At 65.8% G+C, this 54,296-nt stretch carries 58 protein-coding genes and 1 pseudogene; 26 read left to right on the forward strand and 33 right to left on the reverse strand.

The window, feature by feature from the left end:
* Positions 1 to 167 precede the first annotated feature (167 nt).
* On the forward strand, positions 168 to 1,250 hold the full coding sequence (locus tag ACX80M_RS16245; RefSeq protein ID WP_252609431.1) for an IS630 family transposase: 1,083 nt from the start codon (positions 168 to 170) through the stop codon (positions 1,248 to 1,250).
* 19 nt (positions 1,251 to 1,269) lie between these two features.
* Here the strand turns inward: ACX80M_RS16245 and ACX80M_RS16250 are convergent, their stop codons facing one another.
* Both ACX80M_RS16250 and ACX80M_RS16255 read right to left on the reverse strand, forming a co-directional pair.
* Positions 1,270 to 1,800 carry a ferritin gene (locus tag ACX80M_RS16250; protein ID WP_252599062.1) on the reverse strand — a complete coding sequence of 177 codons (531 nt, stop codon included), beginning with the start codon at positions 1,798 to 1,800 and terminating at the stop codon, positions 1,270 to 1,272.
* A gap of 84 nt (positions 1,801 to 1,884) precedes the next feature.
* Positions 1,885 to 2,544 (reverse strand): HutD/Ves family protein, encoded by a 660-nt coding sequence (locus tag ACX80M_RS16255; RefSeq protein WP_252599061.1) that lies wholly within the window; start codon positions 2,542 to 2,544, stop codon positions 1,885 to 1,887.
* A 53-nt stretch (positions 2,545 to 2,597) separates the two neighbouring features.
* Here ACX80M_RS16255 and ACX80M_RS16260 point away from each other — a divergent pair, with 53 nt between their 5' ends.
* The 3 genes from ACX80M_RS16260 to ACX80M_RS16270 all read left to right on the forward strand — a co-directional run bounded on the left by ACX80M_RS16260 (position 2,598) and on the right by ACX80M_RS16270 (position 4,618).
* The gene (locus ACX80M_RS16260; RefSeq protein WP_459309975.1) at positions 2,598 to 3,437 is read left to right on the forward strand and encodes an aminoglycoside phosphotransferase family protein; all 840 of its coding nucleotides are present in this window, start codon (positions 2,598 to 2,600) and stop codon (positions 3,435 to 3,437) included.
* An 89-nt stretch (positions 3,438 to 3,526) separates the two neighbouring features.
* Entirely contained in the window at positions 3,527 to 4,126 is a 600-nt protein-coding gene (locus ACX80M_RS16265) for a phosphoribosylanthranilate isomerase (protein ID WP_459309976.1), read from the forward strand.
* 90 nt (positions 4,127 to 4,216) lie between these two features.
* Positions 4,217 to 4,618 carry a YccF domain-containing protein gene (locus tag ACX80M_RS16270; protein WP_459309977.1) on the forward strand — a complete coding sequence of 134 codons (402 nt, stop codon included), beginning with the start codon at positions 4,217 to 4,219 and terminating at the stop codon, positions 4,616 to 4,618.
* Here the strand turns inward: ACX80M_RS16270 and ACX80M_RS16275 are convergent.
* From ACX80M_RS16275 to ACX80M_RS16285, 3 genes are read right to left on the reverse strand one after another with little or no spacing between them, the layout of a single operon-like run.
* Entirely contained in the window at positions 4,615 to 5,049 is a 435-nt protein-coding gene (locus ACX80M_RS16275) for a VOC family protein (RefSeq protein WP_252599007.1), read from the reverse strand. The two genes, ACX80M_RS16270 and ACX80M_RS16275, sit on opposite strands and share 4 nt — an antisense overlap.
* Before the next feature lie 60 nt (positions 5,050 to 5,109).
* Positions 5,110 to 5,979, reverse strand: a complete 870-nt coding sequence (locus ACX80M_RS16280; RefSeq protein ID WP_459309978.1) for a DUF4031 domain-containing protein — start codon at positions 5,977 to 5,979, stop codon at positions 5,110 to 5,112.
* A 37-nt stretch (positions 5,980 to 6,016) separates the two neighbouring features.
* Complete coding sequence (locus tag ACX80M_RS16285; protein WP_252599003.1) at positions 6,017 to 7,351, reverse strand: FAD-binding oxidoreductase; 1,335 nt, start codon at positions 7,349 to 7,351, stop codon at positions 6,017 to 6,019.
* 181 nt (positions 7,352 to 7,532) lie between these two features.
* Between ACX80M_RS16285 and ACX80M_RS16290 the strand changes: the two genes are divergently transcribed.
* The 4 genes from ACX80M_RS16290 to ACX80M_RS16305 are packed head-to-tail and all read left to right on the forward strand — an operon-like array spanning position 7,533 to position 10,696.
* Entirely contained in the window at positions 7,533 to 7,943 is a 411-nt protein-coding gene (locus ACX80M_RS16290; RefSeq protein ID WP_056341185.1) for a TOBE domain-containing protein, read from the forward strand.
* Between the two features lie 44 nt (positions 7,944 to 7,987).
* Positions 7,988 to 8,752: a molybdate ABC transporter substrate-binding protein gene (modA, locus tag ACX80M_RS16295; RefSeq protein WP_374209995.1), complete on the forward strand. Its 765-nt coding sequence runs from the start codon at positions 7,988 to 7,990 to the stop codon at positions 8,750 to 8,752.
* Positions 8,753 to 8,774: 22 nt separating this feature from the next.
* Positions 8,775 to 9,638: an ABC transporter permease gene (locus ACX80M_RS16300; protein ID WP_459309979.1), complete on the forward strand. Its 864-nt coding sequence runs from the start codon at positions 8,775 to 8,777 to the stop codon at positions 9,636 to 9,638.
* Positions 9,635 to 10,696, forward strand: a complete 1,062-nt coding sequence (locus ACX80M_RS16305; protein ID WP_252598998.1) for a sulfate/molybdate ABC transporter ATP-binding protein — start codon at positions 9,635 to 9,637, stop codon at positions 10,694 to 10,696. The genes ACX80M_RS16300 and ACX80M_RS16305 overlap by 4 nt, the downstream gene beginning before the upstream one ends.
* A 234-nt stretch (positions 10,697 to 10,930) precedes the next feature.
* On the opposite strand, the gene ACX80M_RS16310 is transcribed toward ACX80M_RS16305, so the two are convergent.
* On the reverse strand, positions 10,931 to 11,182 hold the full coding sequence (locus tag ACX80M_RS16310; RefSeq protein ID WP_252598997.1) for a YciI family protein: 252 nt from the start codon (positions 11,180 to 11,182) through the stop codon (positions 10,931 to 10,933).
* Between the two features lie 207 nt (positions 11,183 to 11,389).
* On the opposite strand from ACX80M_RS16310, the gene clpB reads away from it, so the two are divergent.
* Positions 11,390 to 14,047, forward strand: a complete 2,658-nt coding sequence (clpB, locus tag ACX80M_RS16315; RefSeq protein ID WP_459309980.1) for an ATP-dependent chaperone ClpB — start codon at positions 11,390 to 11,392, stop codon at positions 14,045 to 14,047.
* A gap of 25 nt (positions 14,048 to 14,072) precedes the next feature.
* On the opposite strand, the gene ACX80M_RS16320 is transcribed toward clpB, so the two are convergent.
* The 4 genes from ACX80M_RS16320 to ACX80M_RS16335 form a co-directional block, all read right to left on the reverse strand.
* Positions 14,073 to 14,468 carry a VOC family protein gene (locus ACX80M_RS16320; RefSeq protein WP_459309981.1) on the reverse strand — a complete coding sequence of 132 codons (396 nt, stop codon included), beginning with the start codon at positions 14,466 to 14,468 and terminating at the stop codon, positions 14,073 to 14,075.
* On the reverse strand, positions 14,465 to 14,614 hold the full coding sequence (locus tag ACX80M_RS16325) for a ribbon-helix-helix domain-containing protein (RefSeq protein ID WP_252598992.1): 150 nt from the start codon (positions 14,612 to 14,614) through the stop codon (positions 14,465 to 14,467). Before ACX80M_RS16325 ends, ACX80M_RS16320 begins: the two co-directional genes overlap by 4 nt.
* Positions 14,615 to 14,837: 223 nt before the next feature.
* Positions 14,838 to 15,206, reverse strand: coding sequence for a hypothetical protein (locus tag ACX80M_RS16330; protein WP_252598990.1), 369 nt, complete (start codon positions 15,204 to 15,206; stop codon positions 14,838 to 14,840).
* A 98-nt stretch (positions 15,207 to 15,304) separates the two neighbouring features.
* Positions 15,305 to 15,946 (reverse strand): septum formation family protein, encoded by a 642-nt coding sequence (locus ACX80M_RS16335; protein ID WP_252598988.1) that lies wholly within the window; start codon positions 15,944 to 15,946, stop codon positions 15,305 to 15,307.
* 275 nt (positions 15,947 to 16,221) lie between these two features.
* Between ACX80M_RS16335 and ACX80M_RS16340 the strand changes: the two genes are divergently transcribed.
* Together ACX80M_RS16340 and ACX80M_RS16345 are read left to right on the forward strand one after the other, a co-directional pair.
* Positions 16,222 to 16,455: a DUF3073 domain-containing protein gene (locus ACX80M_RS16340; RefSeq protein WP_056341155.1), complete on the forward strand. Its 234-nt coding sequence runs from the start codon at positions 16,222 to 16,224 to the stop codon at positions 16,453 to 16,455.
* Between the two features lie 230 nt (positions 16,456 to 16,685).
* Positions 16,686 to 17,465, forward strand: a complete 780-nt coding sequence (locus ACX80M_RS16345; protein WP_252598986.1) for a VOC family protein — start codon at positions 16,686 to 16,688, stop codon at positions 17,463 to 17,465.
* Positions 17,466 to 17,548: 83 nt separating this feature from the next.
* Here the strand turns inward: ACX80M_RS16345 and purM are convergent, their stop codons facing one another.
* From purM to ACX80M_RS16380, 7 genes are all read right to left on the reverse strand, one after another.
* Entirely contained in the window at positions 17,549 to 18,709 is a 1,161-nt protein-coding gene (gene purM / locus ACX80M_RS16350; RefSeq protein ID WP_459309982.1) for a phosphoribosylformylglycinamidine cyclo-ligase, read from the reverse strand.
* On the reverse strand, positions 18,706 to 20,385 hold the full coding sequence (gene purF / locus ACX80M_RS16355; protein ID WP_252598982.1) for an amidophosphoribosyltransferase: 1,680 nt from the start codon (positions 20,383 to 20,385) through the stop codon (positions 18,706 to 18,708). The genes purM and purF overlap by 4 nt, the downstream gene beginning before the upstream one ends.
* Positions 20,386 to 20,471: 86 nt before the next feature.
* Positions 20,472 to 20,786, reverse strand: a complete 315-nt coding sequence (locus ACX80M_RS16360; RefSeq protein ID WP_058930964.1) for a hypothetical protein — start codon at positions 20,784 to 20,786, stop codon at positions 20,472 to 20,474.
* 26 nt (positions 20,787 to 20,812) lie between these two features.
* Positions 20,813 to 21,238 (reverse strand): ATP-binding protein, encoded by a 426-nt coding sequence (locus ACX80M_RS16365; RefSeq protein WP_252598981.1) that lies wholly within the window; start codon positions 21,236 to 21,238, stop codon positions 20,813 to 20,815.
* Positions 21,231 to 21,563, reverse strand: a complete 333-nt coding sequence (locus ACX80M_RS16370) for an STAS domain-containing protein (protein WP_252598980.1) — start codon at positions 21,561 to 21,563, stop codon at positions 21,231 to 21,233. The genes ACX80M_RS16365 and ACX80M_RS16370 overlap by 8 nt, the downstream gene beginning before the upstream one ends.
* Positions 21,553 to 23,523, reverse strand: coding sequence for a glycosyltransferase family 2 protein (locus ACX80M_RS16375; protein ID WP_459309983.1), 1,971 nt, complete (start codon positions 23,521 to 23,523; stop codon positions 21,553 to 21,555). The genes ACX80M_RS16370 and ACX80M_RS16375 overlap by 11 nt, the downstream gene beginning before the upstream one ends.
* A complete protein-coding gene (locus ACX80M_RS16380; RefSeq protein ID WP_459309984.1) occupies positions 23,520 to 24,632 on the reverse strand; it encodes a PP2C family protein-serine/threonine phosphatase in 1,113 nt (370 codons plus the stop codon). Before ACX80M_RS16380 ends, ACX80M_RS16375 begins: the two co-directional genes overlap by 4 nt.
* Positions 24,633 to 24,826: 194 nt before the next feature.
* Here ACX80M_RS16380 and ACX80M_RS16385 point away from each other — a divergent pair, with 194 nt between their 5' ends.
* Positions 24,827 to 25,174 carry a hypothetical protein gene (locus tag ACX80M_RS16385; RefSeq protein WP_252598977.1) on the forward strand — a complete coding sequence of 116 codons (348 nt, stop codon included), beginning with the start codon at positions 24,827 to 24,829 and terminating at the stop codon, positions 25,172 to 25,174.
* 228 nt (positions 25,175 to 25,402) lie between these two features.
* On the opposite strand, the gene ACX80M_RS16390 is transcribed toward ACX80M_RS16385, so the two are convergent.
* Together ACX80M_RS16390 and bcp are read right to left on the reverse strand one after the other, a co-directional pair.
* Positions 25,403 to 25,990: a GNAT family N-acetyltransferase gene (locus ACX80M_RS16390; RefSeq protein WP_252598976.1), complete on the reverse strand. Its 588-nt coding sequence runs from the start codon at positions 25,988 to 25,990 to the stop codon at positions 25,403 to 25,405.
* A gap of 39 nt (positions 25,991 to 26,029) precedes the next feature.
* Positions 26,030 to 26,509 (reverse strand): thioredoxin-dependent thiol peroxidase, encoded by a 480-nt coding sequence (bcp, locus tag ACX80M_RS16395; protein ID WP_252598974.1) that lies wholly within the window; start codon positions 26,507 to 26,509, stop codon positions 26,030 to 26,032.
* A gap of 317 nt (positions 26,510 to 26,826) precedes the next feature.
* Here bcp and ACX80M_RS16400 point away from each other — a divergent pair, with 317 nt between their 5' ends.
* Entirely contained in the window at positions 26,827 to 27,225 is a 399-nt protein-coding gene (locus ACX80M_RS16400) for a cupin domain-containing protein (protein WP_056341140.1), read from the forward strand.
* A 47-nt stretch (positions 27,226 to 27,272) separates the two neighbouring features.
* Here ACX80M_RS16400 and ACX80M_RS16405 read toward each other — a convergent pair whose 3' ends face one another.
* On the reverse strand, positions 27,273 to 27,869 hold the full coding sequence (locus tag ACX80M_RS16405) for a dTMP kinase (RefSeq protein WP_459309985.1): 597 nt from the start codon (positions 27,867 to 27,869) through the stop codon (positions 27,273 to 27,275).
* Between the two features lie 201 nt (positions 27,870 to 28,070).
* Between ACX80M_RS16405 and ACX80M_RS16410 the strand changes: the two genes are divergently transcribed.
* Complete coding sequence (locus ACX80M_RS16410; RefSeq protein ID WP_459309986.1) at positions 28,071 to 28,457, forward strand: hypothetical protein; 387 nt, start codon at positions 28,071 to 28,073, stop codon at positions 28,455 to 28,457.
* 48 nt (positions 28,458 to 28,505) lie between these two features.
* Here ACX80M_RS16410 and ACX80M_RS16415 read toward each other — a convergent pair whose 3' ends face one another.
* Both ACX80M_RS16415 and ACX80M_RS16420 read right to left on the reverse strand, forming a co-directional pair.
* On the reverse strand, positions 28,506 to 29,159 hold the full coding sequence (locus tag ACX80M_RS16415) for a LysE family translocator (protein WP_459309987.1): 654 nt from the start codon (positions 29,157 to 29,159) through the stop codon (positions 28,506 to 28,508).
* A 65-nt stretch (positions 29,160 to 29,224) separates the two neighbouring features.
* On the reverse strand, positions 29,225 to 29,563 hold the full coding sequence (locus tag ACX80M_RS16420; RefSeq protein ID WP_252598967.1) for a hypothetical protein: 339 nt from the start codon (positions 29,561 to 29,563) through the stop codon (positions 29,225 to 29,227).
* 211 nt (positions 29,564 to 29,774) lie between these two features.
* Here ACX80M_RS16420 and ACX80M_RS16425 point away from each other — a divergent pair, with 211 nt between their 5' ends.
* Positions 29,775 to 30,719, forward strand: coding sequence for an SMP-30/gluconolactonase/LRE family protein (locus ACX80M_RS16425; RefSeq protein WP_252598965.1), 945 nt, complete (start codon positions 29,775 to 29,777; stop codon positions 30,717 to 30,719).
* A 188-nt stretch (positions 30,720 to 30,907) separates the two neighbouring features.
* On the opposite strand, the gene ACX80M_RS16430 is transcribed toward ACX80M_RS16425, so the two are convergent.
* Positions 30,908 to 31,546 (reverse strand): SRPBCC family protein, encoded by a 639-nt coding sequence (locus ACX80M_RS16430; protein ID WP_252598963.1) that lies wholly within the window; start codon positions 31,544 to 31,546, stop codon positions 30,908 to 30,910.
* A 134-nt stretch (positions 31,547 to 31,680) separates the two neighbouring features.
* Complete coding sequence (locus ACX80M_RS16435) at positions 31,681 to 31,815, reverse strand: hypothetical protein (RefSeq protein WP_256470778.1); 135 nt, start codon at positions 31,813 to 31,815, stop codon at positions 31,681 to 31,683.
* 123 nt (positions 31,816 to 31,938) lie between these two features.
* On the opposite strand from ACX80M_RS16435, the pseudogene ACX80M_RS16440 reads away from it, so the two are divergent.
* Positions 31,939 to 32,094, forward strand: a pseudogene (locus ACX80M_RS16440) (ACP phosphodiesterase); the annotation flags it as partial.
* Positions 32,095 to 32,103: 9 nt separating this feature from the next.
* On the opposite strand, the gene ACX80M_RS16445 reads toward ACX80M_RS16440, so the two are convergent.
* The 7 genes from ACX80M_RS16445 to ACX80M_RS16475 form a co-directional block, all read right to left on the reverse strand.
* On the reverse strand, positions 32,104 to 32,577 hold the full coding sequence (locus ACX80M_RS16445) for a sensor histidine kinase (protein WP_252598961.1): 474 nt from the start codon (positions 32,575 to 32,577) through the stop codon (positions 32,104 to 32,106).
* Positions 32,578 to 32,697: 120 nt separating this feature from the next.
* Complete coding sequence (locus tag ACX80M_RS16450) at positions 32,698 to 33,516, reverse strand: aromatic amino acid lyase (RefSeq protein ID WP_459309988.1); 819 nt, start codon at positions 33,514 to 33,516, stop codon at positions 32,698 to 32,700.
* Between the two features lie 29 nt (positions 33,517 to 33,545).
* Positions 33,546 to 35,243, reverse strand: a complete 1,698-nt coding sequence (hutU, locus tag ACX80M_RS16455) for a urocanate hydratase (protein WP_459310001.1) — start codon at positions 35,241 to 35,243, stop codon at positions 33,546 to 33,548.
* Positions 35,244 to 35,284: 41 nt separating this feature from the next.
* Positions 35,285 to 36,154 (reverse strand): ABC transporter ATP-binding protein, encoded by an 870-nt coding sequence (locus tag ACX80M_RS16460; RefSeq protein WP_374210076.1) that lies wholly within the window; start codon positions 36,152 to 36,154, stop codon positions 35,285 to 35,287.
* Complete coding sequence (locus ACX80M_RS16465) at positions 36,144 to 36,917, reverse strand: ABC transporter permease (RefSeq protein ID WP_252608178.1); 774 nt, start codon at positions 36,915 to 36,917, stop codon at positions 36,144 to 36,146. Before ACX80M_RS16465 ends, ACX80M_RS16460 begins: the two co-directional genes overlap by 11 nt.
* The gene (locus tag ACX80M_RS16470) at positions 36,914 to 37,711 is read right to left on the reverse strand and encodes an ABC transporter permease (protein ID WP_459309989.1); all 798 of its coding nucleotides are present in this window, start codon (positions 37,709 to 37,711) and stop codon (positions 36,914 to 36,916) included. The genes ACX80M_RS16465 and ACX80M_RS16470 overlap by 4 nt, the downstream gene beginning before the upstream one ends.
* Before the next feature lie 51 nt (positions 37,712 to 37,762).
* Positions 37,763 to 38,791: an ABC transporter substrate-binding protein gene (locus ACX80M_RS16475; protein WP_459309990.1), complete on the reverse strand. Its 1,029-nt coding sequence runs from the start codon at positions 38,789 to 38,791 to the stop codon at positions 37,763 to 37,765.
* 181 nt (positions 38,792 to 38,972) lie between these two features.
* On the opposite strand from ACX80M_RS16475, the gene ACX80M_RS16480 reads away from it, so the two are divergent.
* From ACX80M_RS16480 to ACX80M_RS16490, 3 genes are all read left to right on the forward strand, one after another.
* Positions 38,973 to 39,671 carry an IclR family transcriptional regulator gene (locus ACX80M_RS16480; RefSeq protein ID WP_252608185.1) on the forward strand — a complete coding sequence of 233 codons (699 nt, stop codon included), beginning with the start codon at positions 38,973 to 38,975 and terminating at the stop codon, positions 39,669 to 39,671.
* A gap of 337 nt (positions 39,672 to 40,008) precedes the next feature.
* Positions 40,009 to 41,208, forward strand: coding sequence for an allantoate amidohydrolase (locus tag ACX80M_RS16485; RefSeq protein WP_252608187.1), 1,200 nt, complete (start codon positions 40,009 to 40,011; stop codon positions 41,206 to 41,208).
* Complete coding sequence (locus tag ACX80M_RS16490; RefSeq protein ID WP_459309991.1) at positions 41,205 to 42,551, forward strand: formimidoylglutamate deiminase; 1,347 nt, start codon at positions 41,205 to 41,207, stop codon at positions 42,549 to 42,551. The genes ACX80M_RS16485 and ACX80M_RS16490 overlap by 4 nt, the downstream gene beginning before the upstream one ends.
* Before the next feature lie 113 nt (positions 42,552 to 42,664).
* Here the strand turns inward: ACX80M_RS16490 and ACX80M_RS16495 are convergent, their stop codons facing one another.
* Positions 42,665 to 43,375, reverse strand: coding sequence for an EamA family transporter (locus ACX80M_RS16495; protein ID WP_459309992.1), 711 nt, complete (start codon positions 43,373 to 43,375; stop codon positions 42,665 to 42,667).
* 151 nt (positions 43,376 to 43,526) lie between these two features.
* On the opposite strand from ACX80M_RS16495, the gene ACX80M_RS16500 reads away from it, so the two are divergent.
* Together ACX80M_RS16500 and ACX80M_RS16505 are read left to right on the forward strand one after the other, a co-directional pair.
* Positions 43,527 to 44,411 (forward strand): LysR substrate-binding domain-containing protein, encoded by an 885-nt coding sequence (locus tag ACX80M_RS16500; RefSeq protein WP_459309993.1) that lies wholly within the window; start codon positions 43,527 to 43,529, stop codon positions 44,409 to 44,411.
* On the forward strand, positions 44,411 to 45,154 hold the full coding sequence (locus tag ACX80M_RS16505) for a hypothetical protein (RefSeq protein WP_252608195.1): 744 nt from the start codon (positions 44,411 to 44,413) through the stop codon (positions 45,152 to 45,154). The genes ACX80M_RS16500 and ACX80M_RS16505 overlap by 1 nt, the downstream gene beginning before the upstream one ends.
* A 190-nt stretch (positions 45,155 to 45,344) precedes the next feature.
* On the opposite strand, the gene ACX80M_RS16510 is transcribed toward ACX80M_RS16505, so the two are convergent.
* The gene (locus ACX80M_RS16510) at positions 45,345 to 46,343 is read right to left on the reverse strand and encodes an aldo/keto reductase (protein WP_252608196.1); all 999 of its coding nucleotides are present in this window, start codon (positions 46,341 to 46,343) and stop codon (positions 45,345 to 45,347) included.
* A 323-nt stretch (positions 46,344 to 46,666) separates the two neighbouring features.
* Here ACX80M_RS16510 and ACX80M_RS16515 point away from each other — a divergent pair, with 323 nt between their 5' ends.
* From ACX80M_RS16515 to ACX80M_RS16535, 5 genes are all read left to right on the forward strand, one after another.
* Positions 46,667 to 48,265 carry a PucR family transcriptional regulator gene (locus ACX80M_RS16515; RefSeq protein WP_459309994.1) on the forward strand — a complete coding sequence of 533 codons (1,599 nt, stop codon included), beginning with the start codon at positions 46,667 to 46,669 and terminating at the stop codon, positions 48,263 to 48,265.
* Complete coding sequence (locus ACX80M_RS16520) at positions 48,262 to 49,194, forward strand: glutaminase (protein ID WP_459309995.1); 933 nt, start codon at positions 48,262 to 48,264, stop codon at positions 49,192 to 49,194. The genes ACX80M_RS16515 and ACX80M_RS16520 overlap by 4 nt, the downstream gene beginning before the upstream one ends.
* Positions 49,195 to 49,277: 83 nt before the next feature.
* On the forward strand, positions 49,278 to 50,798 hold the full coding sequence (locus tag ACX80M_RS16525) for an amino acid permease (RefSeq protein WP_459309996.1): 1,521 nt from the start codon (positions 49,278 to 49,280) through the stop codon (positions 50,796 to 50,798).
* A gap of 55 nt (positions 50,799 to 50,853) precedes the next feature.
* On the forward strand, positions 50,854 to 52,608 hold the full coding sequence (locus ACX80M_RS16530; protein WP_459309997.1) for a thiamine pyrophosphate-dependent enzyme: 1,755 nt from the start codon (positions 50,854 to 50,856) through the stop codon (positions 52,606 to 52,608).
* A 420-nt stretch (positions 52,609 to 53,028) separates the two neighbouring features.
* The gene (locus ACX80M_RS16535; protein WP_252608011.1) at positions 53,029 to 54,135 is read left to right on the forward strand and encodes an IS110 family RNA-guided transposase; all 1,107 of its coding nucleotides are present in this window, start codon (positions 53,029 to 53,031) and stop codon (positions 54,133 to 54,135) included.
* Positions 54,136 to 54,296: the final 161 nt, after the last annotated feature.

The raw sequence follows: 54,296 nt of genomic DNA on the forward strand, positions 1-54,296 counted from the left end.
ATCGAACTTTCCCTGCAAAGCCGTCTCAACCTCTGCACCAATGGCCATAGCACCACCATAGAGCCAAAACGACGAAACGCTGGCTTATTTACTGACGCGTCCTTAGCGCTACCTAGTGTAGCGTGTCGTTGATTACTTTGGGTCTGATTGTTTGTCAGACTTGATTCATGGTTTATCTGGCAAGGGCATTGGAATTGCGCGACGGGGACCGAGGGGACCTGGAGGCCCTGACGCGTGGGAAAGCGTCCACCGCGACAGTGGCCTTGCGGGCGCGCACGGTCTTGTTGGCTGCCGACGGGATGCCGAATATCCAGATCGAGAAGATCACCGGGTTTTCGGCACCCACGGTTTTGAAGTGGCGCAACCGCTACGCCGAGGGCGGGATCGAGGCCCTGTCCGATGCCCAGCGCCCGGGCCGGGAGCGGGAGATAGACGAACTCGCCCTGATCGCTGACACCCTGACCAATGACGGGAACCCGCCGGCGGAGCTGGGAATCTCGCACTGGTCGGCTCGGATCATGGCCGAACGCCACGGAATCTCCTTTTCCTCCGTCGCCCGGATCTGGCGCCGTTGGAAAATCCAGCCCCACCGGATCGAGACGTTCAAGTTCTCCACCGACCCCGCTCTGGAGTCCAAGCTCCGGGACGTAGTGGGCCTGTATATGTCCCCGCCGGAAAACGCGGTGGTGGTGAGTATCGATGAGAAGACCCAAATCCAGGCACTGTCCCGCACCGGCCCGGACCAGCCATTGTCCCCGACGCACCCGCTGCAGCAGACCCACGACTACAAGCGCAACGGCACCACCACTTTGTTCGCCGCCCTGGAGGTCCTTACCGGCAAACTCAGCGCGAACGCCTTCTACCCAAAGCACACCAACATCGAGTTCGTCGATTTCCTGGGCCGGGTCGCCGATGCCCACCCCGGGGTTGAACTGCATGTCATCTGCGACAACTATGCGACCCATAAGCACCAAAACGTGAAGGACTGGCTGGCCGAAAACCCGCGCGTGAGCCTGCATTTCACCCCGACCAGCTGTTCCTGGCTGAACATGGTGGAAATCTTCTTCGGGATCATCACCCGCCAGTGCCTCAAACGCGGCGCATTCAGCTCCATCAAAGAGCTCGAACAAACCATGGAACGGTACATCGAGAACTACAACCAGGACGCCAAACCATTCACCTGGACCAAATCAGCGGACTATCTCCTGGGCAAGATGAAACGCAAACAAACCATTAACACGGAACACTAGTTGGGGGAGGGCAGGGTGCTTACAGGGCGCCGCCGGCTGTCTCCGGGGCGGAGGAGTCGCGGCCCCCGTTGCCCACGGTTTCGCGGGCGATGAAGTTCTCGATGTCGAACAGGTTGTCCGCGCGCTCGGCGATGTTAAAGAGGGTGGTCATGGCGGCGACCTCCTCCACCTGCTCCTTGAGGAACCAGAGCATAAACTGCTCGCCCAGGGCGTCGTCCTCGGAACGGGCGGCGCGGAACAGGGCCTCGATCGCGGACGTCACTTCCTTCTCCTGCTCCAGCGCCAGGGCCAGCGGCTCGGTCACGGAGGAGAAGTCGTTGCGCACGGTGGGGACGCCCGGGATGGTGAATTCAATGTCGCGGTCCAGCATGTACTGCACCATCATCATGGCATGGTTCCGCTCTTCCACCGACTGCCGGTAGAAGTAGCGGGCCAGCTGCGGGAGGTCCTGGTTGGCGAACCAGGTGGCCACGGCAATGTACTGCTGCGAGGCCGCGAATTCGTTGCCGATCTGGGTGGACAGGAGCGCATTAAAGGGTGTGGAGGTCATAGGCCGAGTCTAGGAGCGCCGTACGCCGCTGACCAGTGTGGAAAGGCTCAGATAACGAAGGCGAGGCTAGCCTGCAGCGCTGGATCAGGCAGTCACGCGGTCGATCGAAACCACGGCCAGGAAGCCGCGGCCCAGGATTTCGGGGGTCCCGGTATCGGAACCGACGACGGCGTCATACCGGTTGAGTGCCTCGGGCTCCCCGGGTACGGGGGCAGCTTCGTCGGCGTCGGCTTCCGGGGCGGCAGCGGCTTCCACTGCGTCCACGGCTTCCGCGCTGACGCTGAGGCTGCCCGCACTGACAGCGGCCTGGCCCTGCAGCAGCACCGCGAGCTGGCCCTCAAAAACCGGGTGCGCGCGCTTTTTGGAGAGCTCGATGATGGACGTGAAGCCCTTAAACGAGCCCGTCCGCGTGATGACATTCAGGTCGCGGATGTCCCCGGTGGGCAGGGCGCCGTGCGCAGCAGCTTCGCCGGAGAACCTGAACGGCCGGTACTTTTCCAGCGGGTGCTCGGCGCCGTCCACGGTGAGAAGGAGCAGCTCGCCGTCGATCACGGTCAGCACGCGTTCCATGCCCGGGAACGCCGAGAAATCCCCGGCCTTGCTGACGTCGGCGATGCTGACCCGCCAGTCCCAGGCGCCGTCCTGCGCCGAGGCGGCTTTCGGGTGGCTGGCAAGCTCACGGGTCACCCCGCCGCCGTTACGCCACGGTTCGGACCTGAGTTCTGCGAAGCGGATGATCTCCATCGGACCAGCCTAGTTTGTTTGGGCGTCCCCGCCACGCGTGGCATGCTGGGCAAATGCGCCAGGGGATCACCGACGGACAGAGCCGCCTGCTGACATCCTGGCTCGGGGAATTCAGCGTGGTGCAGGACTACTCGTGGCCCCTGCAGGACACGAACGTCCTCCACGTTGTAACGCCGTCGGGCGAAGGATTCATCGTCAAGGCGAGCACCACAAGCCACCATATCCGCCGCGAGATCGCCGCCCATGCCGGCGGGTTCGACGGGCTCCACGGCCGGGTCCCGGCGTTACGCCATGCCTCGGCGGCGTCGGGCATCCTGGTGACGGAGTTCCTGCCGGGGGTCCTGGTCGAGGGGACGCCGGCCGAGGATGATCCGGAAACGTACCGCCAGGCGGGGGCGCTGCTGGCGAGGATTCACCGGCCCGCCGGGGTCTCGTCCACGTACGCATCAGCCCTCACGGCCAAGACCCGTGCGTGGATGGACCGTGCCCACGGGCTGCTGCCGGAATCGCAACTCGACAGCTTTGAACAGGCGCTCGGTGCACTGCGCCCGGGCGTGGCGCAGCTGGTCGCAACGCACGGCGATTACCAGCCGAGGAACTGGCTGCAGGACAACGGGCAGATCAAGGTCATCGACTTTGGCCGAGCCGAACCGCGTCCGTGGGTGCACGATCTGGTGCGGCTCAGTCACCAGCGGTTCGTCCACCGGCCCGAACTGGCGGACGCGTTCCATGCCGGCCTGGGCAAGGCGGTGGGACCGGCGGAGGCTGACCTGTGGCGGCTGGAGAACCTGAACCAGGCCATCGGTACGGTGGTGTGGGCCAACCAGGTGGGCGACACCGCGTTTGAACAGACGGGCCGCACCATGGTGGAGCGCGTGCTGTCCGGCGCCTGAAATGGAACCGACCCACATCGGCGCAGGGGGCACTTCCCTGCTACTCTCCTCCCGGGGGACGTCACGAAGACAGCCTGAAGGAGCCGGAAATGTTCGTCAAAGTCTGTGGTCTCAGTACGCCCGAATCAGTCCGTGCCGCCGTGGAGGCCGGGGCGGACGCCGTCGGGTTTGTCCTGACGGCCAGCCCGCGGGTGGTCTCGCCGTCGCAGGTTTCCACTCTTCTGGCCGATGTGCCGGAAGGCATGGTTGCCGTCGGCGTTTTCCGGCATGAACCTGTCGCCGATGCCCTTGCCATCGCCCGTTCCGCCGGACTCGAGTGGGTCCAACTCCACGCAGACCTCACCCCGGAAGACGTCACCACAGTGCACGACGCCGGCATGAAGCTGATCAGGGCGGTCACCATGGCAGCCACTGCGGACGCGTTCGCCGACTGGGGCGAGGAACTCCTGTTGATTGACGCCGCCGTGCCCGGGTCCGGACAGGCCTGGGACTACGCCTCCATGGTGGACGTGACGGCGCTCCAGGACCGCAAGTGGCTGCTGGCCGGCGGGCTGGATCCGGACACCGTGGCGAACGCCACTGCAGCCTCAGGCGCGTGGGGCGTGGACGTCTCCTCCGGCGTCGAGGTTTCCCGTGGCGTGAAGGACCTGGACAAGATCCGGGCCTTCGTGAAGGCCGCCAAGGGCTGAGGCCCGGTCCAAGCTTCAGGTCCCAAGTTCAGGGGCCAATCAGGGCAGACCCCTACGTTTTTGTCAGACCCCGCGGGGCACAATGGACAGATGAAGACTCTGCTCAACATCATCTGGCTGGTATTCGGCGGACTCTGGCTCGCTCTGGGCTACTTCCTGGCCGGCATCATCTGCTGCCTGCTCATCGTCACCATCCCGTGGGGCATCGCGTCATTCCGCATTGCGGCGTACACGCTCTGGCCGTTCGGGCGCATGGTGGTGGACAAGCCGGGCGGGACGGGCGTGTTCCCTCTCCTGGGGAATGTCATCTGGCTGGTGGTGGCGGGCATCTGGATCGCGATCGGCCACGTGGTCACGGCCATTGCCATGGCGGTCACCATCATCGGCATCCCGCTGGCCATCGCCAACCTCAAACTCATACCGGTCAGCCTGATGCCGCTGGGCAAGCAGATTGTGCCCACCAACAGCCCGTTCGTTACCGCGTACCGTTAGCCGGCGGCATTCCCCGGGGCTTCGCTAAACCCGGGGACCAGTCCCTGGGCTTCGAGCTCCTCTGACCGGAGCGCCCGCAGCACGCAGAATTCGTTGCCGTCCGGGTCGGCCATGACCACCCAGGTCACCTCCGGCCCCTGCCCGACGGAAATGCGCGACGCGCCAAGGGCTTCGAGCCGCTGCACCTCCTCGGCCTGGTCATCCGGACGCAGGTCCAGGTGCAGCCTGTTCTTGAGCTCCTTCCGCTCGGGCACCTTTAGGAACAGCAGGTCCGGGCTGACGCCGTCGGCCGGGCTGCCTGCGGGCGGTTCCAGTACGATTTCGTCGTCCACCTCGTAGGTGCGGCGCCACCCCAGGGCCTTCTCCCAGAAATCGGCGGGCACTCTGGGATCGGTTGAATCGATGCTGACGGCTTGGATGCGCAGGTTCATCCGAGCAGTCTTGCACCGGCCGCCGTGTCCGTAAAGGCTGATGGCGGTTGCGCGGAAGAGTCAGGCCAGCTCGCCCTGCAGGTTCCGGCGGGCGGCATCGAGCCACAGTTCCCGTGCGCGGTCGCCGTGGAAAAGGGGGTCCAGTTCCAGCAGATGACGGACGACGACGGCGCGGCCGGCCGCGAAGTCGGCGTCGCCGATGTGCGCGTAGTCTTCCCGGACGGCGGCCACATACCGGGCGTACGGCTCAGGTTCGCCGCCAAGGACTGACAGGTCCGCGTCGCAGAGGAGGGCGCCGTCGTCGTCCCCTGGCTCGGGGCGGTGGTCCGATGTCAGCCGCACCAGCCGAGCCACCTCGTCAACATCGGCGGCCGGGAGCCCCGCGTCCGTGAGGCGCTCCTCTGCGAGCCGGGCCGATTCCTCCTCGTCCTGGCCGGCGACCCCGCAGTACACGGCATCGTGGAACCAGGCTGCGAGCAGCACTGTCCGCGGCGGATCGGCGGGATCGGCGAGCAGGTCCAAAGCCTCCAGAACTGCCAGCAGGTGCGTGCAGCCGTGATACCGGCGGTGGTCCTCGCTCCAGCGGTCCAGCAGGTCAAGGAAGAGGGCGTCGTGGCCGGGCATGATGGCTTCCCAGCGGTTCAGCAGCGGGACCTTGAGTGACTTGTTGCGCCGCCGGGCCGGGATGCGCAGCCCGCTGGCGATGAGCTTGCGGACCAGGATCCGGGCTTCCACGGCGATGGCGCCCGCGGCGACGAGGTCGTCGAACCGGCGCTCGGCAACGTCGTAGTGGTCGCCGTCGAACGCCCGGTCCGGGATGCCGGCCGCGGCGGCGAAGGCGTGCAGTTCCGCCAGCGACGTGTCCGAGATGAGGTGCGAAAAGTGCGTGCCGTGGGCGGGCCACAGCGGCGGATCAAGGTAAATCGCCATGGGGGAAGTCTAGTGCGGCGGCTCTCCGCGGGGCCGGTCAGGAGCCGGCCGGCAGGATGTTCTGGTTTCCCTGGAAGACGTTCCGCGGATCGAAGTCATGCTTGACCCTGGCCAGCCGCGCGTAATTCCCGTTTCCGAACGCGGCGCGGATGCGCTCCTGGCCCTCGTTGCCGATGAAATTGAGCCACACCCCGCCTGTGGCATAGGGCGCAATCTTGCCGCGGAAGTCCTTCACCCAGGCCTTGGCCAGCTGGCCTTCCTCGGGTGTTGGCGAGATGCCGTAGGGATGGCTCACCCAGGCCGCGTTCCGGTTGATCAGGGGCGTGGCCGCGCCAGCGTTCCCGCCGACGGCGCCGCCCCACCGGGCGATGAGCTGCTGGGACGTGGCATCGGGAAGGTTCCGGGCGGATTCCACGAACAAGTCCAGGGCCGCGTCGGGAAGTTCGTTGTGGTAGTCCGCGCTCCAGTAGTTGTAGTGGTCCGGCGGATCGTCCAGGGAGGACTGGAAATCGGCGTACGGGGTGTCGGCCACGAGGTCCACTGCAGGCCCGAGCTCGCGGAACGGCCGCGCGTGCTCGGAGCCTTCCTCGGGCTCACCCGCGTAGAGGTAGGCAATGAGAGTGGCCATCTTTCCCACGAGGTGCTCGGGTACAAACGGCTCCGGTGGTGCCGTGAAATAGAGGAGCGCCAGGCCAACACCGTCAGGGGCTGCCAAGGCCAGGTCCCGGAACGCCCGGGAAACGTCGGTGGCCGCCTCCCCGGGCCACAGCCACATCCCGGCGTGGACCACGGGGCCGAGCCTGTGCGCCTGGAACGTGAAGGACGTGGCCACGCCGAAATTGCCGCCGCCGCCGTGGAGGGCCCAGAAGAGTTCCGGGTTTTCCCGGGCGCTCGCGGTGACGCGCTCGCCGTCGGCCGTCACCAGGTCCACCGAGACGAGACTGTCGCACGCGAACCCGAAGGACCGCTCCAGCCACCCGGATCCGCCGCCCAGGGTGAAGCCGGCGACGCCGGTGGTGGAGGCACGCCCGCCGGTGACCGCCAGGGCATGCTCCTGGGTGGCGCGGTCGAACTCGCCCCAGGTGACGCCTGCCCCGGCGGTGACGATGCCGGATTCGGGGTCCACGTCGATCGACTTCATGGGCCGGACATCGATTACCAGGCCGTCGTTGTTCATGGACATTCCGGCCACTGAGTGGCCGCCGGCACGGACAGCGATGGCGAGGGAATTTTCCCGTCCATAGCGGAGGGCTTCGGCCACGTCCGCGTCATTCGAACACTGGGCAATCACCGCCGGACGCCGGTCAATCATGGCGTTGAAGACCTTCCGGGCCGGGTCATAGTCGGGGCTGTCAGGCCTGATCCACTTCATCACAAACGCTCCTCAGCGACTGCGGCCCCTCCCCTCCACATAGCGTAGGACTTGGGCCCGTGACGTTCCATAGGCGGCCCAAGTGAACCCTCGAGCGGGAACGAAAACAGCGTGAACGTCATCTTCGGATACGCGGAGAAAACTCATAAGAAAACACGCAAATGCGGACTAGAATCATGAAATGCCCACTATTCGCGTATCCGAAGCAGCACGGTTCCTCGGCGTCAGTGACGACACGGTCCGGCGCTGGACAGAGAACGGCAGCCTCACCCCCGTGAAGGACGACGCCGGCCGGCTGGCAGTCGACGGCCTGGAACTGGCAAGGCACGCCCAGAAGCTCGCGCAGCTTCCCGAGGACCCGCACCGTTCAGGAAGTTCGGCGCGCAACAGGTTCGTCGGCCTGGTCACGGGGATCACTGCGGACAAAGTCATGGCCCAGGTGGAACTCCAGTGCGGGCCGTTCCGGGTGGTGTCGCTGATGAGCAGCGAAGCCGTCCGCGATCTGGGCCTGGAACTGGGCTCCGTGGCCACCGCGGTGGTCAAAGCAACCACAGTCATAATCGAAACCCCGCACGGAAAGAGCATCATTTGAGCACCCGCAAACGCGCCAGAGCCGCCATCATCACGGCTGCCCTCATGCTGGGCCTCGCCGCGTGCGCACCGGCTACGACGCCCACGGCCACACAGCCCGCCGCGTCGCATTCCCCGGACGCCGCCGGCCAGGTGTCCGGGACGATCACGGTCTTCGCAGCCGCGTCGCTCAAGGCCACGTTCACCCAGCTGGCCAGCGACTTCGAGGCGAAGAACCCCGGCACCAAGATCGTGTTGAGCTTCGCCGGCTCCTCGGACCTGGTCACCCAGATCACCCAGGGCGCACCGGCCGATGTTTTTGCCTCCGCCGACACCAAGAACATGACCAAGCTTGCCGACGCCAAGCTCCTGGACGGCACCGCGAAGAACTTCGCCACCAACGTCCTGGAGATCGCCGTCCCGCCGTCCAATCCGGCGTCGATCGCGTCCTTCGCCGACCTGGCCAAACCAGGCGTCAAGGTGGTTGTCTGTGCCAGCCAGGTTCCGTGCGGGGCCGCCGCGGACACTGTGGAAAAGGCCGCAGGCGTGACCCTTTCGCCGGTCAGCGAGGAGTCATCGGTGACGGACGTCCTGGGCAAGGTCACCTCGGGCGAGGCCGACGCCGGGCTGGTCTACGTCACCGACGTCAAAGGCGCCGGTGACAAGGTCGAGGGAATCCCGTTCGACGAATCCGGCAAAGCGGTCAACACCTATCCCATCGCCACAGTAGGCTCGAGCCGGAACAAGGAACTGGCGGCAGCCTTCATCGCCATGGTGACCGGCGCCGACGGGCAGAAAACCCTCAACGCGGCCGGCTTCGGCGCCCCGTAAGTAAGCCGCACCCAAGGAGAGCATGAGACAGGCCAGGAACGGCGGGTATGGCGGCGTCCCACGCTGGATTTACGTCCTGGCGGCTGCGGGTGGCCTGTTCGTGGTGCTGCCGCTCGCGGCCATGGTGGCGAAGGTCAACTGGGCCCAGTTCATCCCGCTGATCACGTCGGAAGCGTCGCTGCAGGCCCTTGGGTTGAGCCTGCGCACGTCCGCGGCCAGCACCGTCCTGTGTATCGTGCTGGGTGTGCCGCTGGCCCTGGTCCTGGCCCGCGGCAGCTTCCCCGGCCAGCGCTTCCTCCGCTCACTGGTCCTGCTCCCGCTGGTTCTTCCGCCCGTGGTGGGCGGCATCGCACTCCTGTACACGTTCGGGCGGCAGGGGCTGCTGGGCCGGACGCTGGAAGTGGCTGGCCTGCAGATCGCCTTTTCAACGACGGCGGTCATCCTGGCCCAGACGTTTGTGGCCCTTCCGTTCCTGGTGGTCAGCCTCGAGGGTGCACTGCGGACCGCCGGGAACCGGTACGAAGCGGTGGCCGCGACGCTCGGCGCCGGGCCCACCACGGTGCTCGGCCGTGTCACTCTCCCGCTCGTGCTGCCGGGGCTGGCCTCCGGCGCAGTGCTGTCCTTCGCCCGCAGCCTGGGCGAATTCGGCGCCACCCTCACGTTCGCGGGCAGCCTGCAGGGGGTGACCCGGACCCTGCCGCTGGAAATCTACCTGCAGCGGGAAACGGACGCCGATGCCGCCGTCGCGCTTTCCCTGGTCCTCGTGGCGGTGGCGGTTGCCGTGGTGGCGCTCGCGTACCGCAGTCCCCGCGCCGCCGAACGGGCCCCAGCACTAAGCGGGGAACGCACGACGCCGGCGCCCGGCCAGGGCGGTGCGGTCCGGTGACGTTCTCGGTTCAGGCCGCCGTGGCCAGCCGCGAGTTCGACGTCTCCCTCGCGCTGGGCCCGGCCGAAACGGTGGCCGTTATGGGAGCCAATGGCGCGGGCAAATCCACCCTGCTGAACGTCATCGCGGGCCTGCTGCACCCGGACTCGGGCACGGCCGAACTGGACGGCAAGACGCTGTTCGACCTCACCGCCGGACGCGGCGAATGGACGGCTCCGCACCGGCGCGGCACGGCGCTCCTGGCCCAGGAACCGCTGCTGTTCCCGCACCTGAGCGTGCTGGAGAACGTGGCCTTCGGACCCCGGAGTGCGGGGGCCTCGAAGCAGGCCGCGCGGGAGTCCGCCCTGCGGTGGCTCACGGAAGTGGAGGCGACGGAGCTGCAGTCCCGCCGACCGGCCGAGCTCTCCGGCGGCCAGGCGCAGCGCGTTGCGGTGGCGCGGGCGCTCGCCGCCGACCCCGGGCTCCTCCTCCTGGACGAACCGATGGCCGCTCTGGATATCCATGCGGCGCCGCTGCTCCGGCGCCTGCTCAAGCGCGTGCTGGCCGGCCGCCGCGCCGTCATCATCACCCACGACGTCCTGGATGCCCTGATGCTGGCCGACCGGGTGGTCATCCTCGAAAACGGGCGGATCAGCGAGGAAGGCCCCACCCGCGACATCCTCCAGCGCCCGCGCAGCCGGTTCGCGGCCGGACTCGCCGGGCTCAACTTTGTGGCCGGCCACCTGACCGAACACGGTCTGCGGGCCGGTGCCCTCAACCTCTATGGCCACCGCGACGCAGCCGCCCCGCTCCCTACCGGGCAGCCGGGCGTGGCTGTCTTTCCGCCGTCGGCCGTTTCCGTTTTCCTCACCGAAGCGCATGGCAGCCCGCGGAACTCCTTCGCCGTGACCATTACCGACCTGGAGCCGCACGGGGACGGGATCCGGGTCCGCGCCGGGGAGGGCGGGCAGCTGAGTGCGGACATCACGCCGGCTGCCTCTGTTGATCTCGGGCTGGCGCCGGGCATGCAGGTGTACTTCGTGATCAAGGCCGGCGCCGTCGCCATCTACCCCGGCTGAAGAGGCGGAATACGCGGGTAGGCTGGTCAGCGTCGCAAGCTGGGTCATCACGGCCAAGCACTGCAACTCAACATCGCTGAAGTCCGTCCGCCTGGGCACCACGTACCTGGAAACCGGCGGAACGGTGAAAACGGTGGCCGCCCGCTATCCGTCCTGCGCTGGCGATGTCCTGCTCCTGATCTGACTGGCCTAACAGACCACCGGGCGGGTGGCTCATTGGGGGAGCCGCCTGCCCTACATCCCCGGGATATCGAGGGTTTCGTGGATCTCGATAGTGGCGCCTGCGCCGGACATGAAGTGTGGGTGGCCGTCCATCAGGGCAACGGCGGCGTCCAGATCCTCGGCCTGGATGATGCTGTAGCCGCCCACTGTGGCTGCCGTATCAGCGACGGACGAGCCGTCCATGACTTTGGTGGCGCCCAGCGGTGTGCCGAGGTCAACAATGCCGTCGCCGGCCTTGGCCGCCCAGTCCATCCACATTTTCATGCCGGCTCGGCCGCTTCGGGGCTCGCTTCGGCCAGGGCTTTGCGGGCCGTGGCGGAGGGGTGCCGGGATCGGATTCTTCCATGGGCAGCGCTCGGCTATGGACAGGCAGTTCGCCGTCGGCAAACATGGGGCATGGAGGGCATTTCCTCAAAGTTGAGCGTTGTAGACTCAACTTAGCAATCATGCACATCCCGGAAGGAGCTCTCTTTGGACGTCAAATTCACCACCAAGAGCCAGGAGGCTCTTTCGGCAGCAGCCATGAACGCCTCCACGGCAGGGAACCCCCAGGTGGAACCCGCCCACCTGCTCAAGGCCTTGATGGATCAGCGGGAGGGCGTCGCCGTCGCGCTTCTTCGCGCCACGGGCGCCGACCCGGATGCCGTCAGCGTGCAGGCGAGTGGCGCCATCAAGGCACTGCCGGCCACGTCGGGCGGCTCCACGCAGCAGGCCCAGCTGTCCCGGCCCGCGCTGCAGGCCATCCGGAACGCCAAAAACGAGGCCGACAGACTCGGCGATACCTATGTCTCCACCGAGGTGCTGCTGCTGGGGCTCTCTGCCGGGAGTGACGCCGTCGGGCGGTTAATGCGCGACGCCGGTGCCTCCCATGAAGCGCTGCTCGCCGCCCTGCCGGGTGTCCGCGGCGACCGCAAGGTCACCACACCGGACCCCGAAAACACGTTCCAGTCGCTGGAGAAGTTCGGCACGGACCTCACGGCGATGGCCCGTGCAGGCAAACTGGACCCGGTGATCGGCCGCGACACCGAGATCCGGCGCATCATCCAGGTACTGAGCCGCCGCACCAAAAACAACCCCGTGATAATCGGCGAACCGGGCGTGGGCAAGACTGCCGTCGTCGAAGGTCTCGCGCAGCGCATTGTGGCGGGCGATGTCCCGGAAAGCCTGCGGGGCAAGACGCTGATCGCCTTGGACCTCGCCTCCATGGTGGCCGGGGCGAAATACCGCGGCGAGTTCGAAGAGCGGCTCAAGGCAGTCCTGGAGGAGATCAAAAACTCCGAAGGCCAGATCGTCACGTTCATCGACGAGATCCACCAGGTGGTGGGGGCCGGCGCCTCCGGCGAGTCCTCCATGGATGCAGGCAACATGCTCAAGCCCATGCTTGCCCGCGGCGAACTGCGGCTGATCGGTGCCACTACGCTTGATGAGTACCGCGAGAACATCGAGAAGGACGCCGCCTTGGAGCGCCGCTTCCAACAGGTCTATGTAGGTGAACCCAGTGTTGAGGACACTATTGGCATCCTCCGTGGCCTGAAGGAACGCTACGAAGCCCACCACAAGGTCACTATCGCAGACTCCGCCCTCGTGGCTGCCGCCACGTTGTCCAACCGCTACATCTCGGGCCGGCAGCTGCCGGACAAGGCCATCGACCTGGTGGACGAGGCAGCTTCCCGGCTGCGCATGGAGATCGATTCAGCACCGGAGGAGATCGACCAGCTGCGCCGTGCCGTGGACCGGCTGACCATGGAGGAACTGGCCCTCGCGAACGAGAAGGATGCCGCCTCGGTGGAGCGCCTGGCCGCCCTCCGCGCGGACAAGGCCGACAAGAGCGAGGAGCTGGACGCGCTGAATGCGCGCTGGGCCGCAGAAAGGGCTGGACTCAACCGGGTGGGCGACCTGAAGGCCAAGCTGGATGAGCTCCGCTCCACGGCGGACAAGGCGCAGCGTGAAGGCGACCTGGAGACTGCGTCGCGGATCCTCTATGGCGAGATTCCGGCAGTGGAGCGGGAGCTGAACGCGGCCGCCGCAGCCGAAGAGGCGGTGACGGACAAGACTGCCCAGATGGTGGCTGACGAGGTCACGGCGGACGACATTGCCGAGGTCATTTCGGCGTGGACCGGCATTCCGGCCGGGCGAATGCTGCAGGGCGAAAGCCAGAAGCTGCTCCATATGGAGCAGGAGCTCGGCAAGCGCCTGATCGGCCAGTCCAAGGCGGTGGCCGCGGTGTCCGACGCTGTCCGCCGTGCCCGGGCCGGCATCAGCGATCCCAACCGGCCCACGGGTTCGTTCCTGTTCCTGGGGCCCACGGGCGTAGGCAAGACGGAGCTGGCCAAGGCGCTCGCGGATTTCCTGTTCGACGACGAACGCGCCATGGTGCGGCTGGACATGTCCGAGTACGGCGAGAAGCACTCGGTGGCGCGGCTGGTGGGCGCCCCTCCGGGATACGTCGGCTACGAGGAGGGCGGCCAGCTGACGGAGGCCGTCCGCCGTCGGCCGTACTCCGTGATCCTGCTGGACGAGGTGGAGAAGGCCCATCCGGAGGTCTTTGACATCCTCCTGCAGGTGCTCGACGACGGCCGCCTCACCGATGGCCAAGGCAGGACCGTGGACTTCCGCAACGCCATCCTGGTGCTGACGTCCAACCTGGGCAGTCAGTTCCTGGTGGACCAGTCGTTGGACGCGCAGGCCAAGCGGGCCGCGGTCATGGCCACCGTCAACGCGTCCTTCAAGCCGGAGTTCCTGAACCGGCTGGACGAGATTGTGCTGTTCGAGGCCCTGACCGTTGACGAGCTGGCGGAGATTGTGGAACTGCAGGTGGCCGAGCTCGGCAGGAGGCTGCGTGATCGCCGGCTCTCCCTGGACGTGTCCGACGGCGCCCGCGCCTGGCTGGCCATGTCCGGCTTCGATTCCGCGTACGGTGCCCGGCCGCTCCGCCGGCTGGTGCAGCGCGAGATCGGTGACCGTCTGGCCAGGGCCATCCTGTCCGGCGACATCGCGGACGGTGACACGGTGCTCGTGGACACCGCGGCCGACGTCGACGAACTCACCATCGAAGGACTGGAGGCTCTGGCAGCGCCCGACGGCGGTGCTCCGGCCGGCACGGGCCTGGTGGTGCGGCGGAAGGAATAGCGGTCCTGCAAGGCTCGGGCGAACCCTATTTCGGGGCAGCAGATTCCCGTATTTCATAGCTGAGGTTTTGGTGGTCCGCATCCATTTCGTTGACTTGGATGCGGTATCCGTCAGGGTCATTGACGGTGATGAAACGGCCGAACGTTTCGTCCATGATGTCCGACGGGGCATATCCGGCAGCTCTTAGTCGCTCTGCGGTGAGCTCCAGCTTTTCGTCCGTGGAGAAGTGCAGCGCTACTGCTCCGGCATCTGAGTGTGTGGTTCCCGCTTGGGCAATGTGGAGCCGAAGTTGCCCGCCGTTGCCGTGCAGGTCCGCCCAGGTTCCGCTTGTTGCTGCAGCGTTCTCGTTCAACCCAAGGGTGGAATCAAACTTGTTGGCGAGCTCGATGTTCCGCACGAAGCGGATCGGAGTAACTCTCATTTGGTTGAACCTTCCTTGTTGAGGGCCTGGGTCAGCGTTTCTTCGACGAACGACGACAGTGATAGTCCGCGTTCGATTGCTGCGTGTTTGACCTGCTTGACTAGGTCTGTTGGCAGGTAGATGTTGGACTGTGTCTTGTCGGCCACACCCGCCCCTGAAGGTCCTGAGCCAACGCGATGGTCAGCATGTTCGGCGCCGCCTTGGACATCTTGTAGGCATAACCTGTTGACAGGTCTGCGAACGTACCGCTGGCCTGGCCGACAGGGAGCCCAGGCGCGAGGTCACGTTGACGATGATCGGGTCGGGCGCCGCCAGCAGGCTTGGCAACAGAAACTGCGCCAGTCATCGCGCTCAATTTCCTCCAAGCCGCTACGAAGCGGGAACGAGCCTGAAGGCATAGCGTCCGTCTGGGCCGCTGCCGGGATTCATGGTGAAGTCTGCACCGTCGGTGTCCAGCTTCACTTGCGCCGCGAACACCCCGCCGTCGCACGCGACACGGACTGGTTCCAGAACGGCGGCGCCTGCCCAGCTCGCCAATGACAACTCGACGTCGGCGGGTCCTTCGCACAGGAAGTGCAGTTTGTATTTGCCGGGCTGCGCCGTTGCGCCTTGGGACGAGGAGCCAGCCGCACCCTCAGCCGGGCCACCGTGCTCACAGCCCGTCAGCGATACCACAAGTGCGGCCGAAACGAACAGGACCCGTGTGCGCTGAGTCTGCGTCCCCCAAAGAGCTGACATGCCCCGAGTCTAAACCCCCAGCCCAAAGGTCAAACCAGCGAACCGCCGAATGCAATGAAGCCGTAGGCTCTGTATCCGTTCGCGTGTAATGCGGTCTGTTAGGGCAGTGCGCTGGCGTTGATGACGTTCCCGCCGTCGGCTGTGACGTAGCAGTCCACGCGCCGGTCGCCTGATTCCCAACTGGTGCTGCTGGGGTAGGCCCGCTGGAAGTTCAGCGTGTACTCGTTCGCTGCCGGTCCCAGCTTGGCCGCCTGGCAGGCCTCCAGGGCCTTGGCGGCAAGGGCCTCCCGGCCCGGATAGGAGCCGACGGCGGGGTAGCGGAAAACGGCCACAAGCTGGGCTGAGTGGCCTGTATCGCAGGCCACCACCGTTGACCGCAAAGCCTCGGGGTCAAAATCCTTGAAGCAGTCGCCCAGCCGGTAGTCCGGCGGCTCCACACCCTCACGGGGGAGCGGGAGTGGCGTGACCAGGGGAGTGGGTGAGATTTCCACGATCCCCGAGCCGCCGTCGTCGGACGTCTGGGGCGCCTCGGAATCCAGCCACACGGCGAGCCACACCAGGCCTCCCACCACGCCGAGCAGAACCACCACAAAGACGGCCTTCAGGAAAGTAGACGCGACCTGCCGGGGCTTCCGGACCGGGCCCTCCATGGCAGGCGCCGTGACCGCCACCTGCGGCAACCCTGCGGTGGGCGGAGCGCCGGGTTTGGGCGGGACGGGGCGCGATTCCTGGTTCTCCATCCGGATACCCCTCCTGGGTGTCGCCTCGTGATGCTGCACGCCCCATGCACCCGGATCGGCAGCTGATGAAGAGACTCTATCCAACAAAAAAGCCGGGAACCCCGCGCGTCGCCGCGGATAGGGTACCCGACATGGCGTCCGCGCGCACGGGCCGGGGCGCACCGGGCGCGGAAAGCATGTAATCTAGGTGTTACGACAAATTGACCAAACATTCCGGGGCCTCACCGATAGCCAAGGTGACCACCTCCGGTCCGAGTACAAAAGGGGGTCACGCCATGGGGCGCGGCCGTCAAAAGGCAAAAGCTACCAAGCAGGCTCGGGATATTAAGTACTATTCCCCGAACACTGACTATTCGGCCCTTCAGCGAGAGCTCAAAGGTCCTGAAGGTCGTGCCACGAGCCATTTCGCGAATGACCCGGTTGAACCGGATTATTCGGCTTATGTGGATAAGTACGCGGACGATTTGGAAGAAGACGACGACGAGGTACACACCCGTCGGATCGGCTAGTTGTTGTACGCCGGCCCCGCCGCAAGGCGCCCGGCCCCGCGACGCTGCAGTACGTTCGGACGCCGTTCGTTAGTACAGCGCTTCTTTTCAGCACCCCGGATCCCAGCGGACCCGCGGTGCTGGCCTCAGTTATCAGGCCCGTTGCCTGCGCCGGAACCCGGTGCCGGTGGCGGGCTTTTTGGTGTTGACTGGAGGCGTTGATGCGTGTGCCGCCCGCGAAAGGACCTCCCATGCCAGGAAACTCCTCATCCACGAGCTACCGCCACGGTGAACCGTGCTGGGCTGACGTCCAGACCCGGGACGTGGAGGCAGCCAAGGCCTTCTACGCAGCGGTGTTCGGGTGGACCTTCAAGGACCTGCCCACGCCCGATGGCCGCAGCTATGCCCAGGCGTTCGTGGGGGAGGACCTGGTGGCCGTGGTGGCGCCGCAGAACCCGCACCAGGAATCTCTCGGCACGCACGCCCAATGGAACATCTACTTCGCGGCCGAGGACGCCGGTGCGCTGGCCGAGGAAGTTCCCCAAGCCGGCGGCGCAGTGCAGATCGGCCCCGAGGAAGTGGCGGACACCGGCGTGATGGTGTTTGTGGATCCTCCCGGCGGCGGGACCACCGGCGTGTGGCAGCCCGGAACGCACACGGGCTCCGGCCGGTACAACGAGGCCGGTGCGCTGTCCTGGACGGAGCTGCTGACGCCCGAGCCGCGGGCCGCCGTCGGGTTCTTCCAGCAGCTGTTCGGCCACGAGGTGACCGAGTATCCCCAGGACGACGGCGGGACGTACAGCACGCTGATGGTGAACGGCGCGGAGGTGGCCGGGATCGTCGCGGCCGAGGCGCCTGCCAGGTGGCAGATCTACTTCGGCGTCACCGACGTGGCCGATGCCGTGCGGAAAGCCGTGGCGGCGGGCGCGGAAGTGCTGATCGCGCCGGAGCCGGATGACGACGATACTCCCGGCGCCACGGCCACCCTCAAGGATCCGCAGGGCGGTGTGTTCAGCCTGCTGGAGGTTTAGCGCCTGACGCTTAACGCATCGAGTGCTCCGCAACCGCCGTTTTCAAGGTTCAAAAGGGCGATTGCGGAGCACTCGATGAGGGTTTAGGCGTAGGCGTTGACCAAGCGGACGGCGCCGCCGTCCACACCCTTGGCGCCCTGGACGTAGTCCGGACCGGTCTTGAGGATGGAATCCGAGTCCGCGGTGACGGTGCCCATGATCCAGGACGGGACGCCGCGGTCGTTGAGGCGGGCCACGGCGGCGTCGGCGGCTTCGGCGGACACGATGGCCACCATGCCCACGCCGAGGTTCAGGGTGCGCTCGAGGTCGGCCAGCGGGACGTTGCCCAGCTCGGAGACCAGCTTGAAGATGGCCGGAAGCTCCCAGGTGGCGCGGTCCACGGTGGCCACGAGGCCCTGCGGCAGGACGCGGGCCAGGTTGGCGGCCAGGCCGCCGCCGGTGACGTGGCTGAAGCCGTGCACGGCGTTGGCGCTGTTCACCGGGAAGGCGCGGGCAAGGTCCAGGCAGTCTGCAGCGTAGACGCGGGTGGGTTCCAGCAGTTCCTCGCCCAGCGTGCGGCCGAGTTCGGAGACCTGGCGGTCCAGTGCCCAGCCGGCGTGGTTGATGACGCGGCGGACCAGGGAGTAGCCGTTGGAGTGCAGGCCGGAGGAGGCCATACCAATTACAACGTCGCCGGCGCGGACGCGGTCCGGGCCCAGCAGGTCGGAGGCCTCGACAACACCGGTGGCGGCACCGGCAACATCGTATTCGTGCTCGCCCAGCAGTCCGGGGTGCTCGGCGGTTTCGCCGCCCACCAGGGCGGTGCCGGCCACGGAGCAGGCCGCGGCGATGCCGCGGACGATGTCCGCGATACGCTCGGGGACAACCTTGCCGCAGGCGATGTAATCGGTCATAAAGAGCGGCTCGGCGCCTACTACGACGATGTCGTCAACCACCATGCCCACCAGGTCAAAGCCAATGGTGTCGTGGATGTCCATGGCCTGGGCAATGGCAACCTTGGTGCCCACGCCATCGGTGGACGTGGCCAGCAGCGGGCGCTTGAAGGTCAGCAGGCGCGAGACGTCGTACAGGCCGGCGAAGCCGCCCACTCCGCCGATGACGGAGGAATTGTGGGTGGCCTTCACGGCACCCTTCATCAGCTCCACGGCGCGGTCGCCGGCTTCAACGTCAACACCGGCGGAGGCGTACGTGATGCCTGCGGGGATCAGTGGGCTGTTACCGGCGGCGGGGGTTGCGGAAGTCATACGGACTCTTTCTTTTCAGCGCCGGGGATGGTGGCTTCGTGGCGGATCGCAGGCACGTGGTCTTCTTCGGTGAGCAGGTTCTCGAACTCGGCGTCCGGTCCCGGATCGCAGCCGGTGGCGCCGGCCTTCTCCGCCGGGTCCTCCTCGGCGTCGATCGCAAGGGCCGCCGTTGCGCCGGGGAGGGCAGAGGGCGACGGGGTGAGGCCGCCGAGGTCGGTACGCTCCAGCAGGTTCTTGCCCAGTTTGTCCGCGCCCGGGAGCTCGATGGGGTACGTGCCGGTGAAGCAGGCCGTGCAGAGGCGCTCGCGCGGCTGCCTGGTGGCGTTGATCATGCCGTCTTCGGAAATGTACGCCAGGGAATCGGCGCCGATGGCCTGGGAGATTTCCTCGATGGTGGCGCCGTTGGCAATCAGTTCCGCGCGGGAAGCGAAGTCGATCCCGTAGAAGCACGGCCATTTGACCGGCGGGGAGGAGATCTTGATGTGGACGGACGCGGCGCCGGCCTCGCGGAGCATCCGGACAATGGCGCGCTGGGTGTTGCCGCGGACGATCGAGTCATCCACCACCACGACGCGCTTGCCGCGGATCACGGACTCGAGGGCGTTCAGCTTGAGCCGGATGCCCAGCTGGCGCAGGGTCTGCGAGGGCTGGATGAACGTGCGGCCCACGTAGGAGTTCTTGACGAAGCCATGCGCGAACGGGATGCCGGATTCCTCGGCGTAGCCCACGGCCGCGGGGGTGCCGGACTCCGGGACCGGGATGACGATGTCCGCGTCCTGGGTGTTTTCGCGGGCCAGCTGGCGGCCCATCTCCACACGGGACTCGTACACGGAGCGTCCCGCGATGGCGGCATCCGGACGGGCGAGGTAAACGTATTCGAAAACGCAGCCGGCCGGCGTCGCCTCCGCGAAGCGCTTGGAACGCACGCCGTCCTCGTCGATGGCGATGAATTCACCCGGCTCGATTTCGCGGATGAAGCTGGCGCCCACGGTGGCCAGGGCGGACTGCTCGGAGGCAACCACCCAGCCGCGCTCCAGCCGGCCCAGGACCAGTGGGCGGATGCCGTAGGTATCGCGTGCCGCGTAGAGGGTGCCTTCGTCCATAAACACGAAACAGAAACCGCCCTTGATCTTCGGCAGCAGCTCCATGGCGGTCTGTTCGAGGGTCTTGCCCTCCTCGCCTTCAAGCAGTGCCGTGACCAGGGCGGTGTCCGACGTGTTGCCCTGCTTCATTTCGCCGCTGAGCTGGCCGCCGTTGCGTTCCATGATCATGGCGTTGAGCTCGGCCGTGTTGGTCAGGTTGCCGTTGTGCGCCAGGGCAACCGTGCCGGTGCTGGTGGCGCCGAGGGTGGGCTGGGCGTTGGCCCAGTGGCTGGCTCCGGTGGTGGAGTAGCGGCAGTGTCCCACCGCCAGGTGCCCGGTGAGGGTGTTCAGCGTGGTCTCGTCGAAGACCTGGGATACGAGGCCCATGTCCTTGTAGACGTTGATCCGCTTGCCGTCACTGGTAGCTATACCAGCCGACTCCTGACCGCGGTGCTGCAATGCATACAGCCCGTAATAGGTTAGTTTTGCTACTTCTTCACCTGGCGCCCAGACCCCGAAAACGCCACAAGCGTCCTGAGGTCCCTTTTCGCCAGGGAGAAGATCATGAGAAAGTTTTCCATCGCCGCGTGCCACTGGTCGATTATCTCACGAGATGCGGTACGACTTTTCCGCCGCCGGCATTGTGACTGTGCCCGGAGGCCGGACGACGGTGTTGGAACCTAGGGCTGCGCGCCGTCGTCGGGCTCTGAATCCGGGACGGCTTCCACGATGGCGCGTTTCTGGCGCTTGACGCTCCGCCGGTCCAGCAGCAGGGCCACCACGGCGCCCAGCACCGCGCCGCCGGCGCCGAACATCACCAGGAAGAAACCGAACACCGAGCCGCGCTCGAAGGATTCGTCACCGGGGAGACCGTATGCGACGGCGGCAGCCACCGCTGCGCCCACCAGGGCGCCGAGGATGAGGAACGGCACATATTTCGGTGCCCGGCGGACGGTGACCTCGCGGCGTTCAGCGGGGGTTTCTTCAAAAGCCATGCCCTCTAGCCTACTCATCATTGGCGTCAGGGCTGTGACGTCCGGGACAGGATCCAGGTGTTGGTGCCGTCCTGCCGTTCGAAGGTCACGGTGGTGACCAGCGCCTCGATGAGCGCCAGGCCGCGGCCGGACTCGGAATCGTCGTCCGGGGTTCCCGGTTCCAGGGGGCCGAACGGCGGCTTGGCGAAGAACGCACTGACCCGGGCCTGCAGGAGGGTGGGCTGGACGCTGATGTCCACTCCCAGCTCCACGGGTTTCTGCGCCTTGGCCGGCCGCGCGTGCTGGACGATGTTGGACGCGGCCTCGATCACCGCCGTGGTGAAGGTCATCTGGTCCATGGCCTGGACGAACGGGGCGTCCTCCCAGAGTTTGTCCAGTTCGTTGTGGACGGAGTCGATGGACTCAGCAGCGGACAGTCCCCGGAACGTCCGCCGGGCCAGGACCTCAGTCATTGCTGAACGCATCGTCGGCGGAGGCGTAGGCAGTCAACACCCGGTCCATGCTGGTCAGCTCAAGAACCATTTTGACCTGCGGCTGGACGGCGGCGATGCGCAGGTCCCCGCCGGCCTGACGGGCGGCCTTGAGGCAGCCGATCAGCGCGCCGAGGCCGGAGGAATCCATAAACGCCGTGTTCTCCAGGTTCACCACGATCCGCGAGGAACCGCCGGCGATCACATCGGTGACGAATTCGCGCAGCTTGGGCGCGGACACCATGTTCAGCCGCCCGTCCGCCTTGACCTCCGCGTACGAATCCTTGACCACGTAACTAAACTCCATCGGCTTTCCTCTCTCCAGCATCAACGTCCACAGCGGGTTCGTAGCCCTTGTACAAAACAGCCCGGACCAGGATGCTCATGACCACCAGGTCAAAAATAACCCAGCCCACGTTCACCAGCGTGCCAAGCGGCTCCGCCAGTCCCGTGGCCAGGCGGATAATCCCGACGACGGCGGCCACCGCCAGCAGCACACTCACCACAATCTGGGGCCGGATGAGGCTCCAGCTGGGGCCGCCGGTCTGGCGGGCTTTGGGGGTGACGGCGAACCCGAGGGGGCGGCCGAACCAGACGTTCCGGGCCGCCGTCGAACACGCCTTGATCCAGGTGGGGAACAGCGCCAGGCTGTACTGCTGCCCGCGCCAGGTGGGGATTCCCCGGCCGGCCACCGCGAACAGCACCTGGTTGGCGACCATAAACGGGATGAACCGCAGGAAGAAGTCCCAGCTGAGGCTGGCCACGGGCAGGACGCCCAGCAGCAGGTAGATGATGGGGGCGGCGAAGTAGATGACCGCCGCGTAGCCGCTCAGGTAGGTCCACATGGTGGCGAAGTACATGAGCCGCTGGCCGATCTTCAGGCCTTTCTGCACCAGCGGGTTCTCGCGCAGCAGCACCTGCATGGTCCCCTGCGCCCAGCGGAGGCGCTGGGTCAGCATGGTCTTGAGGTCCTCGGGCGCCAGTCCATAGGCCAGGATCTCGTGGTGGTAGACGCTTTCCCAGCCCATGGCGTGCATGCGCATTGCCGTGGCCATGTCCTCGGTGACGGAGATGGTGGCCAGCGGCATGACCGGCTGGGCTTCGTCGTTGCGCTCAACGCTCAGGGCATCCAGGACGGCCTGCACGGATTCCAGCGCGCCGAGCGGCGACCAGTCACGGGCCGACATGCGCTGGACGGCGTCGTCGGCCACGACTGGGACGCCGGCGTCACCCACCTGGGCGAGTTCCATGGCGGCGATCTCTTCGAGGTCGGCCTGCAGCGCGGACATGTCAGCCTGGACCAGCGTCTGCACGGCCGCGTCCACGCGCCGGCGGACCCGGTAGGTGATCTCGCTCAACGGCTGTCCGGCGGCCAGCTGCTCCTGGGCTTCGCGGGTGGCGGCCTCCACCGCGTCCAGCACTTCAGCTACGAGCGGGGTGTCCATGTCAGCGGATTTCCGCGCCTGGCGGATGGCGGACCGGGAAGCCGTGAGGGCACGGCGGATGCTCTTTTCAGTCTCCTTGACGTAGCCCACCAGGCCCAGCTGCATCAGTGCTTCGCGGCGCAGGATGGCGTTGGAGCCGCAGAAGAACGCCGCGTTCCAGCCGTCCTTGCCCTGCTGGATGGGGCCGTAGAACAGGGGTGCCTGGCTGCCGAGTGGATCGTGGGCGGGCACGTTGCTGAAGTATTGCGGGGTCTGGACCAGGGCTACCCGGCGGTTGTTGAAATAGCCGAGGGTCTTTTCCAGGATGTCCGGTTCGGGGACCTGGTCCGCGTCCAGGATCAGCAGGAATTCGCCGTGCGTGACCATCAGGGCGTTGTTCAGGTTGCCGGCCTTGGCGTGGCGCGGCACGTTGCTGGTCCAGTCCTCGCTCCGCGTCACATAACCCAGCCCGTGCTCTTCGGCGAGGGCCTTCAGCTCGGGGCGGGCGCCGTCGTCGAGAATCCAGGTGCTGTGCGGGTGCCGGATCTTCTGGGCCGCCAGGGCAGTGGTCATCACCATGTCCAGGTCTTCGTTGTATGTGGTGATGAAGACGTCCACGGTGGCATCGTGGGGCGGCGCGGGGGCTCCCTTGCGGATCTTGAGCTGCCACACGGTCATCCCGAACAGCATCACGTCGATCAGGCTGTAGGTCTCAGCCAGCACCAAGGGCACGGCGATCCACCAGGCATCCCAGTTCAGCGACGACGCCCAGCGCCAGCCCACATAGTTCAGGCCGAAGATGACCGTCAGGACCACAACCAGGCGGGTCCAGAAGCGCGTCATGCCGGGGCTGGCTCAGGCAGGCGGCGGACCACCACTACGGTGACGTCATCCTCGGCGGTTTCGGCAGGGGCCAGTGCCATGATGGCGTCGCTGGCGGACTGCGCAGAAACCTGGCCATGGGCTGCGGCGAGCACCGCCTCAGTGAATTGCTCCACCGAGTCAAAAACGTCCAGCACGCCGTCGCTGGCCACCACCAGGGAGTCGCCCGGGGCCAGGCCGACGGCGGACTGCGGCCAGGCGGATCCGGGCCAGGCGCCCACGGGCGGACCGCCGCTGGGAAGACGGTGCGCCGACCCCTCGGCGGTGACATGCAGCGCCAGTCCGTGGCCGGCGTCGACATAGCTGACGACGCCGGAAGCGGCGTCCAGGCGGGCGTGGAAGAGGGTGACAAATGAGTTGGAGGAATCCAGGTCCGCCGCGATGGTGGTGCTGGCAGAGGCGAAGGCGGCGTCCAGGTCCCGGCGCTGTCCCGTGGACCGCATGACGGCCCGGACGGTGGCCGCGATGAGGGCGGCGCCCATGCCCTTGCCCATGGCATCGGCGAACGTCAGGTGCAGGCCCTCCCGCGTGCGGTACCAATCGTAGAAGTCACCGCCGACGCTGCGGGAGGGGCGGAAGACGCCGGCGACGTCGTACCCGTCCACCCGGACGTCCTCCTGGGGCAGCAGGCTCTGCTGGACCTCCGTGGCGCGCTCCAGCTCGCTCGCCACTGCTGTGTCCGCGGCGGACGGCTGCCGGCGGCGGAACAGGGCGTTGATCCTGGATTGGAGTTCGCGCGGGCTGAATGGCTTGCTGATGTAGTCATCGGCGCCGTTGTCCAGGCCCGTGAGCTTGTCCAGTTCGTCGGCACGGGCGGTGAGCATCACGATGAAGGCATCGGAGAATTCACGGAGGAGTTTGCAGACTTCCAGCCCGTCCACGTCCGGGAGGTTCAGGTCCAGTGTGATGAGATCCGGCTTGGCGCGGCGGACCTCCTCCACGCCGGGCAGGCCGGCTTCAGCGTGGGTGACCTCGAAACCCTGCTTGGTCAGGATCCGGACAAGGAGGCCTCGGATGTCCGGATCGTCCTCAATCACAACGGCACGGCGCGGTTCGGGCATGGAAGGCATGCCTCTACTTCTACAGTATTAGGGCCCGTGAAGCATGTCATAGACCTGACAACGAGGGTTGAAAGTCGGGTGCAGCACTCGACATTCCGGGGCGGTCGGCCATTGACCGGCCTGGCGTGGCCCAGACTTGCCGGAATACTTGCCCGCCCTTGATGGGACCTTGAGGCTCCTTGGCCACACTCGAAGGACCAGCTTTGAAGGAATTGCGCGGATTGCCGGAGGACGGTGCAGGACTTATGGAACCAACGGAATCCGTCAGACTGCCCGTCAGACTGCCCGGCAGGCTGGGGCGCTCGTGGCGGCGGCTCTTGAAGCAGGGACGCCGCCCGCGCAGCACCGTTCACTACCTGAGCCATTCCTGGAAACTCCGCTCGCTATCCCGCTCGCTGGCCCAGGCCCTGGGGGAGTCCTGGGAGGCCTCGAGCTGGCCGGGGGACCGGCTGGCCGTCGGCGTGGAGCTCTCGGAAAAAGTCGAACAGCTCACCCGCCTCCTCAACCGCGAAACCGAAGTTCACGGCCGCCTGGCGGCGCTCGCAAAGTAGCCGTTCCCTCCTGACCCTTTCCGTGCCACACTTGGTGACAATCGAGTGGCTGGGGGATACCAGGTCAGGAGATTGCCGTGCATTGGTACACCGGGTGGGCTTATCTTTTAGCTGGGCTTCTGACCATGGACGCGGTGCTGCTGGCCTTGTGGTTCATAGACAACGACTGGCCGAGCAGCTGGTGGAAGAAACCCTGATGTAGCGCAGTTTGCGTCAGCTGGTCCCGCGTCAGTACGCGCGGAATCGGCGCAGGTCCCGGCGCATCAGGACGCGCGGGAATCCGTTGAGTACCGAATCCGTATCAGCGGCCTTGACGAACCCGGCCTTCTCGAAGAGCTTGCGCGTGCCCACGTACGCCATGGTGAGGTCCACCTTGCTGCCGCCGTTGTCCACCGGGTACCCCTCAATGGCGGGCGCGCCGTATCCGCGGGCCAGCTCCACGGCACCTTTGAGCAGGTGATGGGAGATCCCTTTGCCGCGGTAACCGGGCCGGACCCGGATGCACCACACAGACCAAACATCGAGGTCGTCCACGTGCGGAATCCTGCGGTTGCGGGCAAAGCTGGTGTCGGCGCGCGGATGGACAGCTGCCCACCCGACTACTTCGTCGCCGTCGTACGCCAGAACCCCTGGCGGCGGATCCTGCGCCACCAGCTCCTTCATCAGGTCGCCGCGGGCTGTTCCGCGCAGCGCAAGGTTCTGCTTGGACGGGATGCGGTAGCTCAGGCACCAGCACACGTTGGCATCGGGCCGCTTGGGTCCAACCAGCGTTTTGACGTCTTCGAACAGCGTTCCGGGACGGACTTCGATCGCCATGCCTGACTCCCGGTTGGTGGGTACCTGTGCCCCGTCAGACTAGACCCCCAGGGACTCCCGCAGGGCAGCGACGTGACCCTGCGCCTTGACCTGGTACTGCGCCAGCGCCACGTTGCCCGCCGGATCCACCACCACGGTGGAGCGGACGAGGCCTTCGACGATCTCGCCGTCGACCAGCTTTTCTCCCCACGCGCCGTAGGCCAGGGCTACTTCGTGGTCCTCGTCGGAGAGCAGCGGGAAGGTCAGGTTGAAGTCGCCGGTGAAGTTAGCCAGCTTCTCCGGGGCGTCGGGGGAGATGCCCAGGACTTCATAACCGGAGGACTGCAGGGATAAGAGGCTGTCGCGGAAATCGCAGGCCTCGGTGGTGCACCCGGGGGTTGCCGCCTCCGGGTAGAAGTACACGATGACGTTCTTGCCGCGGTAGTTGGCCAGGGAGGTTTCCTTGCCCTCGGCGTCCTGCAGCGTGAACTCGGGGGCCTGGGTACCTGGCTGAAGTTTGATGGTCAGTTGGGGGCTCATGGCGTTCCTTCGGGAGACTCTGATGGCAAAAGACAGGAAACCAGTGAATCGGCTTTCCACTTTGAACAACAACTCCGGCGTCATTTGAAGTATTCCGGCTGGTCCGGGGCAGGGACGTGTGCGGGGGTCAGTTACCCGTTCTGCGAATGTCCGGCGGTCCATTGACTTGAGGCGCCGTATGGATACGGTTAGAGGTACGCACTTCTGGTCTCCGCAGTACGTGATCCGCACTACGTAGCCGCTAGCCGGCATCCACGCACAACCGCTTGGTCCCAGCCCTAAGCGCCCGCCGCAAATGATCCCAAGGCTGTTTCCCCATGACCGCAAATTTCATCAGAGCACTGGCTGTTAAATCCCTTGACATCCCGGACAAGAAGCGGTGTCCGGACAAGGCCGAGTTCGATCTCGTCACGGTTGACGACTACTCGGTGGCCCGCCTCATCCTCGCTCCAGGCTGGCGCTGGTCCGAGTCCGCCAAGCCTACTGAACTGACGGACTTCTGCGAGCACAACCACCTCGGTTACTGTGTGTCCGGAAGCCTGGAGATTCAAACGTCCGACGGCGTGAGGTCCACCATCCGCGCCCATGACACCTATGCGTTGCCTCCCGGGCACGATGAGTGGGTGGTTGGCTCCGAGCCGTTCGTCGCCATTGAATTCCTGGGTACGGCGTCCTTCGGTCGGCCGCGGAGCAGGGGATCCCACGCGCTGATTTGAGCGCGCTGATTTGAGTCGGAGCTGGCCTGCCGGGGCTAGGGTGGGGGCTATACAGTCACGGCAATTTCCGCGCGCACGAGCCGCTTGTGCACGATCCGCTTGAGCCTGGCCACAACCTCGGCCGGCGGGCAGTCGGCGTCGAGCTGTACGAAACCGGGGTATTCGGGCATGGAGCGGTAGGCGTCCCGCAGGTCCACCAGGTCAGCCAGCGTCTCAGAATCGGTGCCGCGGGCCACGATGCGCTGGTGTGCCAGCGCGGGCTCAACGTCCAGGTGCACCACGGCGTCAGGCTCCGGCAGGGACGAAATCAGCCAGGGGAGCAGGCGGCCACGCCGCAGTCCTTTGGCCGCGCGCAGGGCCAGCTGGCAGTGGAGGTGCCGGTCCATCACCACCAGTCCGTCGACACGGCCGGCTCGGGCATGGGACACCAGCACGTTGGCCACGCGGAGGGTGGTTTCCACGGCGTCGGCCAGGCGGCGGGGCCAGCGGATGGCCAGCCGTTCAGCCAGCACGGACATGCTCCGCCTGCCGGCATGGTTGCTGAGCAGCAGGGCGTTTTCGCCGTCAGCCTGGGCCGCATCTACCAAGGCGCGGGCGGCCGTGGATTTTCCCGAGCCGTCGATTCCGGTTAAGACAATAAGCACTTGGCCTCCTTTCGCCAATGGTTTAACGGAAGGGACAGCGTGATCGTCCCATCATGAGGCGGAGGTCACATTAAGCTTACGTCCGGACGGCGCCTGCAACGGCCGGCAGCCACACCAAGAGTTTTTGTCCAGATAACGTGCCCAAACCGGCGTTTTTGGCACGTTATCTGGACAAAAACTCCCGCAGAATGGGGATCTTCGATGCAGTTAGCCCAGCTAGCCGCGATTGTTGCGTGTGTACTTTTGGCCGCGCTCGCGGTTTTTCAGGCCGCCCTGATCGCGGGAGCACCACTGGGACGGTTCGCGTGGGGAGGCCAGCACAACGTCCTGCCCACCAAGCTGCGGATCGGCAGCGCCACCTCGATCATCCTTTACGTCGTCTTCGCCTATGTTGGGCTGGCCAAGGCTGGCATGGCGGCCCCGCTGGTGAACCAAGGCATCACGGACGTCTTCTGTTGGGTGCTGACGGCCTATTTCGCGGTGGGCATCGTGCTGAACGGAATCTCCCGCAGCAAACCGGAGCGCCTGGTCATGACACCCACAGTGGTGATCCTGACAGTCCTTTACCTGGCCCTGTCCCTGAACTAAAGGCCGGCACGAGGGCCGGCCACAGGGGACCCGTTCCAGGGACCCGTATCAGTGCTGTGGTTCGAGGGCGAGCCGCAGCCCGAAACCGATCAGGATGGTGCCGGTGATGCGGTCGATGGTCCGGAGGCTGCGGGCGCTTTTCAGCCATTTGGAGGCGAAACCTGCTCCGAAAATCAGGAAGGTCAGCCACGCAAGGCCCAGGACGCAGTGGACGCCGGCCAGCAAAATTCCCATCAGCAGCGGAGGCGCCCCCGGCGGGATGAACTGGGGAATCGTGGCGATGTAGAAAACGCCGACCTTCGGATTGAGCAGATTAGTGCCTGTCCCGGTCAGCCAGCCCTGGAACAGTTGATGGCGGGAGGCGGCCGGCGCTCCAACCTCGGCGGCAGGCGAGGCGGACGACGCGTCCTTGGCCCGGCTCTTCCACAGCAGGGAAGCGCCAAGCCAGACCATGTAGGCGGCACCGGCGATGGTGAGCGCCCGGTACGCCAGCTCAGATGCTGCCAGCAACGCTGAGACGCCCACAGCTGCCGCGATTCCCCACACCATCAGTCCGGTGGAGATGCCCAGGGCCGTGGCGAAGGCGAAACCGCGGGTCCTGGCGAGGGATGAACGGAGCACCAGTGCCGTATCGATGCCCGGAACCAGCGTCAGGAGTCCGGCCACAAGGCCGAACGAGAGCAGTGACGGATAGAGATCCACGAGCCAAGGATAAGCCGACGACGGCGGCCAACCGGCCGCCGTCGAACGTTAACGCGGGAGGCGTCTTAGCTGCAGTGCTTCGTGAAGGCGGCGCCGGCTTCCTGGTACTTGGCCTCCAGCTCGGTGAGCTTGGCCTCGTCCGGGGCTTCCTTGGCGGACTCGTCCGTGAACTCGATGATGGATCCGAGCGCAGGCTTGAGGTCATCCGATGCCACAACTTCGATGGGCCGGATCTGGTTGGCGAGACGCACCAGGCCGGTCTTGCCCACGTTGTTCGCGGGGTTCGCCAGGACAGCCTTGACGCGGTCGCAGGTTTCGGGGGTGGAAAGTTTGGTGGGCGTGGTGCACGCAGAAGCGGAAAGCACGAGGCCGGCAGCGATCAGGGCGGTGGCGAGTTTCTTCATGGGTCCCTCAGTAGTTGATTGAGGTTTCGATTGTAAGCAGAGACCGCGGCAGCTTGCGGATCCGGGGGCTCAGGAGGGCGGAGTGTGACCGCACAAGGAGGGGGCTCCGGACTCTGGCGGGCCGGTTCTCAGGGTGCATAGACTGGCAGGACAATCGTGCGGGCCTGCCGCAGGTTGGCCCGTGCGGATCACCTAAATTCAAGGAAGAATCATGGCCCGCACAACCCAGAATTCAGGAAAAGTACAGCGCCGTACCGCCATTGGGTTCATTGCACTCATGGGGCTGTTGGCGCCTGTCCTCCCGGCCTCGGCGTCGCCGCCGGAAGACTCAGTCATTGTGCTCAAGGGCGCCACCTCCGCCGAGGGGATCGCCGCCGGCAAGGGAAGAACCTTCTACGCCGGAGACCTGGCACTTGGGGACATTTACCGCGGCGACATCCGTGAAGGCAAAGCGCGGTTATTCATAGACGTATCGGACTTTGATTCGCAGCCCAGGGCCGCCGTCGGGATGAAGGCCGATACCCGTAATAACCTGCTGTTCGTAGCGGGCGGCGGCACCGGCAAGGCCTTCGTGTACGACACCGAATCAGGCGAGCCTGTTGAGGATTTCACGCTCGCTCCTGGTTTCATCAACGACGTCGCCCTGACGCGGGACGGCGCCTGGTTCACGAACTCCGCCGCCGGCGAGCTCTACTTCCTCCCGGTGGGCAGGCACGGCGAGCTGGGCACTGTTGAGATCCTGCCGCTGTGCGGGCCGGCTGCCGAGCTGACTCCGGGCTTCGACCTCAACGGCATTGCCGCCGCCAAGGGCGGCCGGGTCCTGATCGTGGCTCATTCGAACAACAGGGCCCTCTACACCGTCGACCCGGAGACCGGCGATAGTGCCTTGATCGAGGGTGTGGATGTGCCGAATGTTGACGGCATCCTAGTCCGGGGCCATACCGTCTGGGCGGTGCAGAACTTCCTGAACCAGATCGTCCGGATTGACCTCTCCAATGATCTCTCCTCCGGCGAGATCGAGGATACCATCACCAGTCCCCACTTCGATGTTCCCACCACGGTTGCGCGGTTCGGGAACACCCTGGCTGCTGTGAATGCACAGTTCATGCGGCCGGCCAGCCCCCACGAAGTAGTGCTGGTGCCGGCCCGCGATTAGGCCGCTTACGTAGGGACGGTGCTGCCCCGCTTGAGCGGTGCGGGGCAGCACCGCTCGTGCGGGGCCGGGCAGCTTGTATGGGGCAGGGCAGCTGATGCCGCGTACTGTTGTTGCAAAGTACGACGGCGGGCGGCACCGTAGGTTCGACTCAGCCAGTCTGCGACTCCGCCAGTCAGCGACTCCGCCCGTCAGCGGTCGCCCAAGGTACCGCCGAGCGGTGGGATGGTGCCGTCGTCGTCCGGTTTCTTGACCTTGCGTTGGGCCGCGCTGCGGATCTCGCCCTCTGCCGAGCCGTCCGACTCGCCCTCAAGATCGACCATCCCGCCGGTCTGGTCGAACGGGTGCGTGTACCGGTTGTGCGCCGACGGCTCGCCCTTGGGGACGGATTCCCGCCAGGCGCCCGTGGCATGGCCCTCGTGTTCGATGAATTCCTTGAACTTCTTCAGGTCGTGCTCCGCCTGGCGGGCCACGACGTGGAGGAGGTCGCCCACCTTCTCCACCACGCCCTCCGGCTGGTACTCCAGGGTGAGGGAGAGCTCGGTCTTGTTGCCGCCTGCGTCGGAGAATTCCACGGCACCGGAGTTCGTGGCGCCTTCGGTGGACGCCCACTCGATCCTGCGGTCCGGGATCTGCTCCACGATGGTGGCTTCCCACTGACGGCGGACCCCGGCGATATGGGCCACCCACTTCAGGCGGTCGGCACTGAGCTGGGTCACGCTCTCCACGCCACCCATGAACCGCGGAAAATCCTCGAACTGGGTCCACTGGTTGTAGGCGGTGCTGACCGGCACGTCAACCACAATCCGCTTCTCGACTTTGCTGCTCACGAACGTCTCCTTTGACTGGAACGGTCTGATGACAAACTGAATACAGTCAGTATGCTTACCTATCGCCGTTGTGGGCAAGGCGTCAGAGGCAAGGCTTCAGGGGCGGGGCGAGCCGGAGGGGAGGGAGACGGCGGTTAGTCGTCGTCCGTGTCGACGCCTTCGGCGGGTTCCTGGGAGTGCACTCGGATGTCGGTGGGGTCCGCCAACTCGTCCCCTTCGGCCGGAGCCTCGCTGTGGATGCGCTGCGCCACGACTGGTTTTTCCTTCATCTCAACCGCTCCTATGGTGTGTGAAATGTGCCTCAACCATCATTCAGCGCCTCCCGAAGCGGGGTGTCAAGAACCCTTCCAGAGCTTTGGCCGCGGCACGTGTTCTGTGCTGGACGCGCCCTCTTTGGCGACGACGGCGACGTCCGGAATGAGGGCACCGCCAAGTTCCTGCGGAACTACATGGAGGAATACGGCGCGTTCGTCCAGCGCGTGCTGGCAGCGAACGCCCCGGGCCACATCGGCGACCTCGAACCGGACCCGGAGAAGCTGTCCCGGTAACTAAGCGTGTCAGTCCAGGGGCAGGGTTACCGTCACGGTAGTGCCCTGCCCCGGCTTCGAACGGACGTCAATGGTGCCGCCGGCCTCGTGCACGGCCACCGACATCAGCCGCAGCCCGTACCCGTGGTGCCGGCCGCGCAAGGCGAGCTGGCTGTCAAAGCCCGTGCCGTCGTCGGACACTACAAGACGGATGCCGTGGTCAACGGCGGACAACTGGACGGTGAGCTCGGCGGCGTCGGAGTACTTGAAGGCGTTGCTCAGCGCTTCGCGGGCCGATTGGTAGAGGAGGAGCGCGCAGTCCGCCGGGATCTCGATGCCCCAGTGCGGAGTATCCCAGCGGACTGCTGTTCCTTGCTGACGGAGGGGTCCGGTCAGCCGGTCAATGCAACCGGCCAGCCCCAAGGTGTGGAAGTCGAGGGGGTGGTGATCAGTGATCAGTCCTCCCACCGCGACGACCTCGTCCAGAGCTGATTCCTTCCCCATGAATCTTCCTGCTTCCCCGCCGTTTTGTGGTGATGGATCCAGCGTGGACCGCCAACTGCATGGGTTGCCAAGGGTTAGCTCAAGATTGGATCAATTCTTCGGGGAAGATTCCGTGTTGTTTTACCGGTGTCGTCGCAAGGCCGGCAGCCGGCAACGTGAATCCGGTTTCGAGGGCTCTCCTGAGCAGTAGATTGCCGAACTCGGACGTTTTCCGTCCCTGCATCCGCGGGCCCGCGCTGAACACACCAATTCAACGGCCGTCATGGTCGCCAGCGCCTGGACGGTGGAGTCCAGCCGGGATGCCGCCAGGCTGGCGAAGCTGGCGTCCTCCTCGGCGTCGAGGGACAGGACCACTGTCTGCAGGCTCGCGGGCTGGGCGTTGGCGTGTACAAGCCCCGCGGCGGCTGCAGCGACGTATTCGAGCATCATGACGCCGGATTGGCCGGAATCGTCGGCTGCCAGGAACCGGTTGAGACCCGTGAACGCGGGGTCGCAGAGCAGGTCTATCCGGCGGAGGTTGGTGGCGCAGGCCGTCCCCAGGGCCACGTGCAGTGCGTCTATCCGTCTGGCAAGGGTTGTCATCTGGAAGAGGCCGTGATGGGCCACCCCGTTGGTCCCGTCGGTCTCAGAGCCGAAGACCATCGCCCGGGCCACCTCAGGGCTGAACGCTTCCGGATTGCCTGACATTGCGGTGAAGGACAGAGCACTCACCAGCGTGAGGTTGTCCATCAGGACGGCAAGTTTCTGATGGCCCAGCACAGCCTGGGCAACGGTGAGCGCGCTGGAACTGATAAATGGCAGGGCGTCCTCCGTGGCCCAGCCGTCGAGCGCCTCGGGGATGATGCCGCCGCCCATCGTTGGCCGCTCGCCCAGGAGTGTCAGTGCGGTCCCGGCCAAAGCCGCCAGGTCGGCCGTCCCGATCCCGCCGAATTCCCGCACCTCCCCAGCTCGACCACCGAAGGGGTCGGTTACCGGGTTTCGTTCATCGGGATGCGGACGCCGCGCTCTTTGGCGACGTCGAGTGCGCGGTCGTAGCCGGCGTCGGCGTGGCGGATGACGCCCATGCCGGGGTCGTTGGTGAGGAGGCGTTCGAGTTTCTGGGCGGCGAGGTCGGTGCCGTCGGCGACGGAGACCTGGCCGGCGTGGATGGAGCGGCCGATGCCGACGCCGCCGCCGTGGTGGATCGATACCCAGGTGGCGCCGGAGGCGGTGTTGAGCAGGGCGTTGAGCAGCGGCCAGTCCGCGATCGCGTCCGAACCGTCGGCCATGGCCTCGGTCTCCCGGTACGGCGAGGCGACCGAGCCCGAGTCCAGGTGGTCGCGGCCGATCACGATGGGCGCCTTGACCTTGCCGTCCTTGACGAGCTGGTTGAACAGCAGGCCGGCCTTGGCGCGGTCGCCGTAGCCGAGCCAGCAGATCCGGGCCGGCAGGCCCTCGAACTCCACCCGTTCCTGGGCCGCGTCGATCCAGCGGTGCAGGTGCTTGTTCTCGGGGAAGAGTTCCTTGATGGCCTCATCCGTGACCGCGATGTCCTCGGGGTCACCGGAGAGCGCCACCCAGCGGAACGGGCCCAGACCCTCGCAGAACAGCGGGCGGATGTAGGCCGGGACGAAGCCGGGGAATTCGAAGGCACGGGTGTAGCCGCCCTTGCGGGCCTCGTCGCGGATGGAGTTGCCGTAGTCGAAGACCTCGGCACCGGCGTCCTGGAACTCGACCATGGCCTGGACGTGCTTGGCCATGGAGGCCTGGGCCTTCTTGGTGAAGCCTTCGGGATCGGCGGCGGCCTCGGTGTGCCATTCCTGGACGGTGATGCCTTCGGGCAGGTAGGACAGCGGGTCGTGGGCGGAGGTCTGGTCCGTGACGATGTCGACGGTGAGTTCGCCCGCACGGTGGCGGCGCAGGATCTCGGGGAAGACCTCGGCGGCGTTCCCGACATAGCCCACGGACCAGCCGCGGCGCTCCTCCTTGGCCGCCAGGACCTTGGCGATGGCGGTGTCGAGGTCGGTTTCGACCTCGTCGAGGTAGCGTTTGCCGGCGCGGCGGCGGAGGTGGCTTTCGTCGACGTCGACGATCAGGCAGGCGCCCTCGTTCAGGGTGACGGCGAGCGGCTGGGCACCGCCCATGCCGCCGCAGCCGCCGGTGAGGGTCAGGGTCCCGGCGAGGGTGCCGTCCTCGTCGCCGGTGAGCTTGCGGGCGATCGCGGCGAAGGTCTCGAAGGTGCCCTGCAGGATGCCCTGGGTGCCGATGTAGATCCAGGACCCTGCGGTCATCTGGCCGTACATCATCAGGCCCTCGGCCTCGAGCCGGCGGAACTCGGGCCAGTTGGCCCAGTCGCCCACGAGGTTGGAGTTCGCCAGCAGCACCCGCGGCGCCCATTCGTTGGTCCGGAACACACCGACCGGCTTGCCGGACTGGACCAGCAGCGTCTCGTCGTTCTCCATGGTTTCGAGGGTGCGGGTGATCGCATCGAACGCCGCCCAGGACCGGACGGCGCGGCCGGTCCCGCCGTAAACCACCAGATCATCCGGGCGCTCCGCGACCTCAGGGTCCAGGTTGTTCATCAGCATCCGCAGCGGGGCTTCGGTCTGCCAGCTCTTGGCGGTGAGCACGGTGCCGCGGGCAGCTTTGACCGGGCGGGCACCGGTAGTGAAATCGGCGGGTGAAATAAGGGACTCCTTCAGGTGTGGTGCAGTACTAACCTTGGTGTTTACCTTGCGGCGGCGGCGGGGCGGTGGCCTGCCTTCGCCAGCTGGATTTGCTCGTATACGTGGTGGCGCAGTTCTGTGAAGCGGGGCAGGGACCGAGTGTTGAGCTGGTCGCGTTCGGCAGGGAGGTCGATGACCAGGTCCTCCTGGATGACCGTTGGTGAGGACGAGAGGATGATTACCCGTTCCCCGAGGTAGACGGATTCGTCGATGTCGTGGGTGACGAACAGGATGGTGACCCCGAGCTTTTTCCATACCGTCCGAATCAGATCTTCCAGGTCTGCGCGGGTCTGGGCGTCGACGGCGGCGAACGGCTCGTCCATGAGTAGGACTTCCGGCTGGTAGGCAACGGCGCGGGCGATGGCTACGCGTTGTTGCATGCCGCCGGAGAGCTGCCAGGGATAGGACATCGGAACGTGGGAAAGGCCCACAGCCTCGAGCGCTTCATCCACGAGCCTGTCGCGTTCAGCCTTCGGTATACGCTGGTTTTTCAGGGGCAGTTCGACGTTCTCACGCACCCGCATCCAAGGGAACAGGGAGCGGCCGTACTCCTGGAAGACCACGGCCATTTTCTTGGGCGGACCGGAAACCTGAACCCCGTCCAGCAGCACCTGCCCCTCGGTCGGAGCCATCAACCCCGAGATGCATTTGAGGAGCGTTGTCTTGCCGGACCCGGAGGGGCCCACCAGGCATGCAAGCTCTCCTGCGCGGAGATCGAAGGTCAGGTTCCGGACGGCTTCAATGGGTCCCCCGTCGGTTTGGTAGACCTTCTTCAGGCCGCGGACCGAGAGCATGGCGTCATTGTTCTGCAGTGTTCTGCCGGCCGGCGCAGGTTTGGTCACGTTGTTTTTGTCGGTGGTTTCAGACGGCATTTTCTACCTCTCGCAGGCCGTGGTACCAGCGCAGGATGCGGCGCTCGGTGAATTGGAAGATGAATGACATGGCCACTCCGATCAGACCCAGGATCACGATGCCGGACCACATTTCGGGGATGGCGAAGGAGCGCTGGAACTGAACGATGGTGAAGCCCAGCCCGGAGGAGGAGGCGAACATTTCGGAGATGACCATCAGGATCAGTCCGATGGACAGGCACTGGCGAACTCCAGCCATGATCTGCGGGCCTGCGCTGGGCAACACGAGGTGGCGGATTCGGGCGCGCCCGGTGATCCCGTAGGTGTGTGCGGAATCGGACAGTACCCCGTCGATGGCCCGTACGCCTTCGATGGTGTTCAGCAACACCGGCCAGATGCAGCCGGAGATGATGACCACCACTTTCATGGAGTCCGTGATGCCCATGAGCAGCATGAGCACGGGCACCAGGACCGGCGGTGGGATGGCCCGGAAGAACTCGAGGACCGGTTCCGTCAGGTCCCTCAGCCATTTCACTGAGCCGATCAGCAACCCCGCCACGATGCCGATGATGATGGCGGCGGTCACGCCGACGATGAGTCTACCGATGCTGGGCAGCACATCGGAGAGGATCCTGTCTCCGAACCAGGTCTCTGCAAAGGTGGCCAGGAGAGTGGCTGGGGTGGGGACGAAGAAGTTCGCCTCCCCGGCCGTGGCCACCGCCCAAAACAGGACCAGGATTGTAGGCAGGCCGACGGCGTAGCCGATACCTTTCAGAATTTTCATACGATCACTTCCGCGCGGACCGAGGAGTGCCAGGACAGGGTCTTGCGCTCCACGAAGCGCATGACGAGGTTGATCAGAACCCCGATGAGGCCGGTGGCCAGCACCAGGGCGTACATGCCTGCGATGGCGCCGCCGGATTGGGCTAGGGCAATTTCACGGCCCAGCCCTGGGGAGCCGATCACCAGTTCGGCAGTGATCGCCAGAATCAACGCGACCGACGCTGCCAGACGGACCCCAGTCATCAGGTAGGGCAGCGCTGTTGGAAAGACCACATGGCGGATCCTCGCAAACTGACCCAGCCCGTAGCTTTTGGCTGTATTCATGGCGACGTTATCCACATCGGCCACTCCGTATAAAACCTGGATGAAGATCTGCCAGAACGAGGCGTAGATGATGAGCATCAGTGATGACTCCATCTTGACGCCGAACAGCAGAACAGCCAGGGGGATCAGCGCCACCGAAGGGATGGGCCGGAGGAACTCCACTGTGGAGTTGGTGAAGCTGCGCAGGAAGGCGAAGGAACCAATGATGAAGCCCAACAGGGTCGCGGCAAGGACCGCAATGACCAAGCCGATGAGCCACGCGAGCATTGTTTCACCAACGGCTAGCCAGAACGCGGCCAAGCCGAAGTCACGGACCAAGGCCAGGATCACCTCCGACGCCGGCGGCAGGAACCGGGCGTCCACGATGCCGACTCTGGGAATCACTTCCCAGACCAGCAGAAACCCTATGATCCCGGCGATGCCCAGCAACTCCTTGGTCGGCCGTCGTCGGGCCGTCTTTGTGTTGTCCATTCTTCTTCCTGAAGGATCGGGTGCAGGAACTGACATGAGGTTTTTGTCGGGCTACTTGGCGATCAGTGCGTCGTAGTCCGGGTCCTTCTTCAGGACGTCATACTTCTTAGCGGCAGTGCCCAGCTTCGTGAGGGCGTCCATGTTGACATCCTTGTACCACTTGGACATCACGATACTTTCGGCGAGTTCCGGTGTGACTTTGGCGTAGTCCTGGATGACGGTGCGGACTTTGTCCTCGTTCTTCATGGCGAAATCAAACGACTTCGCCAGGGCCCGGCGGAAGCGCTCCACGAGTTCGGGGTTCTTTTCCAGGGTCTGCTTAGACGTGAAATAGAAGGCCGAGTCAAAGTTTTCGGCCATGTCCGTCATGGGGCTGGCAACTATTTTTCCGCCTGCTTGAAGGATCTGGGTGCGGAAGGGCTCGGTTGTCCACGCTGCATCCACATCTCCGCGTTCGAGGGCGGCCGGCATGTTCGGGTACGGCATCTCCACGAATTTCACGCCCTTGGGGTCCCCGCCTGCCTGTTCGATGGAGTTGCGGATGGTGATGTCGGCGAAGTTGTTCAGGGCATTGACTGCAACGGTTTTGCCCACCAGGTCGGCTGCGTTCCCGATGCCGCTGTCCGGCATGGCTGCCACCTCTGTCGTGTCGCTCCCGGGCTCGTTTGTTGACGTGGAGCCGTTGGACACCACTGTTATAGGGAGACCCTTGTCCTGGGCAACCAGCAGCGAGACGACGTTTGAGTATCCGAACTGGTAGTCCGCGGTCATCACTGCAGGGACGATGGCCGCGCCGCCCTGCGCCAGCTGGACGTCAAGCTCCAAGCCCTCCTCTTCGAAGTATCCCTCCTGCACGCCCAGGTAAACGGGGGCGACGTCGGTGATTGGAATCAAACCAACACTTACCTTTTCCAGGTTGCCGCCTGCCTTGTCACCCTGGGGCGTTGCGGCTGTTCCGGACGAGGACGGGCTGCCCGCACCGCACCCGGTCAAGGTAAGCATTCCGGCAAGTACTGCCGATGCCGCTGTGACAACAGCCCGCCGGCTGGGAGCGGATACGGGAAGGGATTTTGCTGACATGGGGATTCTCCAGGAGGTTCCGGACTCAGATAATTTCGAACAGTAAAATGTAACTGCCATCACATGAAACTACCCCGTGCTGCGGGATGGAGTCAATGGTTCTTGCGCACTAAACTGCCGTAGAGTGAAATGTGAGTTTCAGAGTTGCGCCGTCCCGCCCTTACTGCACGAATGAGGAACCATGACAGTTCGCCCGACCCAGGACCCTACGACCCGGGCCGCGGACCGAGCGCTGGGGTTGTTGCGCGCCGTGTGTGAAAACGATGGCGTAAAGCTCGTCGACGCCGCCAAGGCTGTCGACCTGTCCGCCAGCACAGCACTGCGCCTCCTTCGCACCCTTGAAGCCAACGGTTTCGCGGCGAAAACTGAGGACGGCCTTTACCGCCCCGGATTCCGGATGGTCCAGCTCGGGGTCCAGGCACTGAGCCATGAATCCCTCGTAGCCACGAGCCGCTCTGCGCTGCAGGTCCTCGTCGAGCAGACAGGCGAATCCGCATACTTAAGCGTCCCGGTAGGAAACAACGTGCACGGGTTGTATCTGGCGATCGAGGAGGGAACTCACACCGTGCGCCATATCAACTGGGTTGGCAGGACGTTCCCACTTCAAGGAAGCGCAGCTGGTGCGGTCTTACTGGGGCAAGTGGAGCCCGGAACGTTTACCGTTGTTGCCGACGGCGTGGAGGCGGATGTGACTGCCGTTGCAGCACCGGTCATGGTGGGCTCAAAAGTCGCTGCAGCCCTCAGCATTGTGGCGCCCAGCTATCGGACCACTGCGGAGGCTGCTCAGAAGCTGGGCGCCCTGATCGCCGGCGAGGCCACAAGGCTCTTTGCGACACCCCGCAGCGGGGCAGCCGTCCTGGCCTCACCGCAAGCTTCTTAGCCCTACTCGCAGTCCACTTCACCCGGCATCCGCGGCCTGTTGCCGACTGCCAGGAGTCTGAACGGGATTTTCCGCTACAGATGCTAATCCATTCCGGCTGATGGTGGGAATTAGCGAATCGGCGCCGCTACCTGCGACACAAGAAGGGGAACGGGTCAGCGCAGGCCCGCCGTTTACGACTGCTTGATGGAGTCCATCCACGGCTGCTGACGGAACAGCGCCTCCCGGGCTGGAACGCCTGAACATGCAAAAGGGGGACGTGATCTGTCCCCAGGCCTTGCCATGGAGTGGAAAGTGGATTTTACTTGGTGGCAGTTCGTACCAATCGGAGGTTCATGTGGAAACCGTCAACCAACTCCTCGATTCCATCAAGGACGTGGGGCGCGATGCGGTCCGCGGGGGCTATTCCCGGGCTGTCTACTCGACGGCGGAACTCGACCTGAGGTCCTGGTTCATCGAGCAGGCAGCGCAGCGTGGCCTGGACGTCGAGACCGACCGGAACGGCATCATCTGGGCGTGGTGGGGCAAGCCCCAGGATGGTGCCCTGATTACCGGCAGCCACCTCGACTCCGTCCCCGGCGGCGGGGCCTTCGACGGTCCCCTGGGGGTCGCGTCCGCGCTGGCCGCCGTCGATCTCCTCAAGGCCCGGGGCGTCCAGCCGCGCCGCTCCCTGGCCATTACCGCCTTCCCGGAAGAGGAGGGTTCCCGCTTTGGAGTTGCCTGCCTCGGATCCCGCCTCCTGACCGGAGCCATCGACGTCGACAAAGCGCGGAACCTGCGCGACGGCGACGGCAACACGTTCGCCGACGTCGCCCGCGCCAATGGCCTGGACCCGCGCCACATCGGGCCGGATCCGCAGGCGCTGGCACGGATCGGCGACTTCGTTGAACTGCATGTGGAACAGGGCAAGGGCCTCGGCGCGGGCGGCCCGGCCATCGCCGTCGGCAGTTCCATACTGGGCCACGGGCGCTGGAAGCTGAGCATCAGCGGCCAGGGCAACCACGCCGGGACCACCCCGATGGCGGACCGGGCGGATCCGATGGTGGCGGCCGCCCAGATCATCGTGGCCATCCGGCAGGCCGCCGCCCGCCAACCCGATGCGCGCGCCACGGTGGGGCGCCTGATCCCGGTGCCGGGCGGCACCAACGTCATCGCCTCCCGGGTGGATATGTGGCTGGATGCGCGCCACCCGGAGGACGCCGTCACGGCCCGGCTGATCGAAGCCATCCATGGGAGGGCCCAGCGGGTGTCAGCGGAGGAAGGCTGCACCGTGACCCTGACCGAGGAGTCCTACAGCGGGACGGTGCATTTTGATCCGGACCTGACCCGAAGCATCAGCGGGATGCTGCCGGACGCGCCCCTGCTAGCCACCGGGGCAGGTCACGACGCCGGTGTGCTGGCCGGGTTTGTGCCGTCCGCCATGCTGTTCGTCCGGAACCCCAGCGGAATTTCGCACTCGCCGGAGGAGCACGTCACGGACGAGGACGCCGGCGCGGGGGCTGCCGCCCTAGCCGACGTCCTGGCAGGCCTGCTGTGAAGCGGTACTGGTGCGAGCAGGCAATGGTCGACGTCGGTGCCGGTCCCACAGTTGCTGAACGGGTGGAGATCGAGGCCGAGGACGGCCGGGTCACCCGCATCACCCCCTCCGTTGACGCCTCGCCCGGCGCGCATCTCTCGCCCGGCGTAGTTTTCCCCGCCGCGGCCAACGCCCACTCGCACGCGTTCCACCGGATCCTGCGCGGCCGCACGCACCACAACCGCGGCGACTTCTGGGTCTGGCGGGAGCACATGTACCGCAGCGCAGCCGAGTTGACGCCCGAAGCCTACGAGCAGCTCGCGACAGCGGTCTTCACGGAGATGGTGGTGGCCGGCTTCAGCAGCGTGGCCGAGTTCCATTACGTTCACCACCAGCCCGGCGGCAAGCCGTACGCGGAACCGCATGCCATGGAGCTTGCCTTGGCCAGGGCTGCTGCTGCCGCCGGGATCCGGCTGACGCTCCTGGACACCCTGTACCTGGCCGGCGGCATTGGCATGCCGCTGAGCCCTGAACAGGCACGGTTCGGGGACCGGGACGTGCACGCATGGCTTGACCGGCTGGCTTCCCTTCGGACCCACATCGCAGGGACCTTCCCGCCGGACATGGTCAGTGTGGGGGCGGCGCTGCACTCCGTCCGCGGGGTACCGGAGGCGGACCTGGCCGTGGTGGCCGAACAGCTGCCGCACGACCTGCCGCTTCACATCCACCTGAGCGAGCAGCCCGCCGAGAACGCGGCGTGCCTGGCAGCGCATGGGCTCACGCCCACCGGACTCCTGGCCCGGCACGGCCTGCTCAGCGCGCGCCTGTCGGCAGTCCACTGCACCCACTTGACGGCTGAGGACATCGACTTGCTCGGAAACGCCGGGGCAACAGCTGTCATGTGTCCCACCACCGAGGCGGACCTGGCCGACGGCATCGGCCCCGCCCGGGTGCTGGCCGACGCCGGCGCCTCCATCGCGCTGGGGACTGACCAGCATGCCGTGATCGACCCATGGATCGAGATGCGGGCCCTGGAGTACGGGGAACGCCTGGACTCTGGGGAGCGCGGCCGGTTCTCGCCGGAGGAGCTGCTCCACGCCGCCACGCAGGGGGCAGTCCGCTCCATGGCCACGCCGGTGGCACCGGAGGCCTTGAGGGTTGGTGCTGTCTGCGATCTGGTGGCTGTGGCCGCCGGCTCGGCACGGACCGCGGGATCGAAACCGCAGCAGCTCCCGTTGAGCGCCACCGCCGCCGACGTCACGTCCGTGGTCATTAACGGGGAATTGGTGGCGTCCGACGGCGTGCATCACCGCCTGGGAGCGGCGGGGAACCTGCTGACGGCAGCCCTGAAGAACTTCTCCTGACCAGGGACTTTTAGCTGTTCTCCTCTAATGGTGCAGGGGCTCTGGTCACAACGTGGGGGTTCCGTTTGCCGCCGGCATCCCGGGCACCGGTGGGCGCCGACCGGCCCCGGCGGTCAGGCAGCGTTGGCCGCTGCGATCAGGAAAATGCCGGCCCACTGCACCATGCCCAGGGCTTCACCCAGGGCCAGCGCCCCGACCAATGCCGCGAAGACGGGGTTGATGCTCATCAGGACCCCGAACAGGCTGGTGGGGATACGGCGCAGGGTGATCACGTCCGCGACGTACGGGACCACGGACGCCAGTACGCCGGCGCCTGCTGCGCAGAGGATGGTGAAGGTGTCCGGCTGGTGGTTGATGAACGTCACCAGCCCCACGGGGAGGAAGAGAGCGGCCGACACGCCGGTTGCGGCAGCCGTCCCCTGGATGCCCGGGATCCGCTTGCCCACCGTCCTGTTCAGGAGAATGTAGGCGGCCCAGCTGCACGCGGCGACCAGTCCCATGCCGATGCCCGCGTAGTCCGTGGACGCCTCCGGCTGAGTGATGGCCACAACCCCGGCCGCGGCAAGGAGGGCACAGGCGGCGCTCGCCTTGGTCCGTGAACCGATCAGGGCGAGGGCCAGCGGACCCAGGAATTCGAGCGTGACCGCAAGGCCCAGCCCGATGCGCTCCACGGCGGCGTACAGGGAGAGGTTCATCGTCCCGAACACCAGTGCCAGCAGAAGAATGGGCCACCACTGGTGGCGGGTGAAGGAGAAGACGCGTGGCCGGACAAGGGGGAGCAGCACCGCCGCGGCAATGAACTGCCGCGCCGCGACGACGCCCACCGGGCCGATTGCGGGGAGGCCAGTGAACCGCTGGCCGCACCCAGCTGGTTTGAGAGCGCGCTCGCCACGAGGATGGCGCCAGCCCGGCCTCGGCCGGCAGTTAATGTGTTGTCCATCCTTGGAGTGTGGGGCCGCAGCAGGTTCCTCCAAAATGCATAGACGGGCTCTCTTATGCGTCGAGCTCATGCACCGCACCACCAGGAGCATTGAGTTCACGGCCGCCGGCGACCGGACCGTCCGGCATGCGCGCCGTGTTCTCTCGATTCTGGAGGCCATCCAGCAGGAGGCGGCCGACGGCGGCGGCACGGTAAGGATCGGCTACGCCTGGTCCGCCCTGGGCAGGCACACCACGGAGTTTCAGCGCAGGTGGGCGGACGCGTTTCCCAACACGGAGCTGCGCCTCATCCGGACCAACACCCCGACGGCGGGACTGGCGGAAGGAACCAGCGACTTCGCCATCCTGCGGCGGATCCCCGACACGGCGGCCACCAGCCTTGTGCTCATCGGGCTGGAGAGCCGCTTCTGCGCCATGGCAGCGGATGACGCCCTTGCCGGCAAGCGAAGCATCACCCTTGCAGAAGCCGCGGCCAAACCGATTGCCCTGGACCGGCGCACCGGAAGTACCAGGCTGGACCTGTGGCCGGAAGGTCAGCAGCCGCAGCGCACTATCGCCACGGACGACGTCGACGATTGGCTGACGGTGATCGGCAGCGGCAAGGCGCGGGGCATCACTGCGGAATCAACGGCGCACCAGTACCGGCGCAAGGAGTTGTCTACCGGCACGTGCGCGACGCCGCCCCAGTCCCCGTTTACGTCGCCTGGTCCAAGTCCGACCCGCCTGCGGGGACGCAGGGCGTCGTCGAGCTGCTCGCGGCCCTCTATTCCTGAGCCGCGCGTTTGCTTCCTGCCCCGGGCGTTGCGGGATCCGTTCGTTATCCCCGCAACGGTTCGGCGCCAATCGGGCCGCTGCTGGATCCTAATGCGCCCGGCAGCACCACAATTTAAGGACCAAACTCGGACCCAAAGGAGGGTGTGATGCGCAGTCCCGCCGCGTCAGCCGCGGTAATTCCCACAGCTATTCTGATGGCGCTGATGCTGGCGGGGTGCGGCCCGCAGCCAGGCCCGACGGCGAGTCCCAGCCCCACCGTCACGTCCGCGGCCACCGGAACCACCACTGCCGTGCCGACGGCGACAGTCTCGCCGAGCGCCACCGGCGCCGCGCCGGCGTCGGCCGCTTGGTCAAACTACACGACAGCGGACGGCCAACTGACGTTCGAACACCCGGCCGCGTGGAGCGTCCGGGACCCGGCCGGCGAACTGCCGGAGGGCGGCGGTGCCTTCGCCGAGGTGACCAACCAGGCCGGTAAGCCGCTCGCGACGCTCCGGACCAACATGGCCACCGGGTCCACGTGCCTGGAGCGGTTCCCGTACGAGGTGCTGGAGTCTGAAGAATTGCCGCTGCTGGCGCAGGGCGGCCCGGCGCCCTGGTTTGTTTTTGAGACCCGCGGCAACGATGCTGCGCCGGGTCCGGCCAACACGCCGGCCGCGGCCTACGGCATCGCGTGGGCGGCGCCCACGGGCGACTCGGCCTGCGCCATCTTCCACTTCTTCACGTGGCCGCCCACCGCTGCCATGTTCGGCGCGTTCTACAACCCCGAGAACAACGTGACGCCGGGGGCCGAGTCTCTGCCGTACCTGGAGCAGGCCAAGAAGTACGCGGCGACCCCGGAGTACCAGGACATCAAGCGGATGATCACCTCATTGCGGCCAGCGGATTAGGCGCCTGCGGGCTGGCTCAAGGTTCACACAAGATTTGTGCCGGCAGGCCAATTTCGACCTTTGCGCCCGCACGGATTCGGTAGATTGATCTCGGTTTCGGTCCCCCCACCGAAGCCCTGGAAGTCCCCGCGCTTGAGTTCAACTCGCGTGGGGGCTTCCAACCAGGGGGCCTGCAGCTGGGGCTGCCACGTCAGAGGTTGGTCATCCGTTCCCCGGCTTCGTTGTAACGGCCACCCTGAACCTGGATTTTGGCGGCCGCGTCCTCGATGTCAGCGAGTTCGTCCGCGGACAGGGTTACGTTGGCGGCGCCGAGGTTCTCGTCCAGCCGGTGCAGCTTCCGGGTGCCGGGGATCGGGACGATCCACGGTTTCTGCGCCAGCAGCCAGGCCAACGCAATCTGGGCCGGAGTGGCGCCCTTGCGCTCCGCGATCCCGGCCAGCAGGTCCACCACGGCACGGTTGTTCTCCCTGGCCGCGGGGGTGAAGCGGGGGATGGTGGCGCGGATGTCGTTGCCGGCCTCGAAGCTGGTTGAGGTGTCGATCGTCCCGGTGAGGAAGCCCTTGCCCAGCGGGCTGAAAGGCACAAATCCGATGCCCAGTTCCTCGCAGGCGGCCAGGACGTCCTCTTCGGGGCGCCGCCACCACAGCGAGTATTCGCTCTGGACGGCGGTCACGGGCTGGATGGCGTGGGCCCGGCGGATCGTGCCGGCGGCGGCCTCGGACATGCCGAAATACTTGACCTTGCCGGCGTCGATCAGTTCCTTGACGGCGCCCGCCACGTCCTCGATACGGACATCGGGGTCCACCCGGTGCTGGTAGTACAGGTCGATGGCGTCAACGCCGAGCCGCTGGAGCGACCCGTCCACCACGTGCTTGATGACGTCGGGACGGCTGGTGACCCTCCCGCTCGCCTTGCGTTGCGTAGGGTCGATGTCCCAGCCGAACTTGGTGGCAATCACCACCTCGTCCCGGTGTGGGGCGAGGGCCTGGCCGACGAGTTCCTCGTTGGCGTGGGGGCCGTAGATCTCTGCCGTATCAAAGAAGGTGACGCCGCGGTCCACGGCCGCGCGGATCAGCGCGATCATTTCCTGCCGGTCGGGCCGGTCGCTGTAGCCGCCGCTCATGCTCATGCAGCCCAGCCCGATGGCGGAGACCTCCAGGCCGCTGGTGCCGAGGGTGCGCTTGTCCATATGTCATGCTCCTGGGGTCGAAGGGAGGGGCGGGTCGCACTTTCTGAGAAGTGGAGTTGCCCGTTCCAACAACGCTAACGGCACTTCGAGACCGGCGGGAGGGCCTGTCAGTACCACCCTTCCACATGGCCGGGGCCTGTGCGTGCTGACAGCCACTTCGGGTTTGGAAGGCCATACAGGGCCATGAACCGTGGAAACTTGGTCCGCAAACCGAAAAGCTGCCACTGCATTTGGGTTCCATTCCATATTTTGGGGGAGCCTGCCTCGATAGCATGAAGTGACCGGACAGAGCCGTCCGGCCAGATCGACGCAGAAGGAAGCCCATGGCAGCGGTTACGGTGGACGATATTCTCTCGGACCTCCCCCTGGGTTTCGCCAGCCTCATCCTCCGGCCTGCCCCGGCCAGCTCTGCGATCGAACGGTTCCTGATCGTGGATGCGGATGATGAAACGTACGACGGCGGCGCGGCCTTTGTCCTGCTGATCGGTGTCCGCGGCCGCTCGGCTTTGCCCGCGCTGCGGCGGCTCCTGAAGAACCCTCCGCCGGTGGTCGCCGTCAAGGGAAGGCGTGAAGAGCTCACCGAGGCCGAAGAACTGCTCCGCGATGCCGGCACGGGCCTGCTTCTGGTGGATCCGGGGGCTGACTGGGACCGGCTGCTGTCCATTGCCAAGGACCGCATCCAGCCGCGCAGCTACCAGAGCGAAGTGCTGACGCTGCTGGAAGAGGACCTTTTTGCGATCGCCCAGACCACCGCCCGGCTCACATCCAGCCACGTGGTCATCGAAGACGCCGCCAACAAGGTCCTGGCATACTCCACCGTTTCGAACGACATCGACGAGCTGCGCAAGGCCTCCATCCTGGCCCGGCGTGGTCCGCGTAAATACGAGCTGCTGCTGAAGGACCTGGGCGCCTACCGTGAACTGCACAGGACCCGGCTGCCGGTGCGGGTACCGGCCCGTCCCCAGGACGGGCTGCGGGAACGAGTGGCCGTCACACTGTTCGCCGGGGACCGGATCATGGGCTACATCTGGCTGCAGGAAACGGGGGCGGGCTTCGGCACGGACGTTGATCACGTGCTCACCGGATCTGCTGCGCGGGCCTCCGCCGAGCTGATCCGTTTCCGCAACCAGCAGTCCGTACACATGCGCGAAGACCGCATTGCGCGGATTTTGTCAGGTGCTGCGGAAGCCGCGGCCAGTGCGCACAGCGAGAAGATCTCCGCTGAGCGCCCGGCGGCACTGATCCTGATAGGAATGTCCGCTGCCGATGCTCAGGCCGACGACGCAGCACTGAAGCACGGCGAACTGGCCAATCTGGCGTCCATCCACGCGGCCGCCTACAAGGCGTCCGCCGTCGTAGGCCAGTTCAAGGGCGACACTGCCGTCATTGTCCCTGGCCTGCAGTCAACCTCCGCGGAGCCCGGACTGCGGAGCCTGGCCGAGTCCATCGTCCGGGATGCCGGCAAGCACCTCGGCATCAGCCCGTTCGCAGCCGTGGGCCCGGTAGTCCCGGACCTGCTGTCCCTGCACACAACCACCCGGATCACCGAGGCCCTGTTGAGTTGTGTGGGCACGTCTTCGGACAGGGGCGTTGCCACGGTGGACGACTTCGAGGGGGAGATCCTCTTCCGCGAGGCGGTTCGGAATTTCACGTCCTCCACGTTCCGCCACCGCAGTCTTTTCGCCCTGCTGCGGCAGGACGCCGAACTTGCGGAAACCCTGCACGCGTACTTCGAAGCCTCGCTCGATGTCGCCGAGTGCGCCAGCAGGATGGGGCTGCACAAGAACACCGTCTATTACCGGATCAGCAAGGCATCCCGGGCGACCGGCCTGAACTTCGGCGACCCGCGGGACTCGCTGGTGGCCCTGCTCCACATCCAGGAATGGGCCGGCACACCTAAAGAACAACTGGGCAGGAAATGACCACAGCACTCAAAGCACCGCCGTTGGACGCAATACTGGACGACATCGTCCGCGGACACAGGCCACAGCGGGAAACCGGTTCTGTCCCGGCCAACATCCCCTTTCTGGAAGCGGTACCCTTCAGCAGGTTCGGGATAGCCGTTGCCACCGCTTCCGGCGAGGTGTTCAGTTCCGGCGATGCCGACGTCGCGTTCTCCATCCAGAGCATCTCCAAGGTGTTCACCCTGGCGATGGCGCTTCGGGGCGACAGCTCAGGAACACTGTGGTCCCGCGTCCTGCGCGAACCCTCCGGCACCTCGTTCAACTCCCTGGTGCAGCTGGAGGTGGAGCACGGCATCCCGCGGAACCCGTTCATCAACGCCGGCGCCCTGGTGGTTACCGATCACCTGATGGAAGAAACGTCCGACGCCGCCACCCAGGTGTTGCGGTTCCTCACCGCCCAGGCAGCAAGCACTGGGCCCTTCATCGATGAGGCCGCCGCAGCCAGCGAGCTTTCCAGCAGCAGCCGCAATCTGGCGTTGGCGCACTTCCTGAAGGACTTCGGCAACCTGAAGCAGGCCGCGGAATCAGTGGTGGAAAACTACGTCCGCCAATGCTCCATCATGATGACCTGCGTTGAACTCGCCAAGGCCGGACTCTTCCTTGCCCGGGACGGCCAGGGAACGCTCGGAACAGTGGTTTCCCGCAGCGAAGCGAAACGCATCTGCTCCATCATGCTGACGTGCGGTATGTACGACGCTGCGGGAGAGTTCGCCTACCGCGTGGGCCTTCCCGGAAAAAGCGGTGTGGGCGGCGGGATCCTGGTCATTGTTCCGGGTGAATGCGCCATTTGCGTCTGGAGCCCTCGGCTGGACGCCAAAGGAAACTCCCTGGCCGGCACCGCGGCTCTCGCCGACCTTTCCGACCGCACCGGCTGGTCCGTTTTCTAACCTGCTTTCTAACCCGCCGGGTGCACACCCCCACAACTTCTTCCCAACCCAGCAGGATCTTCTCCGTATCGAAAGGATCAACCATGCCCATCAACCCCAATGACGAGGTTGTACTGCAACAGGCCGACGGCGGCCACGCTCACGCCTCTGAATCGGCGCTGCATGCCGAGGACAAGGGTTATCACAAGAACCTCAAACCGCGGCAGATCCAGATGATCGCCATCGGCGGGGCGATCGGCACCGGCCTGTTCCTCGGCGCCGGCGGCCGCCTCAACGCCGCCGGCCCCTCGCTGGTCATCGCCTACGCCGTCTGCGGTTTCTTCGCGTTCCTCATCCTGCGGGCCCTGGGCGAACTGGTCCTGCACCGCCCCTCATCAGGCTCGTTCGTCTCCTACGCCCGTGAATTCTACGGCGAGAAGGCCGCGTTCGTTTCCGGCTGGTTCTACTGGATCAACTGGGCCACCACCACCATCGTGGACATCACCGCCGCCGCCCTGTACATGAACTTCTTCGGCAACTACATCCCCTGGATGGCGGCCGTCCCGCAATGGGCCTGGGCCCTGATCGCCCTGCTGGTGGTCCTCGCCCTGAACCTCGTCTCCGTCAAGGTCTTCGGCGAACTCGAATTCTGGTTCGCCCTGATCAAGGTCGCCGCCCTCGTGGTCTTCCTCGTCGTCGGCACCTACTTCGTCATCTTCGGCACCCCCGTCGACGGCCAGCCCGTGGGCCTGAGCCTCCTCTCGGACAACGGCGGCGTCTTCCCCAACGGCCTGCTCCCCATGATCATCCTGATGCAAGGCGTCCTGTTCGCCTACGCCTCCATTGAACTCGTGGGCACCGCCGCCGGCGAGACCGAAAACCCGGAAAAGATCATGCCCAAGGCCATCAACTCCGTAGTCTTCCGGATCGCGGTCTTCTACGTCGGCTCCGTCATCCTGCTCGCCCTCCTGCTGCCCTACACCTCCTACGAAAAAGGCGTCAGCCCCTTCGTGACATTCTTCGGCTCCATCGGCATCCAGGGTGTAGACGTCATCATGAACCTGGTGGTCCTCACCGCCGCGCTCTCCTCCCTCAACGCCGGCCTATACTCCACCGGCCGCATACTCCGCTCCATGTCCGTCAACGGTTCCGCCCCCAAATTCGCGGGCCGCATGAACAAGGCCGGCGTCCCCTACGGCGGCATCGCCATCACCGCCGGCGTCTCCCTCCTCGGCGTCCCGCTGAACTACCTCGTCCCCGCGCAGGCCTTCGAAATCGTGCTGAACGTGGCATCCGTGGGCATCGTTATGACCTGGGCAACCATTGTCCTCTGCCAGATCCAGCTCCAACGCTGGGCGGACAAAGGCTGGCTCAAACGCCCCTCCTTCCGGATGTTCGGCGCCCCCTACACCGGCTACCTCTCCCTGCTCTTCCTGGCGGGCGTGCTGGTGATGGTGTTCATCGACTCACCCCTCACCATGCTCGTCACCGCCATCGCCTCCGCACTCATGGTGGCCGGCTGGTACGCCTGCCGCCAACGAATCCGTGAAATCGCCGAAACCCGCGAAGGCTTCACAGGCACCGCCCCCGTCATCGCCAACCCGCCCGCGGAGACCTTCAGATAAACCCCGCACCATCCACTACGAACGCCAAACCAGTCCAAACAGCCAAAGAAAGCCCATGACAACGGAAACCGAAGCAACCCTGACCGCATCCCACACCCTGCCCGCCGCCGTCGGGAATTCCGAGCAAGGCTCCCGGCAGGCACGCCATTCGGAGGAGCCCCACGCCGGCGCCGGCCAGGCACTGAAATCAGCCGGGCACCTGATTGTTGATTCGCTGGTGGCCCATGGTGTGGAGCGCACCTATGTGGTTCCCGGCGAGAGCTTCCTGGACGTCCTGGACGGCCTGCACAACTCGGATATTGAAACAATCGTCTGCCGGCACGAGGGCGGCGCCGCCTACATGGCCGAGGCCGACGGCAAGATGCACCAGCGCCCGGGCATAGCGATGGTGACCCGGGGGCCCGGCGCGGCCAACGCGCATGTGGGGCTGCACACCGCATGGCAGGACTCCACCCCCATGCTGCTGTTCGTCGGCCTGATCCCGTTCGCGCACCGGGACCGGGAGGCGTTTCAGGAGTTCGACATCAAGGCCTGGTTCGGTACGGGCGCGAAGCGCGTCATGGTCCTTGACCACGCGGAGCGGGCGTCCGAGATCGTGGCCGAGGCGATGTTTGCGGCCATGAGCGGGCGGCCTGGCCCTGTGGTGGTGGGCCTGCCGGAGGACATCATCCGGCAGCAGATTGACCCGGCGCTGCATCCCGCCATTCCGGTGGCGGCCGGGGGCATGAGCAGCTCCGACGCCGCCGCCCTGGAGGCTGCGCTGGCAGAGTCCAGCAAGCCGCTTTTTGTCACCGGCGGCAACGACTGGACGCAGGCAGCGGCGGACCAGCTGACGGGGTGGCTGGAACGGCACCATATTCCGGCAGCAGCTGAATGGCGGACGCAGGGAACGGTGTCCTTCGATTCCTCGTCCTACGTGGGCCCCATTGGCTACGGCCGGCCCCGCCCCACCTACGACCTCCTGGAGGAAACCGACCTGCTGGTGTTTGTGGGGACAGTGCCGGGCGACGTGATTACGGACGGGTTCGTCTGCCGGCAGGACTGGAACAAAAAGAACTTCCTGGTCACAGCCGACCCCTCACTCCGTGGCCGGTCGGGGCCCGTTTCACGGCAGATTCTGGCCAAGCCCGAGGCCTTTGTCCGCGACCTTGTGGGGATCGACCTGCCGGTGAAGGAAGAGTGGAAAGCGTGGACGTACCAGATGCGGGGCGAGCAGGAGCGGTTCGCCGCGCTACCGCCGGCGGCGCCGGCAGCGGGGCAGGCGAGGATGGACACTTTGATGGCGAACCTGGTGCCAAAGCTGCCCGAGGATTCACTGGTGACGTTCGGCGCGGGGGAGCACACCAACTGGGCCCACCGCTACTTCCCCACCCGCCGCTACGCCTCCATGATCAGCGCCCGCAACGGCTCCATGGGCTACTCCGTCCCCTCGGCCATCGCCGCTTCGCTGGCCGAACCCAGACGCCGAGTGGTCACCATCGCCGGGGACGGCGAGTTCCTCATGAACGGCCAGGAACTGGCAACCGCGGCCCAGTACGGGGCCACGCCGCTGGTGATCGTTATGGACAACCAGGAATACGGCACCATCCGCACCCACCAGGAGCGTCACTATCCCTCGCGCGTCTCCGGAACCCAGCTGAAGAATCCGGACTTCGGCCTGATGGCCCGGGCCTTCGGCGGTTTCGGGATCACTGTCACCGAGGACTGTGACGTTCCGGCCGCACTGGAGGCCGCCTTGGCGGCCATCGACGAGGACGGTGTCTTCGCCCTCATCCATCTCATCGTGGAACAGCGCGTTAAGGCCTACTGAGCCCCAGTAATCCTCACAGAACAGCGGACGACGGCGGGACTGCTCAGTACGATCCTTACGCCTTGCCCGAAGTCAGGCATCTGCTCACCCGCCCCGGCTGTGCACAGTCTCAACTAGACGATATGAAGTGAGGGGTGCAGGTCCTGGCCCGTCCGGGACCGGCCATTATCGCCGGGCGGTCCCGCAGCGCCGGCTTCGGTGTAATCCGTGGCCGTTTGTGTGGTGGGCGGCGCTGCGGGGCCTGGTCCCCGGCGGTGATGTCCTTTATCCGGGACGGGGCAGGTATCGGCAAGAGGGGTCTGGGGGCCGGGGCCTTCTGTTTCACAGGGTCCGTGGGTTGCCATCATCGGCTCCCTTGGCCTGACGGCTCGTCGGGGGTGCAATGGTAGTGCCACATGTGAAGTTTGGGAGGTCCCGGCTATGTTTGAGCATACTTTCATTGGTCTGGATGTTCACGCGGTCAACGTCGTGGGCCTTGCCCTGAACCCGGCCACCGGTGAAATCAGCACTCACTCCATGGCTTCTGATCCTGCCGTGGTCCTGGAGTGGGTCCGCCGGTTCGAGCCGCCCGTCAAGGTCGTCTACGAATCGGGCCCGACCGGGTTCGTCCTGGCCCGGTACTTGCAGGCTGCGGGCGTCAACTGCGTCGTCGCTGCGTCCTCCAAACTGCTGCGGGCCCCCGGGGACCGGGTGAAAACCGACCGGCGCGACGCCCGGGTGCTCGCCGAGATGCTCGCGGTCGGCTCGGTCACCGAGGTGCGGATCCCGGACCCGGAAGAAGAAGCCCTGCGGGACCTGTCCCGGCTGCGCTCCGGCACGGCCAAGGACCTCGCGCACGCCCGCCAGCACGTGAACGCCATCCTGTTGCGCCACGGCATCCGCTACCCCAAAGAGACCAGATGGACGCAGGAACACGGCCTGTGGCTGCACCGCCAGCGCTTTGCCGAACCGGCGCTGCAGTTCACCTACGAGGCCGATGTCGAGCAGGCCGAACTCCTCGCCGGGCACCTCAAACGCGTCGACAGGCAGGTGATCGCCACGGCCGCGGCGTGCCGCTACGCCCCGGTGATTGACGCGTTGATGTGCCTGCGCGGCATCCAGGTCACGACCGGGTTCGGGCTGGCCGTGGAGATCGGGGACTGGACCCGGTTCACCGGTTCCTCGATCGGCTCCTACCTCGGGCTGGTCCCCAGTGAGGACTCCTCGGGCCAATCCCGGCATCAGGGTCCGATCACCAAGGCCGGGAACACCTATGCCCGCAAACTCCTCATCGAGGCCGCCTGGCAGCACAGGCGCCCCTACGCCCGGCCCGGGGAACGGCTGCTGCGCCAGTTCGATCTCGTCGCCCCGGCAACCCGGATCCGCGCCCTGGAAGGAAACCGCCGGCTCCACCACAAGTGGGAAGTCTTTGATGAACGGCACAAAATGTCAGTCAAGGCCAACACCGCGATCGCCCGCGAACTTGCGGGCTGGTGCTGGTCCCTCGCCGCCCCGCTCCAGCAAGGAGAACGCATGAACGCGGCCTGACAAGAACGTGCCCCCGGGCTGTGGTGGAAGTGAGATGGCAGCACGCGGAGCTAACCCGAGACTGGGCTATGAGCAGACGGGCCTCAACTGTCGACGCTCGAAACTAGACCACCGATACGCTCCAGCCGAACACATCGTCATGCGGTAACCAACCCGCGAAT

This window comes from Pseudarthrobacter sp. MDT1-22, assembly GCF_054511035.1.

Excerpts from the sequence above, each read along its gene's own strand:
- ACX80M_RS16245 (WP_252609431.1), top strand. The coding sequence starts at position 168 with ATGGTTTATCTGGCAAGGGCATTGGAATTGCGCGACGGGGACCGAGGG.
- ACX80M_RS16265 (WP_459309976.1), top strand. The coding sequence starts at position 3,527 with ATGTTCGTCAAAGTCTGTGGTCTCAGTACGCCCGAATCAGTCCGTGCC.
- ACX80M_RS16380 (WP_459309984.1), bottom strand. The coding sequence starts at position 24,632 with ATGCCTTCCATGCCCGAACCGCGCCGTGCCGTTGTGATTGAGGACGAT.
- ACX80M_RS16335 (WP_252598988.1), bottom strand. The coding sequence starts at position 15,946 with ATGGAGAACCAGGAATCGCGCCCCGTCCCGCCCAAACCCGGCGCTCCG.
- ACX80M_RS16420 (WP_252598967.1), bottom strand. The coding sequence starts at position 29,563 with ATGAAGAAACTCGCCACCGCCCTGATCGCTGCCGGCCTCGTGCTTTCC.
- ACX80M_RS16505 (WP_252608195.1), top strand. The coding sequence starts at position 44,411 with ATGCGCAGTCCCGCCGCGTCAGCCGCGGTAATTCCCACAGCTATTCTG.
- modA (WP_374209995.1), top strand. The coding sequence starts at position 7,988 with ATGCTGGGCCTCGCCGCGTGCGCACCGGCTACGACGCCCACGGCCACA.
- ACX80M_RS16340 (WP_056341155.1), top strand. The coding sequence starts at position 16,222 with ATGGGGCGCGGCCGTCAAAAGGCAAAAGCTACCAAGCAGGCTCGGGAT.
- ACX80M_RS16370 (WP_252598980.1), bottom strand. The coding sequence starts at position 21,563 with ATGGAGTTTAGTTACGTGGTCAAGGATTCGTACGCGGAGGTCAAGGCG.
- ACX80M_RS16330 (WP_252598990.1), bottom strand. The coding sequence starts at position 15,206 with ATGTCAGCTCTTTGGGGGACGCAGACTCAGCGCACACGGGTCCTGTTC.
- ACX80M_RS16400 (WP_056341140.1), top strand. The coding sequence starts at position 26,827 with ATGACCGCAAATTTCATCAGAGCACTGGCTGTTAAATCCCTTGACATC.
- ACX80M_RS16320 (WP_459309981.1), bottom strand. The coding sequence starts at position 14,468 with ATGAGAGTTACTCCGATCCGCTTCGTGCGGAACATCGAGCTCGCCAAC.
- ACX80M_RS16435 (WP_256470778.1), bottom strand. The coding sequence starts at position 31,815 with ATGAAGGAAAAACCAGTCGTGGCGCAGCGCATCCACAGCGAGGCTCCG.
- ACX80M_RS16300 (WP_459309979.1), top strand. The coding sequence starts at position 8,775 with ATGAGACAGGCCAGGAACGGCGGGTATGGCGGCGTCCCACGCTGGATT.
- ACX80M_RS16280 (WP_459309978.1), bottom strand. The coding sequence starts at position 5,979 with ATGGCGATTTACCTTGATCCGCCGCTGTGGCCCGCCCACGGCACGCAC.
- ACX80M_RS16360 (WP_058930964.1), bottom strand. The coding sequence starts at position 20,786 with ATGGCTTTTGAAGAAACCCCCGCTGAACGCCGCGAGGTCACCGTCCGC.
- ACX80M_RS16285 (WP_252599003.1), bottom strand. The coding sequence starts at position 7,351 with ATGAAGTGGATCAGGCCTGACAGCCCCGACTATGACCCGGCCCGGAAG.
- ACX80M_RS16310 (WP_252598997.1), bottom strand. The coding sequence starts at position 11,182 with ATGAAAATGTGGATGGACTGGGCGGCCAAGGCCGGCGACGGCATTGTT.
- ACX80M_RS16520 (WP_459309995.1), top strand. The coding sequence starts at position 48,262 with ATGACCACAGCACTCAAAGCACCGCCGTTGGACGCAATACTGGACGAC.
- ACX80M_RS16425 (WP_252598965.1), top strand. The coding sequence starts at position 29,775 with ATGGCCCGCACAACCCAGAATTCAGGAAAAGTACAGCGCCGTACCGCC.
- ACX80M_RS16375 (WP_459309983.1), bottom strand. The coding sequence starts at position 23,523 with ATGACGCGCTTCTGGACCCGCCTGGTTGTGGTCCTGACGGTCATCTTC.
- ACX80M_RS16275 (WP_252599007.1), bottom strand. The coding sequence starts at position 5,049 with ATGAACCTGCGCATCCAAGCCGTCAGCATCGATTCAACCGATCCCAGA.
- ACX80M_RS16535 (WP_252608011.1), top strand. The coding sequence starts at position 53,029 with ATGTTTGAGCATACTTTCATTGGTCTGGATGTTCACGCGGTCAACGTC.
- ACX80M_RS16515 (WP_459309994.1), top strand. The coding sequence starts at position 46,667 with ATGGCAGCGGTTACGGTGGACGATATTCTCTCGGACCTCCCCCTGGGT.
- ACX80M_RS16445 (WP_252598961.1), bottom strand. The coding sequence starts at position 32,577 with ATGGGGAAGGAATCAGCTCTGGACGAGGTCGTCGCGGTGGGAGGACTG.
- ACX80M_RS16510 (WP_252608196.1), bottom strand. The coding sequence starts at position 46,343 with ATGGACAAGCGCACCCTCGGCACCAGCGGCCTGGAGGTCTCCGCCATC.
- ACX80M_RS16270 (WP_459309977.1), top strand. The coding sequence starts at position 4,217 with ATGAAGACTCTGCTCAACATCATCTGGCTGGTATTCGGCGGACTCTGG.
- ACX80M_RS16470 (WP_459309989.1), bottom strand. The coding sequence starts at position 37,711 with ATGGACAACACAAAGACGGCCCGACGACGGCCGACCAAGGAGTTGCTG.
- ACX80M_RS16260 (WP_459309975.1), top strand. The coding sequence starts at position 2,598 with ATGCGCCAGGGGATCACCGACGGACAGAGCCGCCTGCTGACATCCTGG.
- purM (WP_459309982.1), bottom strand. The coding sequence starts at position 18,709 with ATGACTTCCGCAACCCCCGCCGCCGGTAACAGCCCACTGATCCCCGCA.
- ACX80M_RS16525 (WP_459309996.1), top strand. The coding sequence starts at position 49,278 with ATGCCCATCAACCCCAATGACGAGGTTGTACTGCAACAGGCCGACGGC.
- ACX80M_RS16460 (WP_374210076.1), bottom strand. The coding sequence starts at position 36,154 with ATGCCGTCTGAAACCACCGACAAAAACAACGTGACCAAACCTGCGCCG.
- ACX80M_RS16530 (WP_459309997.1), top strand. The coding sequence starts at position 50,854 with ATGACAACGGAAACCGAAGCAACCCTGACCGCATCCCACACCCTGCCC.
- ACX80M_RS16410 (WP_459309986.1), top strand. The coding sequence starts at position 28,071 with ATGCAGTTAGCCCAGCTAGCCGCGATTGTTGCGTGTGTACTTTTGGCC.
- ACX80M_RS16345 (WP_252598986.1), top strand. The coding sequence starts at position 16,686 with ATGCCAGGAAACTCCTCATCCACGAGCTACCGCCACGGTGAACCGTGC.
- ACX80M_RS16480 (WP_252608185.1), top strand. The coding sequence starts at position 38,973 with ATGACAGTTCGCCCGACCCAGGACCCTACGACCCGGGCCGCGGACCGA.
- bcp (WP_252598974.1), bottom strand. The coding sequence starts at position 26,509 with ATGAGCCCCCAACTGACCATCAAACTTCAGCCAGGTACCCAGGCCCCC.
- ACX80M_RS16500 (WP_459309993.1), top strand. The coding sequence starts at position 43,527 with ATGCATAGACGGGCTCTCTTATGCGTCGAGCTCATGCACCGCACCACC.
- ACX80M_RS16475 (WP_459309990.1), bottom strand. The coding sequence starts at position 38,791 with ATGTCAGCAAAATCCCTTCCCGTATCCGCTCCCAGCCGGCGGGCTGTT.
- ACX80M_RS16255 (WP_252599061.1), bottom strand. The coding sequence starts at position 2,544 with ATGGAGATCATCCGCTTCGCAGAACTCAGGTCCGAACCGTGGCGTAAC.
- ACX80M_RS16290 (WP_056341185.1), top strand. The coding sequence starts at position 7,533 with ATGCCCACTATTCGCGTATCCGAAGCAGCACGGTTCCTCGGCGTCAGT.
- ACX80M_RS16390 (WP_252598976.1), bottom strand. The coding sequence starts at position 25,990 with ATGGCGATCGAAGTCCGTCCCGGAACGCTGTTCGAAGACGTCAAAACG.
- ACX80M_RS16365 (WP_252598981.1), bottom strand. The coding sequence starts at position 21,238 with ATGACTGAGGTCCTGGCCCGGCGGACGTTCCGGGGACTGTCCGCTGCT.
- ACX80M_RS16465 (WP_252608178.1), bottom strand. The coding sequence starts at position 36,917 with ATGAAAATTCTGAAAGGTATCGGCTACGCCGTCGGCCTGCCTACAATC.
- ACX80M_RS16250 (WP_252599062.1), bottom strand. The coding sequence starts at position 1,800 with ATGACCTCCACACCCTTTAATGCGCTCCTGTCCACCCAGATCGGCAAC.